Raw genomic sequence first — 54,798 nt, forward strand, 5'->3', positions numbered from 1 at the left:
GTCGTCGCCGCCGCCGACCAGCACGACGCGTTGCACCGCCGGCGAGCCCTCGCCCGGGGCCCACGGCACCCGGACGTGCTCGCCCTCGCCGCCGCGCACGCGCTCGCGCCGCAGCGTGACCTCGAGGTCGACGCCCAGCCGCTCGCACACCTGCCGCGCACCGGGGAGCGGCTCGGGGCCGTCGTCCCCCTGGCGCACCGGCAGCGCGAGGACGTCGACCGGCGCACCCGCTCCGGTGACGACGTCCAGCAGGCGACCGGGCACCGGTCGGATGCGAGGTGCACGCACGGCGGCTCCTGTCAGCGGGGGTGGGGCGTCTCGACCCTACCGACCCCGAGATCTGTGCTGTCGTGCACACGACGACGGGCCCTCCCCGCGTGGGGATGGCCCGTCGTCGTGGAGCGGGTCGGGTGTCAGCCCGCGGCGCCCTTGAGGGCGTCACCGAGGGCGTTCGCCTCGTCCGGCGTCATCTCGACCACCAGCCGGCCGCCGCCGTCGAGCGGCATGCGCATGACGATGTCACGACCTTCCTTGGTCACCTCGAGCGGACCGTCCCCGGTCCTGGGCTTCATGGCGGCCATTCGCCGACCCCTTTCGGTTCGCGGACGCCGTGCAGCCCGGTGCTGGGTGTGGACGGCGGGGTGTTCTGACCCATTATCCCGCGCAGACGCGCCGTGCGGAAATCCGGTCCGGCGGACGACGACCCGATCGGCGGCACGGCAGACTGTCTGCGTGAGCGCCGATGACCGCACCGTCCCGTCCGACCAGCCGTCCGACCAGCCGTCCGAGCAGCCGTCCGAGCAGCCCGTGGCGTACGAGCGCGCAGGGGCCGTGGCCGTCGTCCGGCTGCAGCGACCGGAGGCCATGAACTCGCTCGACCGGGCCACCAAGGTCGCGCTGCTCGCGGCGCTGCAGCAGGCCGCGGACGACGCGTCCGTGCGCGCCGTGCTGCTCACCGGCACCGGCCGCGCCTTCAGCGCAGGGCAGGACCTGCGCGAGCACGTCGCCGACCTGCGGGCCGCGGGCGAGGGCGACGGCGGCTCGTCGTTCGAGCTCGGCCGCACGGTGCGCGAGCACTACAACCCGATCGCCACGCTGCTCGCGACGATGCCCAAGCCGGTGGTGGCGGCGGTCAACGGCGTCGCGGCCGGCGCGGGCGCGTCGTTCGCGTTCGCGGCCGACGTCCGGCTGGTCGCCGAGAGCGGCGGGTTCAACCTGGCGTTCAGCGCGATCGCGCTCTCGTGCGACTCGGGCTCGTCGTGGTGGCTGCCGCGGCTGGTCGGCATCGCGCGCGCCAAGGACCTGCTGCTCTTCCCGCGCACCGTGCGCGCGGCCGAGGCCCTCGAGCTCGGCCTGGCCACGCGGGTCGTGCCGGACGACGAGCTGCCGACCGCCGCGCTCGAGCTGGCGCAGCAGCTGGCGGCGGGCCCGACGCAGGCGTACGCCGCGATCCGCCAGGCGGTGGACTACTCGGCGACCCACGACCTCGCCGACTCGCTGGAGCACGAGGCCGGGCTCATGGACCGCACCGGCGCGACGTCCGACCACCGCGACGCCGTCGAGGCCTTCGTCGCCAAGCAGCGCCCCACCTTCACCGGCACCTGACCCACCCCGGCGCGGGCGGCCCACCCACCGCACCTGCTTGAGGAGTCGGGCTCAAGACGCCCGGATGGGCCCGAGTTCTTAAGAACGTGCGGCAGCGGGCCGGGGCGGCGGGGGATCAGGGCGGGAAGTCGGTGGGCGGGTGGAAGAGCAGCAGGTCGTCGACCCAGTGCACCTGCCACCACAGGCCGACGACGGCGAGGGCCGCGACCGCCCACCGCGAGCGCACCGCCACCGCCAGCACGCCCCACAGCGGGAAGACCAGCAGCAGGTACCGGAACGTCGAGGTCCACGGCTCGGTGACGGCCAGCAGGTACAGCGGGTACGCGAGCGTCCAGGTCTGCAGCTCGGGCCCCACCCGTCGTCCCCACGGCGACAGCACCAGCGCCACCAGGGCGATGCCGCCGAGCACCAGGTAGGTCGGCCCGCGGTCGCCCCACAGCAGGTGCGAGATGCCCACGGCCTGGTGGAACGGCTGGATCACCCCGCCGGTGCGCCACGCGGCCTGGGTGCGCTCGTAGGCGTCCGACGACCCGAGCCGCAGCCCGACCAGCGCCGGCCACAAGATGCTGGACGCCGCGCTGAGCAGCCCCAGCCCCACCACCGCCAGCCGCTGCGACCACGGGAACGGCTCGCGCCCCCGCGCCGCCCGCACCCACCGCACGACGAGGTGGGTCAGGACGACGACCGCGAACGGCGCCACGACCGGGCGGGTCAGCGACAGCGCCAGGACGGCGAGCGCCGCCCACCCGTAGCGCCGCTCGAGCAGCCACCACGCCGCCAGGGCGAGCAGCAGCAGCGCGAGGCTCTCGCTGTAGGCGATCTGCAGCGACGGCGCCGACGGGAACGCGCACAGCAGCACCGCGCCGCCCCAGCCGGCCCGTCGTCCGGCGACCTTCTGCAGCACCCGCATCACGACGTGCACCGCGCACGCGCCCAGCACCAGGTTGACCGCGACGGCCGCCACCGCGAACGGCAGGTCGGTCACCGCCATGACGGCCCGCACCGTGCACGGGAAGCCCGGGAAGAACGCCCACGGGTTCTGCTGCACGTTCCCGAGCTGGTCGAGCGGCAGCTCGGCGGGGTACCCGTGCTCGGCGATGATCTTGTACCACTGGCCGTCCCACAGCTGGGCCATGTCGAAGTAGTTCGAGCGCGGCCCGGTCCAGATGCTCTGCGGCTGGTGCTCGGCCGCGCGGGCGATGAAGACCGCGCCCCACACCCGGGTCAGCGCGTAGACGACGAGCAGCGTGACGACGTCCACGCGCGAGCGCACGCCGTCACGCGCGGACCGCAGCACCTCGCTCACTCCCCGGCCACGTGGCACCCCGCCACGTGGTCGTCGACGAGCCCGCAGGCCTGCATCGCGGCGTACGCAGTGGTCGGCCCGACGAAGGTGAAACCCTTGCGCTTCAACGCCTTTGCGAGCGCCGTCGACTCCGGCGTGACCGCCGGCACGTCGTCGAACGAGGCCGGACGACGACGCCGGGCCGGCGGGGCGAACGACCACACGAGCGCGTCAAGCCCGCCATCAGCACGCAGCTCGACCACCGCGCGCGCGTTGGTGATGACGGCGTTCACCTTGGCCCGGTTGCGGACGATGGCGGCGTCGGCCATCAGCCGCTCGACGTCCATCTCGTCGTAGGCCGCGACGACGTCGGCGTCGAAGCCGGCGAAGGCGGCGCGGAAGCCCTCGCGCTTGCGCAGGATCGTCAGCCACGACAGGCCCGACTGGAACGCCTCGAGCGTCACGCGCTCGTAGAGCGCCCGCTCGCCGTGCACCGGCCGGCCCCACTCCTCGTCGTGGTAGACCGCGTAGTCGGGCGTGCTCGCGCCCCACGCGCAGCGGGCGAGCCCGTCGTCGCCGACGACCAGCGAGCTCACGGGCTGCCCTGCTCGACGTCGCGCGCCACCTTGCGCAGCACCGCGCCGAACACCACGCGACCGGCGAGCCGGCTGGCCGCCCCGGCGAACGGCAGCCGGCGCACGCCGGCGACCTCGAGGTCCTCGGTCCAGCTGACCTGGCAGCGGGAGGGGCCCAGCGAGCGGACGACGAACGTCGCGCTGCCCAGCACCACGCGCCCGCTCTTGCGCACCGTGCAGCGTCCCGGCTGCGTCGCCGTCGGCGGCTGCCACTCGGTGACCGTCATCGGGTCGTCGAAGCCCAGCGGCCCGAGCGCCGTGCGCCCCACGAACTGCGCGCCGACGCCGTCAGGCCGGGCGGACGTCGTCCGCACCGTGGTGAGGGCGACCCAGCGGCCGTGGTTCGGCCAGTCGGTGAGCACGGCCCACGCGCGCTCGGCGGGCGCGGCGAGCTCGCGGCTGACGGTGAACGAGGCCACCGTCAGGCGCCACGCAGCCGGGCGATCTCGGCGTCGCGCTCGGCCAGCTGCGCGTCGCGGGAGGCCAGCTCGTCGGAGAGCCGGTCGAGCACCTCGTCGACCTCGTCCATGCGGTAGCCGCGCAGGCCGATCGAGAACCGCACGCCGGCGACGTCCTCGGCCGCGACGGCGTCCTCGGGCAGCCCGGCCTCGGGCAGGCTCGACTCGGCCTCGGGCAGGCCGCCCTGCACCACCCCGGCCGCGACGGCACCGACCGCGGCCACCACGGCCAGCACGACGAGGATCTGCAGCAGGCTCACGCGGTCATGGTGTCACGGCCGACCCCGGCTCACGCGGTACCGGACGTCCCGCCGAGCCGGTGGCCCTCGAAGAGCCGCCCGCCGTGCGGCGCGAGCACCGCCTCGACGAGGGTCACGAGCGGCTGGACGTCGCCGCCCGCCGCCGCCCGCACGGCCGCCGGGAGGTCGGCCGCGAGCGTCAGGCCCTCGTCGGAGTCCAGGGCGCGCAGCTCGCGCAGCAGTCCCTTGCCGCGGCCGGTCCAGCGCCGTCGTCCGGTCAGGGCCAGCGCGCCCACCTCGGCCATGAGCAGGACGGCCACCGCCAGCCGCTCGTCGTCGTCGCGCGCCCCCACGAGGTCGTCGAGCTGGTCGGTGACGGCGTAGCGGGCCGACGCGAGCTCGTCGGGCGACAGCGGCCGCGGACCGGCGGCGATCTCGGCCCGCGCCGCCGCCTGCAGCTCCGCGCCGCGCCCGCTCGGGTCGACCAGCACCAGCGACTCGCCGACCAACCGCTGGATCGTGGGCTGGCGACGGTCCTGGTCCGTGCCGCGGTAGTGCACGAGCGAGGCCTCGGTGTGCACGAAGAGCTCGGCCGGCCACCCCTCGTGGTGGGTCGAGTCGCGGTACGGCGCCGGCGGCCCGGGCAGCAGCACCGTGACGTCGAGGTCGGACGTCGGCGACGCGTCACCGCGCACCACGCTGCCACCGAGCCACGCGGCCAGGGCATCGGGGAAGCGCTGCGCCACAAGGCTTCTGGCGGCGTCGACCGGCTCGGGACGGTCGGGGCTCATGCGGCGCTACGTGCGGTCAGCCGGCCTCGGCCACGCCGGGTCGGGCCACCAGCCCCGCGGCCAGGGTGCGCACCAGGTCGGGGACGTCGTCCTCCGCCAGCCGCACGGTCGCCAGGCACGTGGTGTCCTGCCAGATCGACAGCACCACCCGGCCGGCCTCGGGGTGCGAGCTCACCCGCAGCGTGCGGCCCGCGACGTCGCGGCCCACCAGCACGGTTCCCCGTGACGGCAGCGGCGAGACGGTCATGACCCATGGTCACGCAGGGTCGCGCGGGCTGTCCAGGGATTGGTCGGACTCGCGGATGACGCGCACGGCCTCGTCGACGTCGTCCGTCAGCGTCAGCAGCGCGAGGTCGCGCTCGTTGATCGTGCCGTGGTCGAGCGCGGCGCTGCGCAGCCAGTCGAGCAGCCCGCCCCAGTACGTCGTGCCGAGCAGCACGATCGGGAACCGCGTGACCTTCTGGGTCTGCACCAGCGTGAGGGCCTCGAACAGCTCGTCGCAGGTGCCGAAACCGCCCGGCAGCACCACGAAGCCCTCGGCGTACTTCACGAACATCGTCTTGCGGGCGAAGAAGTAGCGGAAGTTGATGCCGAGCTCGACGTAGTCGTTGATGCCCTGCTCGAACGGCAGCTCGATGCCGAGCCCGACCGAGACGCCGCCGGCCTCGCTCGCGCCCTTGTTGGCGGCCTCCATCGTGCCCGGGCCGCCGCCGGTGATCACGGCGTAGCCGGCCTCGGCCAGCCGACGTCCGACCTCGACGCCGAGCGCGTACGTCGGGGAGTCCGGCGTCGTGCGGGCCGATCCGAAGACGCTCACCGCCCGCCCCAGCTCGGCCAGCGCGCCGAAGCCCTCGACGAACTCGCTCTGGATGCGCAGCACGCGCCACGGGTCGGTGTGCACCCAGTCGGCCGGGCCGCGCGAGTCGAGCAGCCGCTGGTCGGTGGTCTCCTCGGGCACCAGGTCGCCGCGCAGGGTCACCGGACCCTTGCGGTACGCGTGCTCGTCCGAGGCCTTGGGACTCGTCATGGCGCCACGCTATGCCAGCCAGGCCTCCAGCAGGCGCAGGCAGTCGCGGATCTCGCCGACCGGCACGTGCTCGTCGTCGGCGTGGGCCTTCAGCGGGTCGCCCGGGCCGAAGTTCACCGCCGGGACGCCGATCTCGCTGAACCGCGCGACGTCCGTCCACCCGTACTTGGGGCCGGGCTCCTCGCCCACCGTCTCGACGAAGGCCTTGGCCATCGGGCGGTCGAGCCCGGGGCGCGCGCCGGGCGCGGCGTCGGTCACCTCGACGTCGAAGCCGGTGAACAGCTCGCGCAGGTGGTGCTCGGCGTCCTGCACGCTCTTGCTGGGAGCGAAGCGGTAGTTGACCGTGACGACGCAGCGGTCCGGGATGACGTTGCCGGCGACCCCGCCGTTGACCAGCACCGCGTTGAGGCTCTCGCGGTAGACCAGGCCCTCGACCTCGACGTCCTGCGTCTCGTAGGCGGCGAGCCGGTTGAGCACCGCCCCGGCGGCGTGGATCGCGTTCTCGCCCATCCAGGCGCGCGCGCTGTGGGCGGCCTTGCCGTGCGTGGTGACCTCGACCCGCATGGTGCCGTTGCAGCCGCCCTCGACGCGCACGCAGGTCGGCTCGAGGAGGATCGCGAAGTCGGCGGCGAGCAGCTCGGGCGCCTCGCGGGAGATGCGGCCCAGGCCGTTGCGCTCGGACTCGACCTCCTCGCCGTCGTAGAAGACGAACGTGATGTCGCGGTTCGGCTCGGGCAGCCGGGCGGCCAGCGCCAGCTGCACCGCGACGCCGCTCTTCATGTCGCACGTGCCGCGGCCGAACAGCAAGTCGCCGTCGTACCAGGTCGGCAGGTTGCGCTCGGCCGCCAGCGGCACGGTGTCGAGGTGACCGGCGAGCACCACGCGCTCGCCCCGGCCGAGCTCGGTGCGGGCCACGACCGCGTCGCCGTGGCGGGTGACCGCCAGGTGCGGCAGCGCGCGCAGCGCGGTCTCGACGGCGTCCGCGATCGTGCGCTCGTCGCCGCTCACCGACTCGACGTCGCACAGCACCTGGGTCAGGTCGACGGGGTCGGACAACAGGTCGAGGACGGGCGCGCTCATGGCCCCCGACCCTAGCCGGGTCTCGGCCCAGCCCGTCCCTCTACCCTGGACGCCATGACCGACACCCGCGCCGCCTGGGGCCACGGCCTCGCCACGACGACGGACGCCGGCCAGGTGCTGGACGTCTGGTACCCCTCCCCCGCGCTGGGGCCGGCGCCCGAGCAGAGCGGGCCGTTCGACGTCCCCGCCGAGCTGGCGGCGCTGGAGCGCACCGACCCGGTGCGCGGCGTGCGGGTGTCGGTGGTGCGCACCGAGATCGACCTGGACGTCGCCCCCGCCGACCCCGCGGACGCCTACCTGCGCCTGCACCTGCTCTCGCACCGGCTCGTCGCGCCCCACGGACAGAACCTCGACGGCATCTTCGGCGTGCTCGCCAACGTGGTCTGGACCAGCGCGGGTCCGTGCGCCGTCGAGGACTTCGAGGCCACGCGGCTGCGGCTGATGGTCGGCGGCGAGCGCGTCACCGTCTACGGCATCGACAAGTTCCCGCGGATGGTCGACTACGTCGTCCCGTCCGGCGTCCGGATCGCCGACGCCGACCGCGTGCGCCTCGGCGCGCACCTCGCCAGCGGGACGACGGTCATGCACGAGGGCTTCGTCAACTACAACGCCGGCACCCTCGGGACCTCGATGGTCGAGGGCCGCATCGTCGCCGGCGTCGTCGTCGGCGACGGTTCCGACATCGGCGGCGGCGCGTCGATCCTCGGGACGCTGTCGGGCGGCGGCAAGGACGTCGTCTCGGTCGGCCGGCGCTGCCTGCTCGGCGCCAACGCCGGCATCGGGATCAGCCTCGGCGACGACTGCGTGGTCGAGGCCGGCCTCTACGTCACCGCCGGCACCAAGGTCACCGTCGCGGACGGCGAGCACGCCGGCACGGTGGTCAAGGCGCGCGAGCTGTCGGGCACCTCGAACATGCTGCTGCGCCGCAACTCCACGTCCGGACGCGTCGAGATGGTGGCCCGGCCGGGCACCACCGTCGAGCTCAACGCCGCCCTGCACGCGAACTAGGCGGCGCTGGTGAGGCTCTCGCACCGAGGGCGGGTCGTCCGCAACGCCGTCGTCGCCCTCGTGGTGGTCGCGGTGGTCGGGTTCGTCGTCCTGCAGCTCAAGCACGTCGCGACGCCGTTCGGGTCGCCGTCGTGCCAGGCCACCGCCAACGGGACGTCGTTCGAGGTCTCGCCCGAGCAGATGGCCAACGTCGCCACGATCGCCGGGATCTCGGTCAAGCGCGGCCTGCCGGCACGGGCGGCGACGATCGCGCTGGCCACGGCCCGCCAGGAGTCGAAGTTCGTCAACCTCGACTACGGCGACCGCGACTCGCTCGGGCTCTTCCAGCAGCGGCCGTCGCAGGGCTGGGGCACCAAGGCCCAGGTGACCGACCCGGTCTACGCGACCAACGCCTTCTACGACGTGCTGGTCAAGATCGACGGCTACCGCTCGATGGAGATCACCAAGGTGGCGCAGCGGGTGCAGCGCAGCGCGTTCCCCGAGGCCTACGCCGACCACGAGCCCGAGGGCCGCGTCTACGCCTCGGCCCTGACCGGCCACTCGACGTCCGCGCTGACCTGCCGCCTCGACCCGGACTCGAAGGCGTCCGGCGCCGCGGGGGTCGCGCCGTTCCTGAAGGGGCTCGGGCGCGAGCAGACCACGGTGCGCTCGACCCGGCTCTCCGGTGGTGGCGCCGCGGGCGTGCGGCTGGCCGAGCCCGACCGCACCCTGGCCTGGTCGTTGGCGCAGTACGCGGTGGGGTCCAGCGAGCGCTTCGGGATCGCCCGCGTCTACGTCGACGGCCGGCTGTGGGACCGCGCGAAGCCGGACGACGGGTGGCGCGCGTCGTCCGACGGCGGTTCGGGCGTCGTGGTGATGTTCACCGAGGACGCCCCACCCGCCTGACACGAGGCCCCGACGAGCCGGTCAGCGCGAGCTGATGGCCTGGTAGTCGCGCTCGGTGGCGCCGACGTAGAGCTGGCGCGGGCGGCCGATCTTGGTCTCGGGGTCCTGGATCATCTCGCGCCACTGGGCGATCCAGCCGGGCAGCCGGCCGAGGGCGAACAGCACGGTGAACATCCGCGTGGGGAAGCCCATCGCCTTGTAGATCAGGCCCGTGTAGAAGTCGACGTTCGGGTACAGCTTGCGCTCGACGAAGTAGTCGTCGGCCAGCGCGATCTCCTCGAGCCGCAGCGCGATCTCGAGCAGCTCGTCGCCGCCCGCGAGCTGCTGCAGCACCTGGTCGGCGGTCTTCTTGATGATCGCCGCGCGCGGGTCGTAGTTCTTGTAGACGCGGTGCCCGAAGCCCATCAGGCGCACGCCCTTCTCCTTGTTCTTGACCTTGGTCATGAAGGAGTCGACGTCGTCGTCCGAGCGCTGGATGCCCTCGAGCATCTCGAGCACAGCCTGGTTGGCGCCGCCGTGCAGCGGGCCGAAGAGCGCGTTGATGCCGGCCGAGACCGAGGCGAACAGGTTGGCCTGCGAGGAGCCGACCAGGCGCACGGTGGACGTCGAGCAGTTCTGCTCGTGGTCGGCGTGCAGGATGAACAGCTGGTCGAGCGCCTTGCTCAGCGTCGGGTCCACCTCGTACGGCTCGGCCGGGAAGCCGAACGTCATGCGCAGGAAGTTGTCGACCAGGCCGAGCGAGTTGTCGGGGTAGAGCATCGGCTGGCCGACGCTCTTCTTGTACGCGTAGGCCGCGATCGTCGGCAGCTTGGCCAGCAGGCGCACGGTCGAGATCTCGACCTGCTCCTCGTCGAAGGGGTTCAACGAGTCCTGGTAGAAGGTCGACAGCGCCGAGACGGCCGACGACAGCACCGGCATCGGGTGGGCGTCGCGGGGGAAGCCCTCGAAGAAGCGCTTGAGCTCCTCGTGCAGCAGCGTGTGCCGGCGGATCCGCTGGTCGAAGTCGTCGAGCTCGGCCTGGGTGGGCAGCTCGCCGTAGATCAGCAGGTAGGTGGTCTCGAGGAACGTCGACTTCTCGGCCAGCTGCTCGATCGGCACGCCGCGGTAGCGCAGGATGCCCGCGTCGCCGTCGATGTAGGTGATGGCCGAGCGGCAGGACGCCGTGTTGACGAACCCGGGGTCGAGCGTGACGTGCCCGGTCTCCTTGAGCAGCGGCGAGATGTTGTACGCGTCCTCGCCGTCGGTCGCCGCCTCGCCCGTGAGGGTCAGCTCGCCGCCGGCGTGCTTGAGAATCGCGTCGTCTGCCATGTCGTCCGCTCCTTCGTCCTCGTCGACCACCCCACGGATCGCGTCGGCGCGGCCGGCGGCGCGCGTCATGAGCGGCCGCAGTTCACCGACGACGCTACCGGGCGGTACCGACCCTCCACCAATCAGGGCCCACCCCGCGGACGCGGTCCGGGGCTCAGACCGTGCCCGAGCGCAGCCGCGCGGCGGCCGCCCCGACCCGCTCGTCGGACGCCGTCAGCGCCACCCGCACGTGCCGTGCACCGGCCGCGCCGTAGAAGGTGCCCGGGGCCACCAGCAGGCCGCCCGCGGCGAGCCGGTCGACGGTCTGCATCGCCGGCTGGTCGGCCGTCGCCCACAGGTACAGCCCGGCCTCGGAGTGGTCGACGCGGAACCCCGCGGCCCGCAGCGCCGGCGCCAGCACCGCCCGCCGCGCGGCGTACCGCGCCTTCTGCTCCGCGACGTGCGCGTCGTCGTCCAGCGCGGCGAGCATCGCCCGCTGCACCGGCCACGGCACGATCATCCCGGCGTGCTTGCGCACCTCGAGCAGCCGGCCGACGAGCGCCGGGTCGCCGGCCACGAAGGCCGCGCGGTACCCGGCGAGGTTCGACTGCTTCGACAACGAGTAGACGCTGAGCAGCCCTTCGTGCGAGCCGCCGCAGACCTCGGGGTCGAGCACGCTCGGCACGCCGTCGACGTGCTCGCCCTCCCAGCCCAGCTCGGCGTAGCACTCGTCGCTGGCCACGACCGCGCCGCGGGCGCGCGCCCACTCGACGACCTTGGCCAGGTGCGCCCGGCCGAGCACGCGGCCGGTCGGGTTGGACGGCGAGTTCAGCCACACCAGCCGCACCGGCCCCGGCCCGACCTGCGCGGTGCCGTCGGCCGGGAGCGGGGTCGCGCCCGCGATCCGCGCCCCGACGTCGTACGTCGGGTACGCCACCTGCGGGTGGACGACGACGTCGCCGGCGCCGAGCCCCAGCAGGGTGGGCAGCCAGGCGACGAGCTCCTTGGAACCGACGGTGGGGAGCACGCCGTCCGGGTCGACGTCCGGCACGCCGCGACGGCGGGCGTACCAGCGGGCGACCGCCTCACGCAGGTCCGGCGTGCCCCAGGTCTGCGGGTACCCGGGCGCGTCCGACGCCGCCCGCAGCGCCTCCTGGACGACGTCCGGCGTGGGGTCGACCGGCGTGCCGACGGACAGGTCGACGATGCCGTCGGGGTGCGAGCGGGCCCGCGCCGCCGCACCGGCGAGCGAGTCCCAGGGGAAGTCGGGGAGACGCACCCTCTTACTCGTCGTGCTCCTGCGGCGGCAGGGCCGTGATGACCGGGTGGTCCTTGGCGATCACGCCGAGCTTGGCGGCGCCGCCGGGCGACCCGAGGTCGTCGAAGAACTCCACGTTGGCCGTGTAGTAGTCCTTCCACTGCTCGGGGACGTCGTCCTCGTAGTAGATGGCCTCGACCGGGCAGACCGGCTCGCAGGCACCGCAGTCGACGCACTCGTCGGGGTGGATGTACAGCGACCGCTCACCCTCGTAGATGCAGTCGACCGGGCACTCCTCGATGCACGCCTTGTCCTTGAGGTCGACGCAGGGCTGGGCGATGACGTACGTCACGGTGCGTTCCTCCTCGTGCGGTCGGCGCTGGGGCCGCCGTGGCTGCGACTGGCGCGTCGCACGCCAGGTCCGCCGCCTAGTATCGCGGACAGCGCCCCAGCAGCGAACAGGGAGGGTCCCCGTGTCGTCGCGCGTCGTCCCCCGCCTCGGTCCCGACCTGGTCGGCCAGCGGGTCGTGGTGCGCCGCCGGCTGGGCGGCGGGCGGGTCGGCGACCTGCTCGGCGAGCTGCTGGCGTGGGACGCGGACGGCGACGGGCTGGTGCGCGTGCGCACCCGGCACGGCGAGGTGGCCGTGGCGATCAGCGAGGTCGTCGCGGGCAAGGCCGTCCCCCCGGCGCCCACCCGGCGCGGCGCACCGCACCGCGCGCTCGGCTGGGAGCAGCTCGAGGACGTCGCGGCCGACGGCTGGCGCCCGCTCGAGCTCGCCTGGCTCGGCGCGCCGGGCCAGGGCTGGCGGTTGCGAGCGGCCGAGGGCTTCACCGGACGCGCCAACTCGGCGCTCGCCGTGGGCGACCCGGGCCTCCCGCTCGAGGCCGCCGTCGACGCCGTGGAGGCCTGGTACGGCGAGCGCGGGCTGCCGGCGCGGTTCGGGCTGCCCTGGCCGCTGGACGCGCGCGCCGCCCCCGCCGAGGACGACGGCCCACCCGCTCGCGACAGCGCCGTCGACACCGAGCTGCGAGCCCGCGGCTACGCGCTCGACACCCCGACCCTGGTGCTGACGGCGGCGCCGCGCGAGGTCGCCGCCGCCGTCGTCGTGCCCGGGCAGCCGGGGCTCCCGGCCGACCTCGAGCTGACGCTGGACGACGAGCCGGACGACGACTGGCTGGCCGTCTACCGCTACCGCGGCCAGGAGCTGCCGCCCGTCGCGCGCCGCCTGCTGCTCTCGGCACCGGCGCAGACCTTCGTGTCGGTGCGCTCGTCGTCCGGCACCGTCGCGGTGGGGCGCGCCGCGTCCTCGCGCGGCTGGACCGGCGTGAGCGCGATGGAGGTGACGCCGCGGCACCGGCGGCGCGGCCTGGCCAGCCTGGTGATGGGCGCGCTGGCCGAGTGGGCGCTCGAGCGCGGCGACCGCTCGATGTACCTGCAGGTGGCCGAGAAGAACGTTGCGGCACAAGGGTTGTACGCCGGTGTTGGCTTCGCGCCGCACCACGGGTACCACTACCGGATCAACCGCAGGTGACGTGGTCCTCGGGGATGTACCGCGTGAAGAACTTCTCGGTGCGCACCTGACGGCCGTCCCGCTTGAACACCCGCGTGACCGTGACGTCGAAGCCGGTGCTGGGGCTCTGCTCGACGCAGTCGCCGTCCGTGTCGTGGATCGTGCGCGGCTGCTTCACGTTGGTGCGCGGGCTCTTCAGCGCCTCGACGTCCCAGACCTTGGTGCCGTAGAACGACACCGTCACGTCGCTCTCGGACACCGCGGTCTTGATCAGGATCCCGTGACCCGAGTCGTTGCGGAACTTCTGGTCGACGTCCGGCCACGACACCGTCGCCTCGCGGCCCTCGGGGTACCGCGAGATGTAGAACGAGTGGGCCTTGTGCTGCACCGAGTCCAGCCCGGCGAAGAACACGGCGTTGAACAGCGTCGTCGACACCTGCGAGATGCCGCCGCCGTAGTCGCGCGTCAGGCGCCCGCCGTTGATGACCGGAGCCTGCTGGTAGCCCTTCTCCTTGGTGCGCTGGCCGAGCGCCGCGTTCAGCGAGAACGTCTGCCCCGGCTTCACCACCGTGCCGTCGAGGACGCTCGCCGCGAGCCGGATGTTGCTGGTGCGCGGCGGGTTGAACGGGAAGGCGGTGGTGAAGGTCGACACGCGCTCGACGATGCCGAGGTCCTTCAGAGCCTTCGTGGTCACCTCGGGCTGCACGAGCGCGGGCTCGACCCGCGCCGTGCGGCCGGACGACGTCAGCGCGGGCAGCACGGCCGCCGCCAGGGTCCCGGGGTCCAGCCGGCGACCGGGACGGCCCTCGCGGGTGACCGGCTTGCCACCCACGACGGCGATCGTCGCGTCCCGCGGTGCGGTCTCGACGTCCGGGTCGATCGCGCGCACGACCTTCGCGAGGGCCGTGCCGTCGACCGCCGGGGTGATCCCGCCCTTGCCGTCGGGCTCGGCCGACAGCGTGGGGGCGAGGCGGGCGACCGGCACGGTGACGCGTCGCCCGCCCACCCGCACGGTGATCGGGGCGGACGTCGCGGGCAGGGCGAACTCGTCGAACGCCCGCTGCAGGACGTCGGCCGCCACCTCGGGCTCGCGCACCGTCGCGGGCAGGCGGACGTGGGCGTCGCGGTACCAGCGGTCGGCCAGGGTGCGGGCGGCGGCGGCGCGGTCGACCGTGCGTCCCTCGACCGAGGAGCTGAGCGCCGCCCCGTCGGCCGAGAACGTGATGCCGCCGTCGGCACCCTCTTGGTCGAGGTCGTCGGCGAGAGCCGCGACCGAGCGCTCCAGCGCGGACTGGTCGGTGGTCGTCACCAGGTCGGCCGGGCCGGCGCCGTGCAGGTGGTCCCACAGCCTGGCCGGTGACAGCGAGAAGCCGACCAGCCGGTCGGCCGTCGCCGTGGTGTCGATCCCGAGGCCAGCCTGCGACGGCACGACCTGCGCCTCGGCCTCGCCCACCTGCACCGGCAGCGGCGCGTCCGCCTTGGGCCCGAGCGCGCGGTCCAGCCGCTGGCGGGCCGTGGTGCGGTCGAGCCCGCCGACGTCCACGCCCGCGACGGTGGTTCCGCGAGCAGTGCGGGTGCCCGCCCAGGCCGCCGTGCCGAGGTAGACCACGGCGAGCAGCACGACGACGGCCCCGCCCGCGGCGACCGCGCGGCGGCGCGGGTCGGCCGGCAGACGGTCGACGAGCGGGCTCATCCGAGCCCCAGCAGGGCGCTCACCCGTCTCAGCCTAGGCTCAGCGCAGGTGGGTGTAGGCGCCGCGGTGGTACAGCAGAGGTCCCTCGGGGCTGTCGGGCAGCTCGATCCCGAGCACCTCACCCAGGACGATCGAGTGGTCGCCCGCCGGGTGCACGGCCGTCGTCCGGCACTCGAGCGCCGCCAGGGACTGGTCGAGCAGGGCCACGCCGCTGGCCGGCGCACGGTGGTGCGCGACGCGGTCGAGCTGGCCGTGCAGGGGCCGTCCGCGCGTCGCCAGCCACTGCGAGGCGGGGCGCGCGTGCTCGTCCAGGACGCTCACGCCCCACACGCCGGCCTCGGTGACCGCGTCGTGGAACCGCGCCTCCTGCTCGACGCACACCAGCACCAGCAGCGGTTCGAGAGACACCGAGGTGAAGGCGCTCGCCGTCATCGCGTGGTCGATGCCGTCGACCACCGTCGTGACCACCGTGACGCCCGTCGCGAAGCGGGCCATGGCCCGCCGGAAGCGCGCGACGTCGGCCTCGGAGCCGAGCGGCTCCGGGCGGGACGACGGCACCGCGCTGGTCACTCCCCGACCCTAGCTGCGGGGGTCGGCAGCGGCGCGCGCGGGCAGCACCGCCAGGACGACGAGCAGCGCGAAGCCGGCCAGCATCCAGCCGTAGCCACGGCCGTTGCCCGGCACCAGGACGTCGCCCTCGGGCCGCCGCGGCGACACGAGCAGCACCACGAGGGTCCAGCCCGCAACGCCCGCGACGCGCACCAGGGCCGGCACCGCCCGACGTCCGAGCAGCGCGCCCCACAGGGCGGTCAGGCCGAGGGCGAGCAGCAGCCCGACCGGCCAGCGGTGGGCGCCGGCCACGGCCTGGTGCACGGCGCTGCCGACGGCTGCGACGAGCACCCCGCCGACGGCCGCCAGGACGAGCTTGACCAGGGTCGCCGGCACCGGGTCAGCGTACGCGGGGCTCCTTGCCGGTCAGGTCGATGACCACGCCGTCGCCGTCGCCGTCGGCGGCGTCCCACCGCACGCCACGCGCGCGCGGTGCGTCGTCGCCGTCGACCAGGCCGGGGGCGGCGGGCTCGCTCGCCTCGTGGCGGGCCTGGGCCTCGCGCAGCACGGCCGAGATCTCGGGTCCGATCAGCTCGTGCCGCTCCAGCAGCGCGTCGCGCAGCGCCTCGACGAGGTGCTGGTTGGCGCGCATCAGGTCGCGCACCACGCTCTTCTGCTGCTGCAGCAGGTCCTCGACCATGCGGCGGCCCTCGCTGTCGCCGAGCACCCGGCCGACGAGGTTGGAGTCGTTGAGCGCCGAGCCGTTGATGGCCGCGTACGACACCAGGGTGTCGACCATGCCGGCCGCACCGACCATCTGCGCCGCGACGTTGGTGGCGTAGAGCAGGTCGCCGCCGGGGCCGGTCGAGACGTCGCCGAAGAACAGCTCTTCGGCGACCTGGCCGCCGAACGCCACCTGCACCAGCGAGCGCAGCTCGGAGCGCGAGCGCGTGTAGACGTCCTCGACGTCGCCGTGGGCGAGCAGCCCGAGCGAGTCGCGCCGCTTGATGATGGTGAGGACCTCGAGGCGGCGCTGCGGGGCGACGAGCCAGGCGACGGTGGCGTGCCCGGCCTCGTGCGTCGCGATCAGCCGCTCCTCGTGCTCGGTGTAGCCCACCGGCTGGCCGAGGCCGATCTCGGTGATCATGCGCGCGTGCTCGACGTCCTTCCAGCTCATCTGCCGACGTCCGGCCTCGACCGCGCGCACCAGCGCCTCGTCGAGCAGGCCCTCGAGCATGGCCGGGCTGTAGCCCTGGGTGATCGCGGCGAGCGCGTCGCGGCGGTCGTCGGAGTCCAGGGCCGGCTCGTGCGCCTTCTTGGCCAGGAAGTGGTCGACGATCTGCCGACGTCCGGCCTTGGAGGGCAGGTCGAAGGTCAGCCGCTGGTCGAACCGGCCCGGGCGCATGAGCGCGGGGTCGAGCCGGTCGGCGGTGTTGGTCGAGGCGAGCAGCATGATGTTGGCCCACGGCACGCCCGGGCCCTTGAGCTGGCGGTGGCTCGGCAGCACCAGGTTGGCCAGGTCGGTGAGCTTGCCGCGCAGCTTCTGCCCGCCGGTGGGCTGGTCGAACGACTGCATCTGCACGAGCAGCTCGTTGACGGTCATCTGGCTGTCGCCCTGGCCGACGAACGCGGTCTGCACCGCACCGCCGCCGGCCGAGCCGCTCATGGGCAGCCCGGTGAGGCCGCCGCACCCGAGCAGGGCGCCGGACGCCGCGCTGCTGGGTGCCGCGGTCATGGCTGCACCGCTCGGGCGGGTCAGGGCGATGGCGTCGAACTCGTCGATGAAGCCGATCGCGCCGCCGTACTGACGGGCCGCCTTGCGCAGGGCCTTGAAGAAGTTGCGGATCTGGCGCTGCGAGGCGCCCTGCATGCTCGACTGGAAGGACGTGGCCGTGGCCATGAGGAACGGGACGCCGGCCTCCTTGGCCAGCGCCTTCGCCGTGTGCGTCTTGCCGGTGCCGGGGGCGCCCTCGAACAGCACGCCCCGACGGGCCCGGCCGCCCATCTCGGTGGTGAAGGTCCGGTGCGCCAGGAACAGGTTGAGCGTGCGCACGACCTCGGCCTTGACGACGTCGATGCCCACGACGTCGTCCAGCGTGACGTCGATCTGCTCGGGCCGGACGACGACGTGCGGCGAGCGGCCGGTGACGAAGGTCGAGGCCAGGACGGCCAGGATCATGACGAGGAAGAACGCGCCGGCCATCAGGTAGAGCGGGTCGACGGACGGCAGGTGCGGGCGCCCGACCGGGTCGCCGCTGAGCAGCCGCCACCACATCCACACCAGCACGGCACCGCCGACGACGGCCAGCCGGGTGAGGCGGCGCTGACGGGTGCGCTCGCGCGTGCGCGAGACGTCGGCGTCCTTGAGCGGCGTGGGGCCCGAGGCCTGCTGCAGCAGGCTCGTCGTCGGCACCGAGGTCCGGAACACTTGGCTCTCCCCGTCGTCGGGGCGCTGGCAGCCAGCGCGCTGATGCTCCAGGGTCGCCCATCGCGAGCACCGATGCGCGCTGGCTCACCCGGCTGGTCCCGCCCCCGTCACGCAGCGTGACGCCAGGTCAGGTGCGCGTCAAGACACCTGCGGCGGGTACAGGTCGAGGCCGGCGAACAGGTCGTCCGCGACGCGTCCCGGTACGGCCGCGCGGGGCCCGCTCACCCGGCGGAACCCCTCGCGCGCGGTGAGCCGGTGGGCCTCGCCGTTCGACAGCGCGAACCACGGCGGGTCGACGACCACCTGGGTCTCGTGGGCCTGCAGCGCGGCCACCACGGATGGCAGCTGCTGGGGTGCCTCGACGACGACGTCGAGCGCGGCGTCCGGGACGACGGCGGGCGGGTGCTCCTGGTCGTGCAGCGGCGGGTGCAGGCCGGCCGGCAGCCGCCCGTCGGCCGCGGCGGCCAGCACCGCGCGGCGGTCGGCGTCGGCCCAGGACTGCGCGACCTGCACCCAGTGCACGGCGTGCACCGCCCAGCCCGGCCGGTCGCCGTCCGCGCGCGCCAGCTCGACCGCCCGGGTCGTCACCCGGTGGGCCATCACGTGGTCGGGGTGGCCGTACCCGCCCTGCGGGTCGTAGGTGACGACGACCTGCGGGCGCACCTCGCGCAGGACGTCGGCCAGCAACCCGGCCGCCTCGTCGAGGTCGGCGCGCACGAAAGCGTTGGGGTGCAACGCTTCTCGGTCGGCGTGCACCTCGCCGGCGATGCCCGGCGCGAGCCACGCCATGCCCGAGTCGCGCCACCGGCCGTCGCCGAGCAGGCGCTGGTCGACGTCGCCGAGGGCCCGGACGGCGCGCGCCAGCTCGCGCTCGCGGTGCGGGCCCAGCGCGTCGTCCCGGCTGCTCTCGAGGTGCTGCAGGTGCGGCGGGATGACCTCGCCCTCGTCGCCGAGGGTGCAGGTCACCAGCGCGACGTGCGCGCCCTCGGCCGCGTAGCGGGCCATGGTGAAGCCCGTCGTGAGCGTCTCGTCGTCGGGGTGGGCGTGGACGAGGACGAGCCGGCGAGCGGGCTCGTCGCCCGCTGCCGGCTCGGCCGCGTGTCGTCCTGGGCTCACCCGAGGGCGGGCTCGGCGTCCTTCGCCGGAGCCGCCTTGGCGTCCTGCTCCGGGAAGTGGCAGGCCACCGTGTGCCCCGGGGTCAGCTCGCGCAGCAGCGGGATCTCGGTGGCGCAGCGGTCCTGGGCCTTCCAGCACCGGGTGCGGAAGACGCAGCCCGACGGCGGGTCGGACGGCGAGGGCAGGTCGCCCTGCAGCAGGATCCGGTCGCGCGTGGTCTCGAGGTCGGGGTCCGGCACCGGCACGGCCGACAGCAACGCGTTGGTGTACGGGTGCAGCGGCGCGTTGTACAGGTCGTCGGCGTCGGCGAACTCGACCAGGTGGCCGAGGTACATCACCGCGACGCGGTCCGAGATGTGGCGCACCACGGACAGGTCGTGCGCGATGACGACGTAGCTCAGGCCGAACTCGTCCTGGATGTCCTCGAGCAGGTTGACGACCTGCGCCTGGATCGAGACGTCGAGGGCCGAGACCGGCTCGTCGGCGATGATCACCTTGGGGCGCAGCGTGACCGCTCGGGCGATGCCGATGCGCTGGCGCTGGCCGCCCGAGAACTCGTTCGGGTAGCGGTTGTAGTGCTCGGGGTTGAGCCCGACGCGCTCCATGATGTCCTGGACCGCGGCCTTGACCCCGCCCTTGGGGGTGACGCCCTGGACGTCGTACGGCGCGCCGATGATCGTGCCCACCGTGTGGCGCGGGTTCAGCGAGTTGTACGGGTCCTGGAAGATCATCTGCATCTCGCGACGCAGCGGGACCATCTCCTTGCGGGACAGCCCGGTGATGTCACGGCCCTGGTACTCGATCTTGCCGCCGCTGGGCTCGAGCAGCTTGAGCATGGTGCGGCCGGCGGTGGACTTGCCGCAGCCGCTCTCGCCGACCAGGCCGACGGTCTGGCGCTCGTCGACCCCGAACGTCACGCCGTCGACGGCCTTGACGTCCCCGACGTGCCGCTTGAGCAGGCCCTCGCGGATCGGGAAGTACTTCTGCAGGTCGGTGACCTTGAGGATCGGGTCGCTCACGCGCCCTCCTTCTCGACGGCGTTGGGGTTGACCGAGGCGAGGCGCTCGGCGGCCAGGCGCTGCTTGTCCTCGGGCGTGAGGTGGCAGCGGGCCGCGTGGCCCTCGGCGACCTCGTCGAGCTCGGGGCGGACGGTGTCGCAGCGGCCGTCGGTGACGAACTGGTGGTACTGGCAGCGCGGGCGGAACACGCAGCCCTGCGGCAGGTTGATCAGCGACGGCGGCTGGCCGGGGATCGGCGACAGGCGACCGCCACCCGCGTCGTCCAGCCGCGGCAGCGAGCTCAGCAGGCCCCAGGTGTAGGGCATCTGCGGGCGGTAGAAGATGTCGCGCACCGTGCCGCGCTCGACGACGCGCGCGCCGTACATGACGGCGACGTCGTCGGCGGTCTCGGCCACGACGCCGAGGTCGTGGGTGATCAGGATGATCGCGGTGCCGAACTCGGACTGCAGCTCGTTCAGCAGCTCGACGATCTGCGCCTGCACCGTGACGTCGAGCGCCGTGGTGGGCTCGTCGGCGATGAGCAGGTCGGGGTCGTTGATCAGCGCCATCGCGATCATGACGCGCTGGCGCATGCCGCCCGAGAGCTGGTGCGGGTACTCGTTCGCCCGGCGCTCGGCGTTGGGGATGCCGACCTTCTTGAGCAGCTCGACGGCGCGCTTGCGGGCGTCGGTCTTGTTGATGTCGCGGTGCACCTGCACGGCCTCGACCAGCTGGTTGCCGATCGTGTAGAAGGGGTGCAGCGAGCTCAGCGGGTCCTGGAAGATCATCGACATCCGCTTGCCGCGCAGCTCGCGCAGCCGGTTCGGCGAGGCGGTGACGAGCTCCTCGCCGTCCAGCCGGATCGAGCCGGTGATCTTGGTGCGCTTGCGGTTGTGCAGGCCCATGACGGCGCCGCTGGTGACCGACTTGCCCGAGCCGGACTCGCCGACGATGGCGAGCGTGCGGCCCTTGTCGACCTCGAACGACACGCCGTCGACGGCCCGGACGACGCCGTCGTCGGTCGTGAACTGGACGTGGAGGTCCTCCACCTCGAGGAAGCTCATGCCAGTCTCACTCTCGGGTCGATGACGGCGTACAGCAGGTCGACGACCAGGTTGGCCAGGATCACGAACGCGGCCGCCACCAGCACGGTACCGATGATGAGCGGCAGGTCCGACTGCAGCACCGACCCGAGGGCCAGCGAGCCCAGGCCCGGCAGGGCGAAGATCTGCTCGGTGATGACCACACCGCCCAGCAGCGTGGCCAGGTCGAGGCCGGCGGCGGTGACGATCGGCGTCAGGCCGGCCCGCAGGCCGTGCTTGCCGATGACCCGGCGCTCGGACAGGCCCTTCGACCGCGCGGTGCGGATGTAGTCCTCGCCCAGCGTCTCGAGCATCTGGTTGCGGGTGAGCCGCGAGTAGAACGCGGCGAACACCACGGCCAGGGTGATCCAGGGCAGGATGAAGGACTTCAGCCAGGCCGCCGGGTCTTCCTTCAGCGGTGTGTAGGCCGGGTAGTCCATGATCCTGAACTTGAAGATGATGAAGTACTGCAGCACCAGACCGATGAAGAACGTCGGGAACGAGTAGCCGATCAGCGCCAGGCCCATGCCGACGCGGTCCTGCCAGCGACCTCGCTTGAGGGCGGCCAGGATGCCGACGGCGACGCCGGAGATCAACCACAGGATGCACGCGCCGACCGACTCGACCGCGGTCACCGGGAACCGGTCCTTGATCAGGGTCGTGACGTTCTCGCCGCGGTTGAAGCTGTAGCCGAGGCAGGGCGCCGGGCACTCGAAGGTCTGGCTGCCGCTGCCGTACGTGCGGCCCGCGACGATGCCCTTGACGAACTGGCCGTACTGGACGACCAGGGGCTTGTCGTAGCCCAGCCGGATCCGGTTCTGCGCGATGACCTGCGGGTTGCACGACTTGCCGCACGTGAGGGCGGCGGGATCGGCAGGCAGCGCCTGGAAGAGCAGGAAGACGACCATGCTCAGCGCGACGAGCATCAGGATCATCGCGACGACGCGCCGGATGATGTAGGTCCCCACGGGAGCCTCCGGGTTCTGGGCAGCGGGAAACCGGGCGCGGGGCCCGGCTCGTGGTCCCGGCGGCGGGGGGTCGCCCCCGCCGCCGGGCCGGTCGATCGAGCTCGGCTCACGGGGCCGGAGAAGTCCGGCCCCGTGAGCTCGAGGTCACTTCTTGACGTACAGGTCGGCGTAGCTCCAGGAGCCGTACGGCGCCCAGATGTACACCTTGCCACCGTCACCGCTGGCGGCACCGACCTTGGAACCGGCGAGGCGCTGCTCGCGGCCGAAGCGCGTCGGGAGGACCCACGCGTTCTGCATGGCCTCCTTGTTCAGCTCCTTCCACATCTCGCCCTGCTTCGCCCGGTCCGTCTCGGCCTTGGCCGCGTTGGACTTGTCGGTGAAGGCCTTGTCGTCAGCCTGCGACAGGTTGAAGCCACCAGCCGGCGTGAACAGCTCGGGGATGACCGTCGAGGCGTTCAGCCAGTCCGGACCCCAGCCGGCGGAGGCCATGGCCTCCTCCTTCGTCTTGTCCTGGACGATGGAGTAGTACTCGCCCGGGGGCAGCGGCGACAGCTTGAGCTTGATCCCGGCCTTGGCCAGCGAGGCCTGCAGCGAAGCGGCAGCCTTGTCGGCGTCCGGGGTCTTGCCGTACTGGTAGGTGATCGTCGGCATCGGCTCGCCCGACTCCTGGATCAGCTTCTTGGCGAGGTCGGGGTTGCCCGTGTCGGGAACCTGACCGCCGAACATGCCGTCCCACATGCCCGACTTGGCGTAGTCGGCCGGGAGGTTCGGCTTGATGACGCCGTCCGCCAGGTCACCGGCGAACGAACCACCGGCGATGGTGCGAAGGGCCGCACGGTCGGCAGCGACGAGGATCGCCTGGCGCTGCTTGACGTTCGGGACCTTCTTGGTGTTGATCGCGATGTACCGCGAGTACGGGTCGAACTCGTTCACGCGGCGCGACTCGAAGCGCGGGTCGTTGAAGACCGTCGTCAGCGAGGCGGTGTCGAGCGAGTCGCGCGAGATCGCGGACTGGTCCTCACCGGCGTCGGCCATCATGCGCTGGTCGATCGTGGTGGACTCGAGCGCGAACTTGACCACGATCTTGTCCGGGTACGCGGGACGGTAGGAGTCCGTGGCGGCGCTCCAGTTCGTGTTCCGCTCGAGGACCATCTGCTGGCCCTTGGTGTACTCGGTGATCTTGTAGGGGCCGTTCGAGACGACGTTGTCGTCGTACTTCTCGCCGGTGTCCTTGGCCTTCGGGACGGGGGCGAACGCCGACAGCGTGACGGTGTAGTTGAAGTCACCAGCAGCCTGCGAGAGGTGGAAGGTGATCGTCTTGCCGTCCGACGAGCACTCGACGGCCTTGTCGTAGGCCGCGGTGTCGTTCTTCGAGGTCTCGTACGGACCCTTGTACGTCGAGTTGCCGTCCTTGTCCTTGGGGATGTCCAGGAGGCTGATCGCGTAGGTGGGGCCGTCCGTGATGACGGTCTGGGCGAACGTGCGCGAGATGCCGTACTTGATGTCGGCGCAGGTGACGTCCGAGCCGTCCTCCCACTTGACGCCGTCGCGCAGGGTGAAGGCCCAGGTCTTGCCGCCGTCCGACGCCTTGCCGGTGTCGGTGGCGAGGTCGCCGACCAGCTCGCCGGCCTGCGTGCCGTCGGGGCTGATCTTGTAGGCCGTCAGCGTGCGCGCGAAGTACGCGCTCGAGAAGGCGAGGTCCTCACCGGTGTAGTTGCGCTGAGGGTCGATGTGGTTGAACTGCTCGCCGTTGGTCAGGAAGGTGAGAGTTCCACCCTTCTGCCCCTTGCCGCCGTCAGCGCTGTTGCTGCCGCCGTTGTCGTCGCTCCCCCCGCCGCACGCGGCCAGCGCAATCGCGCCGACCGAGGCGAGGGCAACGAAGCGAAGACCGGTCTTGGCCTTGCCCATGTTGTCTCCTCCTGGTCGAAGGACCGAGACTTTTGCTCGGCCCGTCCGGCCCGCCGCGTGCGACGTGCCGCTCCCGGCGCGTGGCCGGGAAGTCTGTGGGTGCTTACGCGCGTCCCGCCCGCGGGTCGAGCGCGTCGCGGATCGAGTCGCCGAGCAGGTTGAAGGCGAGCACGAGGATGAACAGCGCCGTACCGGGGATGAACAGGTACAGCGGGGCCACCTGGTAGAACTTCACCGAGTCGCTGAGCATCTTGCCCCAGGTGGGCGTGGGCTCGCCGACGCCGACGCCCAGGAACGACAGGGCCGCCTCCGCGCCGATGTACGACGGCAGCAGGAGCGAGGAGTACACGAGGATCGGCACCCAGAGGTTCGGCAGGATCTCCTTGAACAGGATCCGCCGGGTCGAGGCGCCCATCGAGATCGCGGCCTCGACGAACTCGCGCTCGCGCAGGCTCAGCACCTGGCCGCGGATGATGCGGGCGAGGTAGGGCCAGCCGAAGACCGCGAAGACCAGCACCAGGAACGCCAGGCGGGCCGGGTTGCCGTCGATGCCGAGCTTCTTGTCGAACAGGTCGACGACGATCGGGCTCAGCGCGATCAGCAGGATCAGCTGCGGGAAGCTGAGGATGAGGTCCATCAGCCGGCCGAGCAGCGAGTCGACCCGGCCGCCGGAGAAGCCGGAGATGATCCCCATTACCACGCCGATGATGCCGGTGAAGAAGGTGCCGAGGAACGCGACCAGCAGCGAGATGCGGCTGCCGTAGAGCAGCTCGGCGAAGATGTCGCGGCCGGTGACCGGCTCGACGCCCAGCAGGTGGTCGAAGCCGATGTCGCTGTTGAGGAAGCCGCCCTTCGGCATGCCGCCGTCACCGATGTTGTTGGTGTTGTAGGCGGTGTCGACGCCGGCGATGCGCGTGATGACCGGCGCCAGGATCGCGACGACGATGTAGAGCAGCACGACGCCGAGGCTGATCATGCCGACCTTGTCGCGCTTCAGCCGGCCCCACGCGATCTGGGACGGCGACCGACCCTGGACTCCCGTCACTCCTTCGGTGACATGCGTCTCCTGCTCCGCAGACTGCGACGCAAGCGTCATGGTGAAGGAAACCTTTCGGTAGGGACCGCTCCGAGCCGAGTGGACTCTATGCCAGTGGTCCGCAGGGTGAGCAACACCCTGCGGGGGCCGTTGCCCAATCGTGACCGCGCCGCGACCTGGCTCCGCTCGTGCGGTATCGCCCGGTTCGCCCTCGACACCGTTCCGACACCGTGCCGTGACCACCGCTGAGCACGGATCCCCGCGCCCACGAGCACCTCGCGTCAGGCGCGGCGGGCCCTCCCCCGGGCCTTCTCCCGCTCGTGCGCGTTGAGCTGCACCATGCGGATCCGGACGGCGTCCGGCGTGACCTCGACGCACTCCTCGTCGCGGCAGAACTCCAGCGACTGCTCCAGCGAGAGCTTGCGCGCGGGCACCAGGCGCTCGAGCTCGTCCGCGTTCGAGCGGACGTTGGTCATCTTCTTCTCCTTGGTGATGTTGACGTCCATGTCGTCCGCCCGGGAGTTCTCCCCCACCACCATCCCCTCGTACACCTCGGTGCCGGGGTCGACGAAGAGCGTGCCGCGCTCCTGCAGGTTGGCCATGGCGTACTGCGTGGCCGCACCGGCGCGGTCGGCGACCAGCGAGCCGCTCGGCCGCGTGCGCAGCTCGCCGAACCACGGCTCGTAGCGCTCGAAGACCTGGTGCGCGATGCCGGTGCCGCGGGTCTCGGTCAAGAACTCGGTGCGGAACCCGATCAAGCCGCGCGAGGGCACCAGGAACTCCATCCGGATCCAGCCGGTGCCGTGGTTGGTCATCTGCTCCATGCGGCCCTTGCGGACGGCGAGCAGCTGGGTGATCGCGCCGAGGTACTCCTCGGGCGCGTCGACCGTGAGGCGCTCGACCGGCTCGTGCAGCTTGCCGTCGACCTGGCGGGTGACCACCTGCGGCTTGCCCACGGTGAGCTCGAAGCCCTCGCGGCGCATCTGCTCGACCAGGATCGCCAGGGCCAGCTCGCCGCGGCCCTGCACCTCCCAGGCGTCGGGCCGCTCGGTCGGCAGCACGCGCATCGAGACGTTGCCGACGAGCTCGCGGTCGAGGCGGTCCTTGACCAGCCGGGCGGTCACCTTGGTGCCCTTGGTCGGGCCGCGGCCCGCCAGCGGCGAGGTGTTGGTGCCGATCGTCATCGAGATCGCGGGCTCGTCGACGGAGATCAGGGGCAGCGGGCGCGGGTCGTCGACGTCCGCGAGCGTCTCGCCGATGGTGATCTCGGGGATGCCGGCGATCGCGATGATGTCGCCGGGGCCGGCCTGCTCGGCGGGCAGCCGCTCGAGCGCCTGCGTCATCAGCAGCTCGGTGATCTTCACCCGCTGCTGCGTGCCGTCGTGGCGGCACCACATCACCTGCTGTCCCTTGCGCACCTCGCCCTCGTGCACGCGGCACAGGGCGATGCGGCCGAGGAACGGCGAGGCGTCGAGGTTGGTGACGTGCGCCTGGAACGGGTGCTCGTCGTCGTACACCGGCGCCGGCACCGCGCGCAGGATCGTCTCGAACAGCGGCTCGAGGTCGGCGGAGTCCGGCAGCCCGCCGTCGGCGGGGCGGTTCAGCGAGGCCCGACCGGCGCGGGCCGAGGCGTAGACGATCGGGAACTCGATCTGGTCCTCCTCGGCGTCCAGGTCGAGGAACAGCTCGTAGGTCTCGTCGACGACCTCGCCGATGCGGGCGTCGGGCCGGTCGACCTTGTTGACCACGAGGATCACCGGCAGCCGCGCCTCGAGCGCCTTGCGCAGCACGAAGCGGGTCTGCGGCAGCGGCCCCTCGCTCGCGTCGATGAGCAGGCACACGGCGTCGACCATCGACAGGCCGCGCTCGACCTCGCCGCCGAAGTCGGCGTGGCCGGGGGTGTCGATGATGTTGATGGTGACGCCGTCGGGGTGGCCGAGCGTGGCCGCCGACGGGCCGGTGTACCGGACGCCGGTGTTCTTGGCGAGGATCGTGATGCCCTTCTCGCGCTCGAGGTCGCCGGAGTCCATGGCGCGCTCGTCGACGTGCTGGTGCTCGCCGAAGGCGCCGGACTGCCAGAGCATCGCGTCGACCAGCGTGGTCTTGCCGTGGTCGACGTGGGCGACGATCGCGACGTTGCGGATGTCGTCGCGGGTGCGCGTGGGCATGCAGAGGTCCTGACGATCGAGGGTGGGGGGAGCCCCACGAGTCTACGGGCTCGCCGGGGGCGGACCGGCTGACCGGTTCTTGGCCGGCGCTTGACCCGGACCTTCCGGACTTCTCGGTACGTTCGGGACACCCCCCGTGCTCACCTGCCGAAGGACCGCCATGACCCGCTCGCGCCGTGCCCTCGCCCTCGTCCCCGTCGCCGCGTCGCTGGCGCTCGCCGGCTCGCTCGTCGTCCCGGCGGCCGCGTCGGCGTCGTCCTCCGCCACCGCGCCCCGGCCCACGCCGGCGGCCCGGGCGGCCGGCATCACGACGGCGGGCGGCGCGTACGCCGGGTGGGAGGTCAGCGGATCACCCGGCCGCGAGGTCGCCCGGACGACGCTCGCCGGGCAGCCGCAGGGCATCGACGTGTCGAACTACCAGGGGGCGGTGGACTGGGGCTCGTACGCGGCCAGCGGGATCTCGTTCGCGTACGTCAAGGCCACCGAGGGCACGGGCTACACCAACCCGTCGTTCGCCCAGCAGTACGACGGGTCGTACGGCGCCGGGATGACGCGCGGCGCGTACCACTTCGCCCTGCCGGACCGCTCGAGCGGCGCGGCGCAGGCCACCTACTTCGTGCAGCACGGCGGCGGGTGGTCGGCCGACGGCCGCACCCTGCCCGGGGCGCTCGACATCGAGTACAACCCGTACGGCGCGACCTGCTTCGGCCTCTCGGCGGCCGCGATGGTCGCCTGGGTGGCGGACTTCTCCGACACCTACCGCTCGCTGACCGGCCGCGACCCGGTGATCTACACGACGGCGAACTGGTGGGACACCTGCACCGCGTCGAACACCTCGCGCGGCGCGGTGAACCCGTTGTGGGTCGCGCGGTACGCCTCGTCGGTGGGCACGCTGCCCGCCGGCTGGGGCTACCACACGATCTGGCAGCACAGCTCGGACCCGGTCGACCAGGACCTCTTCAACGGCACCGCCGACCGGCTCGCGGCCCTCGCCCTGGGGTGATCACGCCCCGCTAGGCTCGCCGCATGGGAACCGCCTTCCTCGACCTCCTGCGGCAGCAGATCCGGCACGAGTTCACCGCGTCGCAGCAGTACATCGCGGTGGCCGTGTGGTTCGACGACTACGACATGCCCCAGCTGGCCGCGCACTTCTACGCGCAGGCGGTCGAGGAGCGCAACCACGCGATGATGATGGTGCAGTACCTGCTCGACAGCGACGAGAAGGTCGCGGTGCCCGGGGTCGACGAGGTGCGCAGCGACTTCGCCGGCGTCATCGAGCCGATCGAGCTGGCGCTCGACCAGGAGAAGCTGGTCACCCGCCAGATCGAGGCCCTGGCCCGCACGGCTCGCGACGAGGGCGACTACCGCGGCGAGCAGTTCATGCAGTGGTTCCTGAAGGAGCAGGTCGAGGAGGTCGCCTCGATGACGACCCTCCTGGCCATCGCGCACCGCGCGGGCGACAACCTGTTCCACCTCGAGGACTTCGTCGCCCGCGAGATGGCCGGCGAGGCCGCCGACCCGACCGCGCCCGCCGCGGCCGGTGGCGCGATCTAGGGCTCGCACCATGAGCCGGCTGCTCGACGACGAGGAGGTCGACCGCCAGCTGCGCGACCTGCCGGGCTGGCGGCGCGAGGGCACGGCCCTGCGCGGCGCGTACGAGGCGCCCGACTTCCGCACCGCCGTCCGGCTGCTGGCCGAGGTGGCCGACGAGGCCGAGCACATGGACCACCACCCGGACGTCGACCTGCGCTGGCGCACCGTGGTGCTGCGCTGCTCGACGCACTCGCAGGGCGGCGTGACCCAGCTGGACGTCGAGCTCGCCCACCGGGCGCAGGAGTGGGCCGGACGGCTCGGCGCCGCCGTGGTCGACCCGCCACCGCCGCAGGCCTGACGCGGCACCACGGCCTGGATCCGTTGTGAGGCAAGGCTTCCCTCGCTGGCGATGCCGCGGTCCCCTGTCTACGGTGGAGGCGTGACGAGCGCCATCGACCCTGCCACCGCCCACGAAGGCGAGGAGCACGCCGAGTCCGTCGGGGCGCGGCTGAACTGGTTGCGCGCCGGGGTGCTCGGAGCCAACGACGGCATCGTGTCGACCGCCGGCATCGTGGTCGGGGTGGCCGGGGCGACCGCGGACCGCGGCACGATCCTCACCGCGGGGGTGGCGGGCCTGGTGGCGGGCGCGCTGTCGATGGCGGCCGGCGAGTACGTGTCGGTCAGCACCCAGCGCGACACCGAGCAGGCGTTGCTGGACAAGGAACGTCGCGAGCTGCGCGAGATGCCGCACGAGGAGCTCGAGGAGCTGGCGGAGATCTACGAGGGCAAGGGCCTGACGCCCGAGCTGGCGCGCGAGGTGGCTCAGCAGCTGACGGCGCACGACGCCTTCGCCGCCCACGTCGACGTCGAGCTCGGCATCGATCCGGACGACCTCACCGACCCCTGGGCCGCGGCGTCGGCGTCCGCGGTGTCGTTCTTCGTCGGCGCGCTGCTGCCGCTCGTCGCGATCCTGCTGCCCCCGCACGCGTTCCGGGTGCCGGTGACGTTCGTGGCCGTCGTCCTCGCCCTGGCCCTGACCGGCTGGCAGAGCGCGCGGCTCGGCGACGCCGACCGCCGTCGGGCCGTGCTGCGCAACGTCGCCGGCGGCGCGCTCGCCATGGGGGTCACCTACTGCGTCGGCCTGCTGGTCGGCGGGATCGGGATCTGATCCCGCCGACCAGCTCGGCCGACGTCCGGCGTCGGGCTACGAGACCGGCGTGACCTCGGCGGTCAAGGTGCCCGTGTTGTCGGACGGCGCGAGGTCCCACAGCACGAACGTCGCGTTGCCGTCGCGGCGGGCCGTGAAGGTGTACGTGTACTCGTGGTCGTCGGAGCAGCCCTGCGAGGGCAGGTCGACGCCGTCGAGGTACAGGTCGTAGTAGTCCTTCCACGGGTGCAGCGGGTCGGCCGATCGCTGGCGCTGCCAGGTGCCGCTCGGCGTCTTGGTGCACTCCGCGTCGGCGACGAGGCCGTCACCGGCGCCGTACGTGCCGCGCACCGTGACCTTGTAGCGCTTCCACTGCTTGAGCCAGTAGGACGTCCGCGTCGGCGACGCCGACCGCACCGTGGTGGTGGCGGTCGTCGTGAGCCGGCTGCCGGTGCTGCTGCCCGCGGCCGGGAGCGTCGGCTCGGCCTGCGCCGCCGGCATGCTGGCGGCGTAGGGCCACGGCGAGGCGCCGGCCTTCAGCACCCGCACCGTGAGCGCACCGTCGTCGTCCGCGTGGGTCGTGTCGTCGAGCCGGATGCTGACCGGGCCGGTGGTCGAGGGCTTGTAGTCCCACACGTAGGTGTGGGTGACCTCGTCGCAGTCGCCGTCGCGCACCGACCGCCACCGCGAGCCGCCGTTGACGACGACCTTCAGCGCGTTGGTGGACGTCGTGCCCTCGGCCTGCCGCGACCATCCGGCGTCGTCACCGAGGTGCCACGAGCAGGACGGGTCGGCGACGTGGTTGCCGGCGCCGAAGCGGTAGTAGCCGCTGGCCACCAGACGGTAGGTCGTGCCGGCCTTGAGCGAGAACGGCGTCTTCGCCCCGAGGCTCTTGGCGCTGACGGTCAGGGCGACGACGGGCTGCGCGTCCTGGTCGAGCAGCGGCACCGAGGGGGTGGGGGTCGGCGTCGGCGTCGGCGTCGGCGTCGGCGTCGGCTTGGGCGTCGGCTTCGGGGTCGGCTTCGGGGTCGGCTTGGGGGTGGGCTTGGGCGTGGGCTTCGGGGTGGGCTTGGTCGGCGCCTTCGGCGGGGTGCCGACGCCGCTCACGGTGCCGTCCCAGAACGACGTCATGGCCCGCGCACCGCTCCAACCGAGCGAGATGTGCATGTGGTCCTTGTGCCGCAAGGTGGCGCTGCACTTGGAGATCGGGCCGCGAGGGCAGCCGGCGTTGCGGTAGGCCTTGGACGCGAAGCCGCGGCTGGCCGAGTAGATCTTGTCGTTCCAGATGAAGTACATGATCCCCATGCGGCGGGCGATCGCGTTGCGGTTGCCGTACTTGTCGGTGGCGCGCATCAGGCGCATGAAGGCCTGGCCCTGCGCGCGGCCGCGCTTGGTGCGGTAGTCGGCGTGCCAGTCGAAGGCGCGGCCGTCCTTGTGCTCGCTCGTGCCACCGGCGGTGCAGGCGCGCATGATGCCGGACGACGAGCTGCCCGGGTAGCGCTTGAGCAGCCACTTCGAGAGCAGCGTCGCGCCCTTGCTGGCGGTCTTGGTGCAGATGGTCTGCGGCTGGTACGGGGCGTAGCCCTCGATGCCCCGGCTGAAGTGCGGGACCTTGCCGAGGGTCAGGGCCTGGGCCGGTGCCGCCGTGGCGGTCAGGGCGCCGAGCACCGTCACGAGCGCCGCGAGGGCGACGAGCGGGCGGGTACGGCGGCGGGATGCTGCGCTGCGCATGATGAGGATCTCCGATGGGTCCGGGATGACTAGTCCCCATCGATCCGACGATCTTGGAACCTGAGCGTCATGACCGGATTCGTCCGCGCAGCAGCGCGTCTGGACGCTCGCGGTCGCTCAGGGTGACCAGCCCGTCCGGACCAGGCGGCGCATCACCCGCCCGGTCGGACGTCGAGGTGACGCAGGGCGACGAGGTGCCCGGTCCGCTCGAGCAACGGGCCGGGGCGGGCGCGGCTCACCGCCTCGTCCGGCTCGAGGTCGGTGAGCGGGTGCGCCGCCGCGAAGCCCGCCCGCGCGACGTCGTCCGGGCCGAGGGAGAGACGGCCGCAGACTGCGACGACGGGCACGCCGTGGGCGGCCGCGACGCGGGCCACGCCGACGGGTGCCTTGCCGCGCAACGACTGCGCGTCGAGCGAGCCCTCGCCGGTGACGACCAGGTCGGCACCGGCGACCCGCTCGGGCAGCCGCACCAGCTCGGCGACCACCTCCACGCCCGGACGACGGCGCGCTCCGAGCACCGCCAGCGCCGCGAAGCCTGCTCCCCCGGCCGCACCGGCGCCCGCGGCCGTCACGGCGTCGGCCGCGGCAGGCAGCGACCGGGCCAGCACGTCGGCCCAGCGGGCCAGCCCGCGCTCGAGCCGGCGGACGTCGTCCGGCGTGGCGCCCTTCTGCGGCGCGAAGACCGCGGCCGCGCCGTGCGGGCCGAGCAGCGGGCTGTCGACGTCGCTGGCGAGCTCGACGTCGACGCCCGCGAGCCGCGGGTCGAGCCGGGTGAGGTCGACGTGCTCGAGGTCGACGAGCGTGGCGCCGCCCGGGGCCAGGGGTCGGCCGTCGGCGCCGAGCAGACGGGCGCCGAGCGCCTGGAGCAACCCGGCCCCGCCGTCCGTGGTCGCGCTGCCGCCGAGGGCGAGCACGAGCCGCCGAGCCCCGGCGCCGAGGGCGGCAAGCACCAGCTCCCCGGTGCCGCACGTGCTGGCGCGCAACGGATCTGGTCGAGCACCAGGCAGCCGTGCCAGGCCTGATGCGGAGGCCAGCTCGACGACCGCCAGGTCGTCGCCCAGCGCCAGGTCGGCGTCGACCGGCTCGCCCGTCGGGCCGGCCACCCGCACCGTGGTGCGACGCAGGCCGGACGCGACGGCGGCGTCGACGGTGCCCTCGCCGCCGTCGGCCAGGGGCACCTCGTCGACGACGGCGTCGGGCCGGGCCGAGCGCAGCCCGAGCGCGAGGTGGTGCGCGACGTCCGCGGCCGCCATCGACCCCTTGAAGGAGTCGGGCGCGACGACGACGCGGGTCATGACCCGATCATCGCGGTCCGTCGGCCATGATCGCGGGATGGACCAGATCAGGCTCGGCGAGGGCTCGGGACCGCTGCGCGGCGTACGGGTGGTCGAGCTGGCCGGCATCGGGCCGGCCCCGCACGCCGCCATGACGCTGGCCGACCTCGGCGCCGACGTGGTGCGGGTCGAGCGCCCGGAGGGCGTCCCCGGCGCTGGTCCGCGCCCGACCGACGTCCTCACGCGGGGGCGGCCCAGCGTCGCGATGGACCTCAAGCACCCTCGCGCCGTGGCGGCCGTGCTCGACCTGGTCGAGCGGGCCGACGTGCTGGTCGAGGGGATGCGCCCCGGCGCGGCGGAGCGGCTCGGCCTCGGACCGCAGGAGTGCCTGCGGCGCAACGCTTCTCTGGTCTACGCCCGAATGACGGGATGGGGTCAGGACGGTCCGCTCGCACGCACGGCCGGCCACGACGTCGACTACCTCGCGGTGTCGGGCACGCTGCACGGGCTGGGCCGCGCGGGCGGGCCGCCGCAGTTCCCGCAGAACCTGCTCGGGGACTTCGGCGGGGGCTCGACGTACCTGGTGGTCGGCGTGCTGGCGGCGCTGCTCGAGGCGCGCGCCAGCGGGCGCGGGCAGGTGGTCGACGCCGCGATCGTCGACGGCGCCGCCCACCTCGCGGCGATGCTGTCCGGCGTCGTCGCCGGCGGTGCGTGGCGCGAGGAGCGCGGCACCAACCTGCTCGACGGCGGGGCACCGTTCTACGACGTGTACGAGACGTCGGACGGCCGGCACGTCGCGGTCGGCGCCTTGGAGGAGCCGTTCTACGCCGAGCTGCTGCAGCGGCTCGGCATCGCCGACCGTGCACCCGACCGCGCCGACCCGACCACCTGGCCGCAGCTGCGCGCGCTGCTGACCGCGACGTTCGCGTCGCGCACCCAGGCCGCGTGGACGGCCGTGTTCGAGGGCTCGGACGCCTGCGTCGCACCGGTGCTGCCACTGCGCGAGGCGCCGTCGCACCCGCACCTGGCGGCTCGTGGCACCTACGTCGAGCGCCACGGCGTGGTGCAACCCGCACCCGCGCCGCGCTTCTCCCGCACGCCCGCCACCCTGACCTCCGGGCCGAGCCGTCCCGGTCAGCACAGCCGGGCCGCGCTGGAGGCCTGGGGCGTGGACGACGTCGACGGCCTGCTCGAGGCCGGGGCCGTCGTCCAGCTCAGCCCTGCGGACCCAGCGGCACCGTGAGCGAGAGCGTGCCGCGCAGGTCGAGGTGCCCCTCGGTCGGGGTCCGGACGTAGCGCGCGACCGTGTCCTGGCAGCCCGGGCAGCGGGCGACCGCGCCCGGCCCGGCCAGGTAGACCTGCAGCTCGGCGACCCGGGACACGCGCCCGCAGCCCACGCAGGTCGTGACGGCCAGGGTCACGTCGACCGCGAAGAGCTCGGAGAACGGCCCGGCGAGGGCGTTGCCGTCGAGGTGCTCGGTGGTGGTCACGTCAGCCTCCTGATGGTCCGAAACGCTCGGTGCGCACCTGCTCGGCCGGGTGGCCGGCGTCCACGAGCGCGGTGGCGACGGCCTCGACGAAACCCGTCGGGCCGCAGACGAAGCAGAGCGGGCGCTGCTCCGGCGCGAACGCGACGGCCGCGACGTCGGCGCTCGAGAGCCGTTGCGGGGCAGGCGATCCCGCCGGCGCCTCGCGCGTGTGGTGCACCACCACCCGCACGTCGGGCTCGCGGGCGGACGCCGCCAGCTCCTCGGCGTAGAGCAGGTCGGCCGGGGTGCGCACCGAGACGAGCAGCCGGAACGGCGCGCTGCTCCTCGCCCGCTGCCGCGCGCGCAGCATCGCCATCAGCGGCACCAGCCCCGAGCCACCGCCGACCAGGAGCACCGGCTCGAGATCGCCCGGCTCCCAGGCGAACCAGCCGCCGACAGGGCCCCGCAGCTCGACCGCCTGCCCCACCTCGAGGCCGCCGACGAGGTAGGGCGACACCTCGCCGTCCGGTACCCGCTGCACCGTGAGCTCGACCCGCTCGCCGTCGACCGCTGACGCGATCGAGTAGCTGCGCTGGGCGGTGTAGCCGTCGTCCGCCGTGAGCCGGACGTCGACGTGCTGGCCGGCCAGGTGACCCGGCCACCCCTCGACGTCCAGCACCAGGGTGCGGGCAGAGGCGGTCTCGTCGCGCGTCGCGACCAGCCGGGCGGTGCGCCAGCGCAGCCGCTCGCCTAGTCGCCCGCGTACCGCTGCTCGCGCCACGGGTCGCCGTACTCGTGGTAGCCCAGGCTCTCCCAGAAGCCCGGCTCGTCCTGCGCCAGCATCTCCAGCCCCCGCACCCACTTGGCCGACTTCCACAGGTAGAGGTGCGGCACCAGCAGCCGGGCCGGGCCGCCGTGCGCCGGCTCGAGGGGCTCGCCGTCGTAGGTGTCGACGAGCCACGCGCGCCCGTCGAGCAGGTCCTCGAGCGGCAGGTTCGTCGTGTACCCGCCGTAGGAGTGCACCATGACGAAGTCGGCCGCGGTCTCGACGTCCTCGAGCAGGACGTCGAGCGAGACGCCCTCCCAGTCGGTGCCGAGCTTCGACCACTTGGTGACGCAGTGCAGGTCGACCGTCGGGGACTCCCGCGGCAGGTCGTGCAGCTCGTCCCAGGTCCAGCGGTGGCTGTCGCCGGTCTCGGTGCGGACGACGAACTCCCACTCCGGCAACGAGATCCGCGGGGTGGGACCCGCGCTGAGCACGGGGAAGTCGTGCGTGAGGTACTGGCCGGGCGGCAGGTGGACGTCGCCGTCCCGCGCCCGGCCGCGGAACCCAGGGCTGAAGCTCGCCACGTCGGCAGTGTTGCAGCGACCGCTCGCGCGAGAAACCCCGTGGCGGTCCCGGATCCGCGCTGTTACCTTGGTCCCATGGTCACAACCGTCGAACGGGTACAGCTCGGCGTCCGGCTGGAGAAGCGCCTGGTGAAGGTGCTCAAGGGCCTCGCCGAGTTCAACGACGAGTCGCTGGGCGAGCTGCTCGAGCGCATCGTGCTGCACTCCTTCGAGCCGGTCGTCGGCGACGAGGGCGAGTCCTGCGCGAGCCCGCACGGCCGGCGCCAGCTGCAGGCGATCGCCGACCTGCGCACGGTCTACGGGCTGCCGGACGACGCGCACCAGCTGCGCTGAGCCGCGGGACGGCCCGGACCTCAGCCGACCGGGCCGTCCCAGTCCCAGCGCGGCAGCGGCAGGCCCTTGGGCACCGTCGTGTGGGTGTCGGGGTGCTGCGACAGCTGCTCGGTCGCCCAGCGGAAGTAGGTGACGAGGGTGGTGCGCAGCCGGTCGTCGTCCGCCAGGCCGGCGTCGGCGACGGCGACCTCGAAGCAGGCGATCGCCCGTTCGTCGAGCTCGTGGTGCACGCCGTTGCCCGCGTGCATGCGCTGCACCCGGGTCTCGTCGCCCATGCCCTCGGTGTAGGCGGGTGGCCCCCCGAGCGCCTCGCCCCAGTAGGCAGCCAGCCGCTCCAGGTGCTGCGGGTGGCCGGGGTGCTCGAAGGGGTGTGCCGCCACCGGGTCGGCCAGGCACCGCTCGTGCCAGGCGTGCGCGAGCCGCAGCAGCCCGTCCGCTCCCCCGGCCGCGTCGTACACGGTCTGCGTCATGCGGCCGATCCTGCGACCCGGGCGGCACCGGCGCAAGGCCCGGACCGCGAAGGTTGCCTAACGTCCGGCCTGCAGCCGTAGCCCGGCGAGCAGCAGGTCGAGGCCGGCCCGGAACTGCTCGGCGTCGTCGTGGTGGGCGAACTGGTCGACGACGTGGTGCACGAACGGGTACTGCTGCGGGTCGAGCGCGCGCCACTCGGCGGCGAACTGCTCGATGTACTCGTCCCGGGTCACGGTGCCGTCCAGCACCTCCGGCGGTGGCTGCTGGCCGAGGTCCGCGGCGATGCCGACGACGAACCCGATCACCGACGACACGGCGTTGAACGCCTGCTGCGGCCCGAGGTCGAGCCGCATCACCTGCTGGCCGAGCCGTTCGAACAGCAGCAGCGCGTTGGGCTGCTGGCCGGTGTCACGCATGAAGTAGGCGCCGAGCCACGGCCGGTCGGCGATGGCGTCGAAGAGCGTGACGGCGATGGCCCGGACGTCGTCGACCGGGTCGTCGGCGCCGGTGAAGGAGGCGGTGGCCTCCAGCACGCCGGCCAGCACGTGGTCGCTCGCGCGGTCGAGCAGCTCGTCCTTGCTCGAGACGTACCAGTAGATGCTCGCGACGCCACCGCCGAGTCGCGACGCCAGCGCGCGGAAGGTCAGCGCGGGCTCGCCGGCCTCGTCCAGCAGCGCCACCGCCTCGGAGACGACGGCCTCCAGCGAGTGCGACGCGCGCCGACGTCCGGGCGGCGCGGTGCGCGTCCGGGCGGTCGGTCGAGGAGGTGCCACGAGGTCCATCCCATCACAGGTTGCGCATTCTCGAACGGCGTTCTATCTTATCGAACGTTGTACGAGAATCGTACGCCGTTCGAGAAGGAGGCCAGTCATGACCACCGCACCCCCCGAGGTCGCCCCCGCCCGCACCTACGCCTCCCTCCGGGCGGCGTGGGTGCCGCTCGCCGCGCTGTGCATGGCGTTCTTCGTCGAGATGGTCGACAACACGCTGCTGACCATCGCCCTGCCCACCATCGGCCGCGACCTGGGCAGCGGGACGACGGCACTGCAGTGGGTGACCGGCGCCTACTCGCTCACCTTCGGCGGCCTGCTGCTGACCGCGGGCTCGGCCGCCGACCGGCTCGGACGGCGGCGGGTGCTGCTCGTCGGGCTGGCGGCGTTCGGCCTGGTCAGCCTGCTGGTGGTGCTCGTGAGCACCGCGGGAGAGCTGATCGCCCTGCGCGCCGCGCTCGGGGTGGCGGCCGCCGCGATGGCGCCGATCACCAACTCGCTGGTCTTCCGGCTCTTCGACGAGCAGGCGCTGCGGATGCGCGCCATGACGGTGATGATCGTCGTCGGCATGAGCGGGTTCGTGCTCGGCCCGCTGCTCGGCGGCACGGCCCTGGCGCACGTGCGCTGGGAGTGGCTGCTCGTCGTCAACGCCCCGGTGGCGCTGCTCGCCTGGATCGGCGTGCGGCTCGGGGTGCCGGCCGACCGGCCCGAGGACCTCACCGGCGACCGCCTCGACCTGCCCGGCGCGGTGCTCAGCATCGGCGCCATCGGCCTGGCCTGCTACACCCTCACCAGCGGCGTCGAGCACGGTTGGCTCTCGGTGGCCACCCTGGCGTCGGCGCTCGGCGCGGTGCTCGCCGTCGGCGCGTTCGTCCGGCACGAGCGGCGCACCGCCGAGCCGATGCTCGACCTGCGGCTCTTCACCAGCGGCACGGTGCGCGGCGCGGCGATCGCCCAGGTCGCGACGTCCATCGCCATGGCCGGCGTGATGTTCGGGCTGATCCTGCACTTCCAGTACGCCTACGGCTGGTCGCCGGTGAAGGCCGGCCTGGCGAACCTGCCGCTGATCCTCACGATGATCGCCGCGACACCCGTGTCGGAGTGGCTCGGTCGCCAGTTCGGCCACCGGGTGGCGTGCCTCGTCGGCACCGGGCTGCTGGCCGGGTCGCTCGCCGGCCTGGCCTGGGGCGTGTCGCACGGGTACGTCGCGATCGCGGCTTCGATGGTCGTGCTGACCGTCGGGCTGCGCACCGTCATGACGATCTGCGCCGTGGCGCTGGTCGACGCGATGCCCGCCAACCGGACGTCGATCGGCGCGGCGCTGAACGACACCGCGCAGGAGGTCGGCACCAGCGTCGGCACCGCGGTCGTCGGCACGCTGATCGCGGCGCTGGTGACGACGGCGCTGCCCGCCGGACGGTGGGGCGACGCGCTGGTGGCGTCGTTCTTCCACGGCGAGCGGATCACGTACGCGGCGCTCGCGGTCGTCGTCGGGCTGGTGGGTGTTGTTGGCGCGCGCACCCTGACCAGCTCGCACTCGGTCGACGAGCCGCACTGACCCGCCGGCGTCCACCGCCGTCCACCGCCGTTGCGTCCGTCTGGTCGCGGTCGCGACCGATCCTTCGGACGCAACGGCGGTGAAGGGTCAGACGTTGAAGCGGAACTCCACGACGTCGCCGTCCGCCATGACGTAGTCCTTGCCCTCGATGCGCACCTTGCCGCGCGACTTGGCCTCGGCCATCGAGCCGGCCGAGACGAGCTCGTCGAACGAGACGACCTCGGCCTTGATGAACCCGCGCTGGAAGTCGGTGTGGATGACGCCCGCGGCCTGGGGCGCCGTCCAGCCGCGCCGGATCGTCCAGGCGCGCGACTCCTTCGGCCCCGCGGTGAGGTACGTCTGCAGCCCGAGGGTGTTGAAGCCCACCCGTGCCAGCTGGTCGAGCCCGGACTCGTCCTGGCCGATGCCGGCGAGCAGCTCGGCGGCGTCCTCGGGGTCGAGCTCGGCCAGCTCGGCCTCGACCTTGGCGTCCAGGAAGATCGCCTCCGCGGGGGCCACCAGCTCGCGCAGCGACGCCTTGAGCGCGTCGTCGGCCAGCCCGGCCTCGTCGAGGTTGAAGACGTAGAGGAACGGCTTGGCGGTGAGCAGCGACAGCTCGCGGACGTCGGCGAGGTCGAGCCCCGCGGCCGCGGCACCCGCGTAGAGCGTCGTGCCCTGCTCAAGAACCCCCTGTGCCGCAACGGCTGCGTCGAGCACCGACTTCTCGACCTTCTTGCCCTTGACCTCCTTCTCGAGGCGCGGGATCGCGTTCTCGAGGGTCTGCAGGTCGGCCAGGACGAGCTCGGTGTTGATGGTCTCGATGTCGGACGACGGGTCGACCTTGCCGTCGACGTGCACGACGTCCGGGTCGCCGAACGAACGGATGACCTGGCAGATCGCGTCGGCCTCGCGGATGTTGGCGAGGAACTTGTTGCCCAGTCCCTCGCCCTCGCTCGCGCCGCGCACGATGCCGGCGATGTCGACGAACGACACCGTCGCGGGAAGGACCCGCGCGCTGCCGAAGATGTCGGACAGCGCCTGCAGCCGCTCGTCGGGCAGGGGCACGACGCCGACGTTGGGCTCGATCGTCGCGAACGGGTAGTTCGCCGCGAGCACCTCGTTCTTGGTCAGCGCGTTGAAGAGCGTGGACTTGCCGACGTTGGGGAGTCCGACGATTCCGATGGTGAGGGCCACGAGGACGGGAGTCTACCGGCGGTGCACGGCCACGACGTACCCGCCGTCCGGCGTCCACGGGTCGCCGTCCCACGTGCCGTGCCGGACGACGGGAGCCAGTCCCGCGGCCGCGCACCAGCCGTCGTGGTCGTCGGGCGTGACGTGCCGGTCGGTCGCGAAGCCGGCGACGAGGTGACCGCCCGGTGCGAGCTGGTCCGCGAGCGCCGCGACGACGTCGGCCTCGGTGCCGGGGGCGAGGTAGACCATGACGTTGCCGGGCAGGGCGACCAGGTCGAACGGTCCGGCGTCCCCGACGAGCTCGGCCACGTCCAGCAGGTCGCCGACCTCGAGCCGGACGTCGAGCCCGGCCTGGGCCGCGTCGCGGCGCGCCTCCTCGACCATGGAGGGGTCGACGTCCAGGCCGACGACGTGGTGGCCGCGCCGGGCGAGCTCGAGCGCCACCCGGCCGGTGCCGGTGCCGGCGTCGAGCACCCGGCCGGGGGCGGCGAGCAGCGCGTCGAGGTAGCGGGCCTCGCCGTGCAGGTCCTCCCCCGCGGCGGCGAGCTCGCGGAAGCGGCGGGCGTACGCGGGGCCGCGCCGGCCGCCGGTCTCGGCCATCCACCGGGTCTGCGGGTGCGACATGCCGAGCACCCTACGGCCGGCTGTCGGTGGGCCCTGGCACCGTCGTCGGCATGGAGATCTCGACGTTCGCGGCGCTGGTCGCCGGCCTGGTGGTCGGCGGCGCACTCGCGGTGCTCGGCACCCGAGCCTGGGCTGCTGCCCGCACCGCGGGCGTCGTCGCCGAGCGCGACGTGCTGCGCGAGCGCGTGGTCGACCTCGAGGCCGAGGCGGGGGCCGACCGCGAGCTCGTGGCGGTGCTGGCCCCGCTGCGCGACAGCCTGGGCCGCGTCGAGCGGCAGGTGCAGGTGCTCGAGCGCGACCGGGTCGAGCAGTACGCCCGCCTCGACCAGCAGCTCGGCGCGGTGACCGCGTCGGGCGAGGCGTTGCGGCGCCAGACGGCCGAGCTGTCAGGAGCGCTGCGCTCGTCGAACACCCGCGGCACCTGGGGCGAGACCCAGCTGCGCCGCGTCGTCGAGCACGCCGGGATGCTGCAGCGCGTCGACTTCGTCGAGCAGGCCAGCGCGCCGGGCCCGTCGGGCGGCACGGTGCGGCCCGACCTCGTCGTGCGGCTCCCCGGGGGCAAGCAGCTGGTGGTCGACGCCAAGGCGCCGCTCACCGCGTTCCTCGACGCCGGCGCGGCGGACGACGACGAGCGGGCCCGGCTGCTCGCGGCGCACGCCAAGGCGCTGCGCGGGCACGTCGACGTCCTCGCCGCGCGGGCCTACTGGCAGGCCTTCTCCCCCACGCCCGAGATGGTCGTCTGCTTCGTGCCGGGCGACGCGATCCTGGCCGCGGCGCTCGACGCCGATCCCGGGCTCCACGAGGCCGCGATGGCCAAGCGCGTGGTGCTGGCCTCCCCCGGCACGCTGCTGGCGCTGCTGCGCACCGTCGCCTTCACCTGGCAGCAGGACGCGTTGTCGGGCAACGCCCGCGCGCTGTTCGAGGTCGGCCGCGAGCTCTACGGCCGGCTGGCCACGCTGGGCGAGCACTCGGCCAAGCTCGGCCGCACGCTGCACCGGGCGGTCGAGGACTACAACGCGCTGGTCGGCACGCTCGAGCGTCGCGTGCTGGTGACCGCTCGCAAGATGAACGACCTCGACCTCACCGACGACCTGCTGCCCGCGCCCGAGGTGCTCGAGAGCACGCCGCGCACGCTGACCGCGGTCGAGCTGCTGGACGACGCCGACCTGGCCGCGTCGCGCCGGGGCGACGACCTGCTCGACGACGCGGACCTGGTGGGCCGCGAGCCCGCCGGCAGCACCGGCGCAGCCGGCGACCGCGACGTCAGCTGATCCGCAGCGCGACCCGGCGGGCCGGAGCACGGCCGCGCAGCCGCTGCACCAGCCGCTCGAGCCCCAGCACCAGCCGCGACTCCACCGGGTAGGCCCGGGCGATGGCCGCGCGAGCCCGGTCGACCGCCGGCGGCTCCTCGTGCACCGAGGCGGTCGCGCTCGCGGCGGGGGCGTCGTCCGGCACGCGTCCGAACCGGTTGCAGGGGCGCAGCTCGACCCGCGCGTCGTGCCGCACCCGCTTCACCTTGCCGCTGCCGGCCGGCGTCAGCACGACGAGCCCGTCGCCGTCACGGCCGATCCAGACCGGCGTCGACACCGGCTCGCCGCTGCTCCGGAACGTCGTCAGCGACACGAAGCGCTCGCCGCCCATCGTCATCAGGTCGCTCATGCCGCGACGCTAGGTGCGCGCGGCCGCGACCGCCGTCCGGTGACGCGCTCCAGCCACGTCGGACGCCGCAGGGGCAGCTCCGGGGCGGATCAGGTGAGGGCGTCGGCGCCGCGCGCGGCCTGGGCCGCCTCGGCCGCCTTGAGGTCGCGCCGCAGCTCGCGGGGCAGCGAGAAGAGCAGGCTCTCCTGTGCCGAGACGACCTCGTCGACCTCGCCGTACCCGCGCTCGGCGAGCCAGGCCAGGACGTCGCGCACCAGCACCTCCGGCACGCTGGCGCCGCTGGTGAGCCCCACGGTGGTGACGCCGTCCAGCCACGACTCGTCGATCTCGTCGGCGTAGTCGACCAGGTGACCGGCCTTCGCACCGTGCTCGACCGCGACCTCGACCAGCCGCACCGAGTTCGAGGAGTTGGTCGAGCCGACGACGATCATCAGGTCGACCTGCGGCGCGATCTGCTTCACCGCGACCTGGCGGTTCTGCGTCGCGTAGCAGATGTCGTCGCTCGGCGGGTCCTGCAGCGCGGGGAACCGCTCGCGCAGCCGCCGCACCGTCTCCATGGTCTCGTCGACCGAGAGCGTGGTCTGCGACAGCCACACCACCCGCTCGGGGTCGCGCACGTGGATGTTGGGGACGTCGTCCGGGCCGTCGACGAGCTGGATGTTGGCCGGCGCCTCGCCCGCGGTGCCGACGACCTCCTCGTGCCCCTCGTGGCCGATCAGCAGGATGTCGAAGTCGTCGCTCGCGAACCGCTTCGCCTCGTGGTGCACCTTGGTCACCAGCGGGCACGTTGCGTCGATCGTGCGCAGCTGGAGCCGCGCCGCCTCCTCGTGCACCGTCGGTGCCACCCCGTGCGCCGAGAAGACGACGGTGGCGCCCTCGGGCACCTCGTCGGTCTCGTCGACGAAGATCGCGCCGCGCTTCTCCAGCGTCGTCACCACGTGCTTGTTGTGCACGATCTGCTTGCGCACGTAGACCGGCGAGCCGTAGAGGTCGAGCGCCTTCTCGACGGCGATGACGGCACGGTCGACGCCGGCGCAGTAGCCGCGCGGCGCCGCGAGCAGGACGCGTCGGGAGGTGTCAGTCACCCCTCCATGGTAGGTCGGTGCCCGCGCGTAGGCTGCGCCGCGTGACGGACGCCGGCCCCGCCCCCCGCCGCGTGGTGCCCGCCCGCGCGCTGCAGACGACGCCCGAGCACCCCTGGCCGGTGCGCCTGCTGAGCACGAAGATGGCCGAGTACGTCGACAAGATGCCGCCGGTCTGGGTCGAGGGCCAGGTCGTGCAGCTCAGCCAGCGGCCGGGCACGACGGTGGCGTTCCTCACCCTGCGCGACGCCGACGTCGACTTCTCGCTGCAGGTCACCGCGCACCGCCGCGTGCTGAACGCGCTGGACGCCGAGCTCGCCCACGGCGCGCGCGTCGTCGTGCACGCCAAGCCCACCTTCTACGCGCCGCGCGGCACGCTCAGCCTGTCCGCCGACGAGATCCGGCCGGTCGGCGTCGGCGAGCTGCTCGCCCGCATCGAGCACCTCAAGCGGCTGCTCGCCGCCGAGGGCCTGCTCTCGGCCGAGCGCAAGAAGCCGTTGCCGTTCCTGCCGCGCCGCGTCGGGCTGGTCTGCGGCCGGGCGAGCGCCGCCGAGCGCGACGTCGTCGAGAACGCCCGACGCCGCTGGCCGGCCGTGGCGTTCGAGGTGCGCGAGGTCGCGGTGCAGGGCCCGAGCGCCGTCACCCAGGTCACCGAGGCCGTGCAGGAGCTGGACGCCGACCCCACCGTCGACGTCATCGTCGTCACCCGCGGCGGCGGCTCGCTCGAGGACCTGCTCCCCTTCAGCAACGAGACGCTGGTGCGCGCCGTGGCGAACGCCCGCACGCCGGTGGTCAGCGCCATCGGCCACGAGGTCGACACCCCGCTGCTCGACCTGGTCGCCGACGTCCGGGCCTCGACGCCCACCGACGCCGCCAAGCTCGTCGTGCCCGACATCGGCGAGCAGGTCGCCGGGCTGCGCTCGGCGCTCGACCGGCTCCGGCGCGCGGCCGGCCACCGCGTCGACCGCGAGCTGGCCGCGCTCGCCGGCCAGCGCGAGCGCCCGGTGCTGGCCACCCCGCACACGCTCGTCGACCAGCGCGAGGACGACGTCCGCTCGGCCGTGCACCGCGCGCGGCGGGCGCTGGGCTCGCAGGTCGACCGGGCCGACGACGCGGTGCGCCACCTCGGCGCCCAGGTGCGGGCGCTGTCACCGCTGGCCACGCTCGAGCGCGGCTACGCCGTGGTGCAGCGGGCCGACGGCGCCGTCGTCCGCGACCCGGCCGACGTCGCCACCGGTGAGCGGTTGCGGGTGCGCGTCGCCCGCGGCGAGCTCACCGCCGACGCCGGATGAGCACCGGGTTGTGGCCCTCGGCGAACCCCAGTCGGCGGTAGAGCCCCTCGCCCTCGGACGACGCGCTGAGCTGCACGCGCTCGACCCCTTCCTGGTCGAACCACGCCACCAGGGCCGCGACCACAGCGCGGGCCAGGCCCTGCCGCCGCCAGCGCGGGTCCGTGGCCACCGAGCTCACGTGCCCGCTGCTGCCGTCGCGGAAGGGGCCGGGCAGCCGGCCGTCGACGAACCCGACGGCGCACGACGCCAGCCCCGCGCCGTCCGGCGCCTCGGCGACGAACGCGACCAGCCGGCCGGCGGCCATGCCGTCGAGGAACGCCGTGCGGGCGCGGGCCTGCCAGCCCTCGCGCGGCGGCCCGGCGTCCGGCAGCTCGAAGCCCTCGAACATCACCGCGCGCAACCGCACCAGCTCGTCGACGTCGTCGGGCGTGGCCTGGCGGGCGAGGGGTGCGGTCACCGAGCCAGGCTAGGGTGCGGTCCGTGCCCAGCAGCAAGCCGCAGGACGTCGACGCGCTGACCTACGAGCAGGCCCGCGACGAGCTCGTCGAGGTGGTGCGACGGCTCGAGGCCGGCGGCGCCAGCCTGGAGGACTCCCTCGCGCTGTGGGAGCGCGGCGAGGCGCTCGCCGCCCGCTGCCAGACCTGGCTGGACGGCGCGCGGGCCCGGCTCGACGCGGCCCGGGCGGCAGATGTCGAGGGTGCCGGGGACGACGACGCCGAGGACGCCGAGGACGACGAGGACGACGAGGACGACGAGCTCGACGAGGAGTAGCGCGGGTCAGCCGGCCGGCTGCAACGCCTGGGCGAGCACCGCGAGCTGGTCGAACGGCGCCGTGCCGGTGACGATCGTGGTGACGCGCCCGCGGGTGTGCACGAGGCTGTTCTGCACGTTGCGGCCGCCCGTGTAGCGCCGCCAGTCCTCGCCGCCCACGCTCTGGGTCCCGTCGGGCGTGCCGTGGTTGGTCTGCTGGGCGACCCAGGCGTTGGGGGCGTCCTGGCCCTGCTCGAACGCCGCGTAGTCGCCGGCGGCGGTCTGGTAGCCGGCGTGCCAGGTCATGACCTCGGCGGTCGAGCGCGTCGTCCGCACGCTGGTGGCGCGCCAGCCGTCCGGCAGCGCACCGGGCACCGACGGCGTGAAGTCGACCTGGGCGGCCGCCGCGCGAGCGCCGAGCGTGACGTCGACCGGCGGCTGCGTGACGCCGTTGACGCGGGGCACCAGCAGCACGAGCACCAGCACCAGGCCGAGGACGACGGCCAGCGAGAGCACCATCGAGGTCCAGGGCGCGCGGGCGCGCCGCAGCCGGCGCTCGTCGGCCAGCTCGCGCGAGGCCGCGCGCTCCTGCGCGACGACGTCGTCCGTCGTCCGGTCGGTGCTGCTCACGCCCCCATGGTCCCCGATCGCTGCGGCAGACGGCATCCGGGGCGGTCGCGGCGCACCGGTAGCATCGCCTCGCGCCCCCGCCCGACGACGCGAGGAGAACCATGCCCGACGACCGCACGGCCGCTCAGGAGCTCCCGCAGAGCCTTCGGGTGGCGGCCGAGGAGCCCGACCGCAACCTGGCCCTCGAGCTGGTGCGCGTCACCGAGGCCGCGGCCATGGCCGGCGGGCGGTGGGTCGGACGCGGCGACAAGAACGGCGCCGACGGCGCGGCGGTCAACGCCATGCGCAAGCTGATCGGCACCGTCTCGATGAACGGCGTCGTGGTGATCGGCGAGGGCGAGAAGGACGACGCCCCGATGCTCTTCAACGGCGAGCAGGTCGGCGACGGCACCGGCCCCGCCTGCGACGTCGCGGTCGACCCGATCGACGGCACGAGCCTGACCGCCAACGGCCAGCCCAGCGCGATCGCGGTGCTCGCGGTGGCCGAGCGGGGCGCGATGTACGACCCCAGCGCGGTGTTCTACATGGACAAGCTCGTCACCGGCCCCGAGGCGGCGGACGTCGTCGACATCCGCGAGTCGGCGGCCGAGAACGTGCGCCGCGTCGCCGCCGCGAAGGACGAGACGCCCGAGGACGTCACCGTGGTCATCCTCGACCGCCCCCGCCACGCGGGGCTGATCGAGGAGGTGCGCGCCACCGGCGCCCGCATCCGGCTCATCTCGGACGGCGACGTGGCCGGCGCGATCATGGCCGCCCGCCCCGACACCGGCGTCGACCTGCTGCTCGGCATCGGCGGCACGCCCGAGGGCATCATCAGCGCCTGCGCCATCACGTGCCTCGGCGGCACGATCCAGGGTCGCCTCTGGCCCAAGGACGACGCCGAGCGCCAGCGCGCGCTGGACGCCGGCCACGACCTCGACCGCGTCCTGCACACCGGCGACCTGGTGAGCGGCGACAACGTCTTCTTCGTCGCCACCGGCATCACCGACGGCGAGCTGCTCAAGGGCGTGCGCTACCGGGCCGGCGGCGCCACCACGCACTCGCTGGTCATGCGCTCCAAGAGCGGCACGATCCGGGTGATCGAGAGCCACCACCGGCTCAGCAAGCTCAAGGCCTACTCCAGCGTGGACTTCGAGCACGGGCGCTGACGTGACCGGCCAGCCGGGGTACGACCCCACGCAGCTCCCGCCGGACCTGGCCCGGCCGCAGGACGACGGTGCCGCCGACCACCTCGCCGGCACCGCGCTCCCGGCGGTGGCGCTGGCCTCGACCGACGGCGGCGCGGTCGACCTGTCGGCCCTGCCCGGCCGCACCGTCGTCTACGCCTACCCCCGCACCGGCCAGCCCGACCAGGCACCGCTCGTGCCCGACTGGGACGACATCCCCGGCGCCCGCGGCTGCACGCCCGAGGCCTGCTCGTTCCGCGACCACCACCGCGACCTGGTCGCCGCGGGCGCCGACCGCGTGCTCGGCCTGTCGACGCAGGACACCGGCTACCAGCGCGAGGCGGTCGAGCGCCTGCACCTGCCGTACGCCCTGCTCTCGGACGACGACCTCGCCCTGACGCACGCGCTGCGGCTGCCGACGTTCGAGGCGGCCGGGCAGGTGCTGCTGAAGCGGTTCACCCTGGTGCTGGACGACGGCGTCGTCACCCACGTCTTCTACCCCGTCTTCCCGCCCGACACCCACGCCGACGAGGTGCTGCGATGGCTGACGTCGAACCCGCGGTGACCACGCCGCTGCTCGTGGTCGGCGAGGCCCTCGTCGATGTCGTCCGACGGGCGGCCGAGCCCGACCGCCCGGTCGAGCGGCACGTCGGGGGCAGCCCGGCCAACGTGGCGATCGGCCTGTCGCGGCTGGGCCACCACGTGCGGTTCGCGACCCGGCTCGGCGCGGACGACGACGGCGGCCTCGTGCGGTCGCGGCTGGCCGCCGACGGCGTCGAGCTCGCGCCCGGCTCGGCCTCGACGGCCCGCACCTCCACCGCCACGGCGACGCTCGACGCGCGGGGCTCGGCCACCTACGAGTTCGACCTGGTGTGGGACCTGCCGCCGGTCGACGTCTCGGCCGCGCACCACGTCCACACCGGCTCGATCGCGGCGACGCTCGTGCCCGGGTCGGCCGCCGTGCACGTCGCGCTGACCGCCGCCCGGGCGCTCGGCGCGACGACGTCCTACGACCCCAACCTGCGCCCGCGCATCATGCGCACGGCCGACGACGAGCGGCCCGGCGTCGAGCGGCTCGCGGCCTCGGCCGACGTCCTGAAGGCGAGCGACGAGGACGTCGAGTGGCTCTACCCCGGCCGCCCGCTCGAGGAGGTCGGGCGGCTGTGGGCCGGGCTCGGTCCGGCGCTGGTCGTCGTCACGCGCGGCGGCGAGGGTGCCGTCGCGTGGCGGGCCTCCGCCCCGTCGACGGCCGTCATGGTCGAGCCGCAGCCCGTGCAGGTCGTCGACACCGTGGGGGCCGGTGACTCGTTCATGTCCGGCCTGCTGTCGGCGCTGGCAGACGCCGGGCTGCTCGGCCGCGGACGGCGCGCGGCGCTGCACGCGGCGGGCGAAACCGACGTCCGCGCCGCGCTGGCCCGCGCCGTCCGGACGTCGTCGATCACCTGCGGCAGAGCGGGATCCGACCCGCCGCGGCGCTCCGAGCTCTAGTCCGGGTTCACTGCGGCGGGACGGACAGGGCGAGCACCGCGACGTCGTCGCGCGCCTCGCCGGCCGAGAACAGCCGCACCGCCTGGACGACCTCGTGCACCACCTGGTCGGGCGGCGCCCCGGTCATGCGCCCGAGCAGCTCGGCCAGCCGCTCCTCGCCGAACACGTCGTCGCCGCGGCGCGCCTCGGTGACGCCGTCGGTGAACATCACCAGGCACTCGCCGCGGTGCAGGTGCAGCCGGACGTCGTGCAGCTCGGGCTGGTCGACCACGCCGAGCAGGCTGCCCGGCACCCCGACCTCGGTCACCTCGCCCAGCCGCGTGACGAGCATCGGGCGCGGGTGGCCGCCCAACGAGAGCACGACCTCGGCGCCGTCCTCGTGCGGCTCGACGGTGGCGAGCGCCATGGTGCAGAAGCGCGCGTCGAGCTCGCTGCCGGCCGCCCGCTCGTCGACCGCGATGGCGCGGCTCACCTCGCCCAGCACCGCAGCCGGCGTCCAGCCGAGCGCCGTCAGGGCCACCGTCGTGTGCCGGGCGAGCGCGGTGAGCGTCGCGGCGCTCGCGCCCTTGCCGACGACGTCGCCGACCATGAGGGTCCACCGCGACGGCCCGCTCGACCGGACGTCGACGAAGTCGCCGCCGATGCTGGTGTCGACCTCGGCCGGGTCGAGCACCGCCGACACCGCGAGCCCCGGGATCTCGGGCGTGCGCCGCGGGTAGAGGCCGCGCTGCAGGGTCTCGATGATCGCCGTCCGCTCGCTGACCAGCTCGCGCAGGCGGCGCTCGACGTCGCGCTGCGCCGTGACGTCGCGCAGGACGACGAGCCGGCCGGTCGCGGGCACGCGGTCGCCGGGCAGCGGGCTGATCGTGACGGCGAGGTCCGCCGTGCTGCCGTCCGGACGTCGTAGCCGGCAGGTGCCGGACGCCTGGTCGTCGCGCGGCGTGCTGACGAGCAGACCGGCCAGCTGCGGGAGCACGTCGAGCAGCTCACGGCCCACGAGCGCAGCACCCGCCTGGCCCGTGAGCTCGGCGGCCGCCGGGTTGGCGTCGACGACCCGGCCGTGGACGTCGAGGACCACGACGGCGTCGGGGATCTGCTCGACCACCTGCCGCCGGCCGACCGGCACGAGCTCGGACAGCCGGAACCGGAAGAACCCCCACACCAGCACGAGCCCGGCGACGCTGAAGCCCAGGGGCGTGGGGTCGAGGCTGATGCGCTGGTCGAACCCCAGGTTGTAGGCGGCGTTGAGCACCAGCGGCAGCAGCACGCTGCCGATCAGCAGCCAGGCGCCGGCCCGCCGTCTGGTCACCGTGATCAGCGCCGCCACGAGCATGCCGACGGCGACGACGATCATCAGGTAGCTGTAGACCAGGTGGACCCAGAACACCGGCCCGGTGTCGGCCACGGCGTACGTGCCGGGCGGGGCGTCGTCCGGCACGCTGCGCACCCAGTCGTGCGTCGTCCGGCCCGCCAGCAGGCCGAGCACCAGCAGCGGCTCGACCGCGAGCAGGGCCACGTTGCGCGCCCCCATGCGGCGCCGCCGTCCGGTGTACTCGATCGCGAACGACAGCAGCGCGGGCGGCAGCAGGACGATGCCGACGTACTTCAGGTCTCCCCAGTGCTCCTGGGTCTGCGGGTCCACCGACGAGACCTCGGCCGCGTTGCAGATGGTCCAGATGCCGGCGGCCACGAGCAGCAGGGTCAGCGCGCGCCCGCCGACCGCGCGGCGGTGGCTGAAGACGTACGCCGCGACAGCGAGGTACAGCGCGGCGCCCAGTGCCAGCGCGAGTCCCTGCCCGACGACGTCCTGGTCCACCACCCCGGACCCCCTTCTGCTGCTCAGGCTAGTGGTTGCGACCACAAGTGCGCGTGACGTGAACGGGTGACGCGCTGGGTAGCCTGAGCACGACCAGCACCCCCTTCTCGACCCCGAGGACCCCATGCCTGCGCCCGAGTTCGTCTACGAGGACCTGCTGCCGACCGGCGAGGACACGACCGAGTACCGGCTCGTCACGAGCGAGGGCGTCCGCGAGGTCGAGGGTCCCGGCGGGCGGCGGTTCCTCGAGGTCGAGCCCGAGGCGCTGCGGCTGCTGACCGAGACCGCGATGCACGACATCGCGCACTACCTGCGCCCGGCGCACCTGGCCCAGCTGCGCCGCATCCTCGACGACCCCGAGGCCAGCAACAACGACAAGTTCGTCGCCCTCGACCTGCTGAAGAACGCGAACATCGCGGCCGGCGGGATCCTGCCGATGTGCCAGGACACCGGCACCGCCATCGTCATGGGCAAGCGCGGCCAGCACGTGCTCACCGCCGGCACGGACGAGCGGGCGATCTCGCAGGGCGTCTTCGACGCGTACACGCGCCTCAACCTGCGGTACAGCCAGCTCGCGCCGCTGACCATGTGGGACGAGAAGAACACCGGGTCGAACCTCCCGGCCCAGGTCGAGCTGTACGCCGACACCGCGCCCGGGCACGAGACGTCGTACAAGCTGCTGTTCATGGCCAAGGGCGGCGGCTCGGCCAACAAGTCGTTCCTGTTCCAGGAGACCAAGGCAGTGCTGAACCCCGCCGGCATGCGGCGCTTCCTCGACGAGAAGCTGCGCGCGCTCGGCACGGCGGCCTGCCCTCCGTACCACCTGGCGATCGTGGTCGGCGGGACGTCAGCGGAGTTCGCCCTGAAGACGGCGAAGTACGCGTCGGCCAAGTACCTCGACGCACTCCCGACGTCCGGGTCCCTTGCGGCGCACGGCTTCCGCGACCTCGAGCTCGAGCAGGAGGTGCTCGAGCTCACCCGCGAGTTCGGCATCGGCGCGCAGTTCGGCGGCAAGTACTTCTGCCACGACGTTCGCGTGGTGCGCCTGCCGCGGCACGGCGCGTCGTGCCCCGTCGCGATCGCGGTGTCGTGCTCGGCCGACCGCCAGGCCCTCGGCAAGATCACCCCGGCCGGCGTCTTCCTCGAGCAGCTCGAGACCGACCCGGCACGGTTCCTGCCCGACACCACGGACGAGCACCTCGCCGACGCCGAGCTGGCCCAGCGCGCGCGCGTCGAGTCGACGTCCGGCGAGGACGTCGTCCGGGTCGACCTCGACCGCCCGATGGCCGAGGTGCTCGCCGAGCTGACGAAGCACCCGGTGACGACGCGGCTCTCGCTCACCGGCTCGCTCGTCGTCGCGCGCGACATCGCGCACGCCAAGATCAAGGAGCGCCTGGACGCCGGCGAGCCCATGCCGCAGTACCTGCGCGACCACGCGGTCTACTACGCCGGACCGGCCAAGACGCCCGAGGGCTACGCGTCCGGCTCGTTCGGGCCGACCACCGCGGGCCGCATGGACTCCTACGTCGAGCAGTTCCAGGCCGCGGGCGGCTCGCTGGTGATGCTCGCGAAGGGCAACCGCAGCAAGGCGGTCACCGACGCGTGCGCCGCGCACGGCGGCTTCTACCTCGGCTCGATCGGCGGCCCCGCGGCCCGGCTCGCGCAGGACTGCATCAAGCACGTCGAGGTGCTCGAGTACCCCGAGCTCGGGATGGAGGCGGTCTGGAAGATCCAGGTCGAGGACTTCCCCGCCTTCGTGGTGGTCGACGACAAGGGCAACGACTTCTTCGCCACCACCACCAAGCCGCTGGCCATGACGATCGGCACCCGCCCCGGCGCCTGACGGTCCCTGCCCACCCCGTTGCGTCCGAAGATCTGGTCGCGACAGCGACCGATCCTTCGGACGCAACGCCGGCAGCGGTAGAGGTCAGCGGCGGGGGCGGAGCCAGCGCGACAGGCTGGGCCGGACGACGAACGCCTCCGCCTGAAGGGCCGCGACCGCCACGCGGGGCAGCTCGGCAGCGCGGGCGAAGCAGACGAGCCGTGGCACCCACTCGGGGCCGTACTTGGCGTTGGCGCGGTACAGCGACTCGATCTGCCACCACCGCGAGGCCTTGAGCAGCAGCGAGCGCCACAGCCGCAGCACGGGTCCGGCGCCCACCTGCCCGCCTCGCTCGAGCACGCTGCGGAACACCGCGAAGTTCAGCGACACCCGGCGCACGCCGAGCCGCGCCGCTTCGGCCGCGAGCGCCGCCACGAGGAACTCCGTGGTGCCGTTCTCGCTGTCGCGCGAGCGCCGCATCAGGTCGAGCGAGAGGCCGTCAGAACCCCACGGCACCAACGACAGCAGCGCCACGAGCCGGCCCTCGGCGTCCACGGCGCGCACCAGCACGAGGTCGGGGTCGGCCGGGTCGCCCAGCCGGCCGAGCGCCATCGAGAACCCGCGCTCGACCTCGCCGCCGCGCATGGCGTCAGCCGCGTGCGCGAGCTCGGCGACGTCGTCCACGGCCAGCGCGCCCTGCCGCGACACCGAGGCCACGTACCCGCTGCGCTCCACGCGCGCCACGGCTTGCCGCACGCCGCGCATCGCCCTGCCCTGCAACGAGAACGACGCCAGGTCGAGCACCGCCTCGTCGCCGATCTCGAGCGCGTCGAGGCCCGCGCGCACGTAGGCCGTCGCGCCCTCCTGGCTCGCCCCCAGCACGCCCGGCGTCCAGGCGTAGCGGTCGGCCTCGTCGAGCCAGGCCTGGATCGCGCCCGGCCACGCCTCGGGGTCCCCGACCGGGTCGCCCGAGGCCAGCGTCACGCCGTCGACGACGCGGTAGGTGACCGCCGCCTTGCCGGACGCCGAGAAAACCACGGACTTGTCGCGCCGCAGGGCGAAGTAGCCGAGCGAGTCGCGGGCGCCGTGCCGGGCCAGCAGCGCGCGCAGCCGCTCCTCGTCGGCGGGTGCGAGCTCGGCCGGCTTGCGGCGCGGCGCGAGCAGCACGAGCAGCACCACGCCGACCGTCGCGGCGCCCAGCCCCGTCAGCGCGACGCTCGTCAGGTCGCCGAGCTCGGCCCGCCGGTAGGGCAGGTCGGGGAAGAACCCGAACAGCCCGCGCACGGTCTGCCGGACGACGTCCCAGCTGTCGGCGTCCGGGGCGGTGCGGGCGCTGAGCGCGAGTCCCGCACCGAGCGCCACACCGCCGGTGAGCAGCCCGGCCCGGACGGCGAGCCAGCGCGAGTCGGGCTCGGACTGCGCGGTGAACTCGTCGCGGGTCCACAGCAGCAGCGCGGCCATGGCGAGGTTCAGCGCCGCCGCCTCCCAGGTGCGCGACCGCAGGTAGAGCACGCCGGCGACCAGGACGACGCCGAGCACGACCCGCCACGCGCGCCGCTTGCGCCGGGCCAGGCCGCGGGCGACGACGAGCATCACCGCGGCGAGGGCGATGACGACGGCCACGGTCGCGCCGTCGAGCAGCGCGTCCTCCACCCGGTGCTCGCCGGCCCGCTCGCGGGTGAACAGCGACACCAGCGAGAGCAGCGAGACCGCGCGCACCACCCACGCCACCAGGGTCGGCACCCGGCGTCGCACCAGGCTCGTGCGCTCGACCGCCGGCCCCGTCGTCACGGCGACCACGGTAGTGACCGACGATGGGCGGGTGAGCACCCCCGCAGGCGCCCGGCGCGCCGCCGTCGTCCTCGCCGCGCTGGCGGGCGTGCTCAACGTCAACTTCCTGGCCGAGTGGCTGCTGCCGCACCGCACGCCGGTCGCCGTCACGGTCGTCAGCGACCTGGCCGCGCCCGGCCGGGCCTGGGACTGGGTGTTCCGCACCGGCGACACGCTCTCGGCGGCGCTGCTGCTCGTGGTGTGCGTGCTGGCCTGGCGCGCGGCCGTGACGTCGCCGGCCTGGCGCGCCGCCACGGTGCTGCTCGGCGTCTTCGCCGTCACGACCGTGCTGGCGGTGCTGGTGCCGGAGGGCTGCACCGCGTCCACCGACCCCTCGTGCGGCGGCCTGCTGGGCGGCGGCGGGCTCTCGGACGCCGTCCACGACGTCGTCAGCACCCTGGGCTCGACGTGCGGGCTGGCCGCCGCCCTGTGCTTCGCCGTCGCCACGCGGCGCACGCGCTCCGAGCCCGCGCTGCACCTGGCGGCGCTCGCGCTGGCCGGCGCGCTCGGGCTGGCCTTCCTGGTCGCGCAGGCCACGGGTGCGACGTCCTGGCTGGGCTGGACCCAGCGCGGGCAGATCGTCGTGCTGTCGGCGTGGTTCGCCGTCGTCGGGTGGTCGGTCGACCGGCGCCGTCAGCCACCTGCGACGATGCGGGCGTGAGCGAGCCGACGCCCTCCCCCCGCCCGACCCCCGCCGAGGCCTACCGCGAGCTGCTCGACGGCAACGAGCGCTTCGCGCAGGGCCGGTCGACGAACCTCGACCAGGACGTCGCGCGCCGGGCCGAGGTGGCGAGCGGCCAGCGCCCGTTCGCCCTCGT

At 73.6% G+C, this 54,798-nt stretch carries 58 protein-coding genes and 1 pseudogene (1 of these 59 only partly in view); 20 read left to right on the forward strand and 39 right to left on the reverse strand.

All coding sequences use genetic code 11. The features are described 5' to 3' along the window. A pseudogene (locus ACYVJ4_RS03140) lies at window positions 1-288 on the reverse strand (hypothetical protein); the annotation flags it as partial. A gap of 125 nt (window positions 289-413) precedes the next feature. Then, window positions 414-581, reverse strand: coding sequence for a DUF3117 domain-containing protein (locus ACYVJ4_RS03145; protein WP_345717515.1), 168 nt, complete (start codon window positions 579-581; stop codon window positions 414-416). Between the two features lie 226 nt (window positions 582-807). Between ACYVJ4_RS03145 and ACYVJ4_RS03150 the strand changes: the two genes are divergently transcribed. Continuing rightward, the gene (locus ACYVJ4_RS03150) at window positions 808-1,605 is read left to right on the forward strand and encodes an enoyl-CoA hydratase-related protein (RefSeq protein WP_460458715.1); all 798 of its coding nucleotides are present in this window, start codon (window positions 808-810) and stop codon (window positions 1,603-1,605) included. A gap of 115 nt (window positions 1,606-1,720) precedes the next feature. Here ACYVJ4_RS03150 and ACYVJ4_RS03155 read toward each other — a convergent pair whose 3' ends face one another. From ACYVJ4_RS03155 to dapE, 8 genes are read right to left on the reverse strand one after another with little or no spacing between them, the layout of a single operon-like run. Continuing rightward, the gene (locus tag ACYVJ4_RS03155; protein ID WP_460458655.1) at window positions 1,721-2,911 is read right to left on the reverse strand and encodes a hypothetical protein; all 1,191 of its coding nucleotides are present in this window, start codon (window positions 2,909-2,911) and stop codon (window positions 1,721-1,723) included. Then, window positions 2,908-3,486 carry a DNA-3-methyladenine glycosylase I gene (locus ACYVJ4_RS03160; RefSeq protein ID WP_460458656.1) on the reverse strand — a complete coding sequence of 193 codons (579 nt, stop codon included), beginning with the start codon at window positions 3,484-3,486 and terminating at the stop codon, window positions 2,908-2,910. Before ACYVJ4_RS03160 ends, ACYVJ4_RS03155 begins: the two co-directional genes overlap by 4 nt. Then, window positions 3,483-3,944, reverse strand: a complete 462-nt coding sequence (locus ACYVJ4_RS03165) for an SRPBCC family protein (RefSeq protein WP_460458657.1) — start codon at window positions 3,942-3,944, stop codon at window positions 3,483-3,485. The genes ACYVJ4_RS03160 and ACYVJ4_RS03165 overlap by 4 nt, the downstream gene beginning before the upstream one ends. A 2-nt stretch (window positions 3,945-3,946) precedes the next feature. Continuing rightward, a complete protein-coding gene (locus ACYVJ4_RS03170) occupies window positions 3,947-4,243 on the reverse strand; it encodes a DivIVA domain-containing protein (RefSeq protein WP_460458658.1) in 297 nt (98 codons plus the stop codon). A gap of 29 nt (window positions 4,244-4,272) precedes the next feature. Continuing rightward, complete coding sequence (locus ACYVJ4_RS03175; RefSeq protein WP_460458659.1) at window positions 4,273-5,013, reverse strand: nucleotidyltransferase domain-containing protein; 741 nt, start codon at window positions 5,011-5,013, stop codon at window positions 4,273-4,275. A 16-nt stretch (window positions 5,014-5,029) separates the two neighbouring features. Then, a complete protein-coding gene (locus tag ACYVJ4_RS03180; RefSeq protein WP_460458660.1) occupies window positions 5,030-5,260 on the reverse strand; it encodes a hypothetical protein in 231 nt (76 codons plus the stop codon). A gap of 9 nt (window positions 5,261-5,269) precedes the next feature. Beyond that, a complete protein-coding gene (locus ACYVJ4_RS03185) occupies window positions 5,270-6,040 on the reverse strand; it encodes an LOG family protein (protein WP_460458661.1) in 771 nt (256 codons plus the stop codon). 9 nt (window positions 6,041-6,049) lie between these two features. After that, a complete protein-coding gene (gene dapE / locus ACYVJ4_RS03190) occupies window positions 6,050-7,120 on the reverse strand; it encodes a succinyl-diaminopimelate desuccinylase (RefSeq protein ID WP_460458662.1) in 1,071 nt (356 codons plus the stop codon). A gap of 54 nt (window positions 7,121-7,174) precedes the next feature. Between dapE and dapD the strand changes: the two genes are divergently transcribed. Continuing rightward, window positions 7,175-8,128: a 2,3,4,5-tetrahydropyridine-2,6-dicarboxylate N-succinyltransferase gene (dapD, locus tag ACYVJ4_RS03195; protein WP_460458663.1), complete on the forward strand. Its 954-nt coding sequence runs from the start codon at window positions 7,175-7,177 to the stop codon at window positions 8,126-8,128. A 9-nt stretch (window positions 8,129-8,137) separates the two neighbouring features. Continuing rightward, window positions 8,138-9,013, forward strand: coding sequence for a hypothetical protein (locus ACYVJ4_RS03200; RefSeq protein WP_460458664.1), 876 nt, complete (start codon window positions 8,138-8,140; stop codon window positions 9,011-9,013). Window positions 9,014-9,034: 21 nt separating this feature from the next. On the opposite strand, the gene ACYVJ4_RS03205 is transcribed toward ACYVJ4_RS03200, so the two are convergent. The 3 genes from ACYVJ4_RS03205 to fdxA form a co-directional block, all read right to left on the reverse strand. Then, the gene (locus tag ACYVJ4_RS03205) at window positions 9,035-10,321 is read right to left on the reverse strand and encodes a citrate synthase (protein ID WP_460458665.1); all 1,287 of its coding nucleotides are present in this window, start codon (window positions 10,319-10,321) and stop codon (window positions 9,035-9,037) included. A gap of 154 nt (window positions 10,322-10,475) precedes the next feature. Continuing rightward, window positions 10,476-11,579, reverse strand: coding sequence for a succinyldiaminopimelate transaminase (gene dapC, locus ACYVJ4_RS03210; RefSeq protein ID WP_460458666.1), 1,104 nt, complete (start codon window positions 11,577-11,579; stop codon window positions 10,476-10,478). A gap of 4 nt (window positions 11,580-11,583) precedes the next feature. Beyond that, a complete protein-coding gene (gene fdxA / locus ACYVJ4_RS03215) occupies window positions 11,584-11,910 on the reverse strand; it encodes a ferredoxin (protein ID WP_460458667.1) in 327 nt (108 codons plus the stop codon). Window positions 11,911-12,031: 121 nt separating this feature from the next. On the opposite strand from fdxA, the gene ACYVJ4_RS03220 reads away from it, so the two are divergent. Then, the gene (locus tag ACYVJ4_RS03220) at window positions 12,032-13,090 is read left to right on the forward strand and encodes a GNAT family N-acetyltransferase (protein WP_460458668.1); all 1,059 of its coding nucleotides are present in this window, start codon (window positions 12,032-12,034) and stop codon (window positions 13,088-13,090) included. On the opposite strand, the gene ACYVJ4_RS03225 is transcribed toward ACYVJ4_RS03220, so the two are convergent. The 11 genes from ACYVJ4_RS03225 to typA form a co-directional block, all read right to left on the reverse strand. Beyond that, on the reverse strand, window positions 13,077-14,762 hold the full coding sequence (locus ACYVJ4_RS03225; RefSeq protein WP_460458669.1) for a VanW family protein: 1,686 nt from the start codon (window positions 14,760-14,762) through the stop codon (window positions 13,077-13,079). The genes ACYVJ4_RS03220 and ACYVJ4_RS03225 overlap by 14 nt on opposite strands. Before the next feature lie 39 nt (window positions 14,763-14,801). After that, a complete protein-coding gene (locus ACYVJ4_RS03230; protein ID WP_460458670.1) occupies window positions 14,802-15,332 on the reverse strand; it encodes a flavin reductase family protein in 531 nt (176 codons plus the stop codon). A gap of 9 nt (window positions 15,333-15,341) precedes the next feature. Next, the gene (locus tag ACYVJ4_RS03235; RefSeq protein ID WP_460458671.1) at window positions 15,342-15,707 is read right to left on the reverse strand and encodes a DUF6113 family protein; all 366 of its coding nucleotides are present in this window, start codon (window positions 15,705-15,707) and stop codon (window positions 15,342-15,344) included. A 4-nt stretch (window positions 15,708-15,711) separates the two neighbouring features. Then, window positions 15,712-17,739, reverse strand: a complete 2,028-nt coding sequence (locus ACYVJ4_RS03240) for an AAA family ATPase (RefSeq protein ID WP_460458672.1) — start codon at window positions 17,737-17,739, stop codon at window positions 15,712-15,714. 138 nt (window positions 17,740-17,877) lie between these two features. Next, window positions 17,878-18,855: an N-acetyl-1-D-myo-inositol-2-amino-2-deoxy-alpha-D-glucopyranoside deacetylase gene (gene mshB, locus ACYVJ4_RS03245; RefSeq protein WP_460458673.1), complete on the reverse strand. Its 978-nt coding sequence runs from the start codon at window positions 18,853-18,855 to the stop codon at window positions 17,878-17,880. After that, window positions 18,852-19,874, reverse strand: a complete 1,023-nt coding sequence (locus ACYVJ4_RS03250) for an ABC transporter ATP-binding protein (RefSeq protein ID WP_460458674.1) — start codon at window positions 19,872-19,874, stop codon at window positions 18,852-18,854. Before ACYVJ4_RS03250 ends, mshB begins: the two co-directional genes overlap by 4 nt. After that, window positions 19,871-20,917: an ABC transporter ATP-binding protein gene (locus ACYVJ4_RS03255; protein WP_460458675.1), complete on the reverse strand. Its 1,047-nt coding sequence runs from the start codon at window positions 20,915-20,917 to the stop codon at window positions 19,871-19,873. Before ACYVJ4_RS03255 ends, ACYVJ4_RS03250 begins: the two co-directional genes overlap by 4 nt. Continuing rightward, a complete protein-coding gene (locus ACYVJ4_RS03260) occupies window positions 20,914-21,903 on the reverse strand; it encodes an ABC transporter permease (protein ID WP_460458676.1) in 990 nt (329 codons plus the stop codon). Before ACYVJ4_RS03260 ends, ACYVJ4_RS03255 begins: the two co-directional genes overlap by 4 nt. 144 nt (window positions 21,904-22,047) lie before the next feature. Then, entirely contained in the window at window positions 22,048-23,811 is a 1,764-nt protein-coding gene (locus tag ACYVJ4_RS03265) for an ABC transporter substrate-binding protein (protein WP_460458677.1), read from the reverse strand. A 103-nt stretch (window positions 23,812-23,914) separates the two neighbouring features. Continuing rightward, window positions 23,915-24,907 (reverse strand): ABC transporter permease, encoded by a 993-nt coding sequence (locus tag ACYVJ4_RS03270; RefSeq protein ID WP_460458678.1) that lies wholly within the window; start codon window positions 24,905-24,907, stop codon window positions 23,915-23,917. A 221-nt stretch (window positions 24,908-25,128) separates the two neighbouring features. Further along, window positions 25,129-27,015: a translational GTPase TypA gene (gene typA, locus ACYVJ4_RS03275; RefSeq protein WP_460458679.1), complete on the reverse strand. Its 1,887-nt coding sequence runs from the start codon at window positions 27,013-27,015 to the stop codon at window positions 25,129-25,131. Between the two features lie 160 nt (window positions 27,016-27,175). On the opposite strand from typA, the gene ACYVJ4_RS03280 reads away from it, so the two are divergent. Genes ACYVJ4_RS03280 through ACYVJ4_RS03295 form a run of 4 tightly spaced genes read left to right on the forward strand, consistent with a single transcriptional unit; the run spans window position 27,176 to window position 29,716 of the window. Next, window positions 27,176-28,018 (forward strand): lysozyme, encoded by an 843-nt coding sequence (locus ACYVJ4_RS03280; RefSeq protein ID WP_460458680.1) that lies wholly within the window; start codon window positions 27,176-27,178, stop codon window positions 28,016-28,018. Between the two features lie 23 nt (window positions 28,019-28,041). Then, window positions 28,042-28,569, forward strand: a complete 528-nt coding sequence (locus ACYVJ4_RS03285; protein ID WP_460458681.1) for a ferritin — start codon at window positions 28,042-28,044, stop codon at window positions 28,567-28,569. A gap of 10 nt (window positions 28,570-28,579) precedes the next feature. Then, entirely contained in the window at window positions 28,580-28,906 is a 327-nt protein-coding gene (locus ACYVJ4_RS03290; RefSeq protein ID WP_460458682.1) for a 4a-hydroxytetrahydrobiopterin dehydratase, read from the forward strand. Window positions 28,907-28,957: 51 nt separating this feature from the next. Continuing rightward, window positions 28,958-29,716 (forward strand): VIT1/CCC1 transporter family protein, encoded by a 759-nt coding sequence (locus tag ACYVJ4_RS03295; protein ID WP_460458683.1) that lies wholly within the window; start codon window positions 28,958-28,960, stop codon window positions 29,714-29,716. A gap of 36 nt (window positions 29,717-29,752) precedes the next feature. Here the strand turns inward: ACYVJ4_RS03295 and ACYVJ4_RS03300 are convergent, their stop codons facing one another. Further along, window positions 29,753-31,426: a hypothetical protein gene (locus ACYVJ4_RS03300; RefSeq protein ID WP_460458684.1), complete on the reverse strand. Its 1,674-nt coding sequence runs from the start codon at window positions 31,424-31,426 to the stop codon at window positions 29,753-29,755. A 152-nt stretch (window positions 31,427-31,578) separates the two neighbouring features. Beyond that, window positions 31,579-32,721: a glycerate kinase gene (locus ACYVJ4_RS03305; protein ID WP_460458685.1), complete on the reverse strand. Its 1,143-nt coding sequence runs from the start codon at window positions 32,719-32,721 to the stop codon at window positions 31,579-31,581. Window positions 32,722-32,758: 37 nt separating this feature from the next. On the opposite strand from ACYVJ4_RS03305, the gene ACYVJ4_RS03310 reads away from it, so the two are divergent. Beyond that, window positions 32,759-33,943 (forward strand): CaiB/BaiF CoA transferase family protein, encoded by a 1,185-nt coding sequence (locus tag ACYVJ4_RS03310; RefSeq protein ID WP_460458686.1) that lies wholly within the window; start codon window positions 32,759-32,761, stop codon window positions 33,941-33,943. Here the strand turns inward: ACYVJ4_RS03310 and ACYVJ4_RS03315 are convergent. Genes ACYVJ4_RS03315 through ACYVJ4_RS03325 form a run of 3 tightly spaced genes read right to left on the reverse strand, consistent with a single transcriptional unit; the run spans window position 33,915 to window position 35,519 of the window. Further along, window positions 33,915-34,190, reverse strand: a complete 276-nt coding sequence (locus ACYVJ4_RS03315) for a DUF6510 family protein (protein WP_460458687.1) — start codon at window positions 34,188-34,190, stop codon at window positions 33,915-33,917. The genes ACYVJ4_RS03310 and ACYVJ4_RS03315 overlap by 29 nt on opposite strands. A 1-nt stretch (window position 34,191) precedes the next feature. Further along, entirely contained in the window at window positions 34,192-34,950 is a 759-nt protein-coding gene (locus ACYVJ4_RS03320) for a ferredoxin reductase (protein ID WP_460458688.1), read from the reverse strand. Then, entirely contained in the window at window positions 34,920-35,519 is a 600-nt protein-coding gene (locus ACYVJ4_RS03325) for a sulfite oxidase-like oxidoreductase (protein WP_460458689.1), read from the reverse strand. Before ACYVJ4_RS03325 ends, ACYVJ4_RS03320 begins: the two co-directional genes overlap by 31 nt. A 75-nt stretch (window positions 35,520-35,594) precedes the next feature. Here ACYVJ4_RS03325 and ACYVJ4_RS03330 point away from each other — a divergent pair, with 75 nt between their 5' ends. Then, complete coding sequence (locus ACYVJ4_RS03330) at window positions 35,595-35,852, forward strand: hypothetical protein (protein ID WP_460458690.1); 258 nt, start codon at window positions 35,595-35,597, stop codon at window positions 35,850-35,852. A gap of 20 nt (window positions 35,853-35,872) precedes the next feature. Here ACYVJ4_RS03330 and ACYVJ4_RS03335 read toward each other — a convergent pair whose 3' ends face one another. Together ACYVJ4_RS03335 and ACYVJ4_RS03340 are read right to left on the reverse strand one after the other, a co-directional pair. Further along, complete coding sequence (locus tag ACYVJ4_RS03335; protein ID WP_460458691.1) at window positions 35,873-36,322, reverse strand: group II truncated hemoglobin; 450 nt, start codon at window positions 36,320-36,322, stop codon at window positions 35,873-35,875. 57 nt (window positions 36,323-36,379) lie between these two features. Further along, window positions 36,380-37,105 carry a TetR/AcrR family transcriptional regulator gene (locus ACYVJ4_RS03340; protein WP_460458692.1) on the reverse strand — a complete coding sequence of 242 codons (726 nt, stop codon included), beginning with the start codon at window positions 37,103-37,105 and terminating at the stop codon, window positions 36,380-36,382. 88 nt (window positions 37,106-37,193) lie between these two features. On the opposite strand from ACYVJ4_RS03340, the gene ACYVJ4_RS03345 reads away from it, so the two are divergent. Next, complete coding sequence (locus ACYVJ4_RS03345; protein ID WP_460458693.1) at window positions 37,194-38,651, forward strand: MFS transporter; 1,458 nt, start codon at window positions 37,194-37,196, stop codon at window positions 38,649-38,651. 87 nt (window positions 38,652-38,738) lie between these two features. Here ACYVJ4_RS03345 and ychF read toward each other — a convergent pair whose 3' ends face one another. Both ychF and ACYVJ4_RS03355 read right to left on the reverse strand, forming a co-directional pair. Further along, window positions 38,739-39,824: a redox-regulated ATPase YchF gene (gene ychF / locus ACYVJ4_RS03350; RefSeq protein ID WP_460458694.1), complete on the reverse strand. Its 1,086-nt coding sequence runs from the start codon at window positions 39,822-39,824 to the stop codon at window positions 38,739-38,741. Between the two features lie 12 nt (window positions 39,825-39,836). Next, on the reverse strand, window positions 39,837-40,445 hold the full coding sequence (locus tag ACYVJ4_RS03355) for a class I SAM-dependent methyltransferase (RefSeq protein WP_460458695.1): 609 nt from the start codon (window positions 40,443-40,445) through the stop codon (window positions 39,837-39,839). A 26-nt stretch (window positions 40,446-40,471) separates the two neighbouring features. Here ACYVJ4_RS03355 and ACYVJ4_RS03360 point away from each other — a divergent pair, with 26 nt between their 5' ends. Then, on the forward strand, window positions 40,472-41,716 hold the full coding sequence (locus ACYVJ4_RS03360) for a DNA recombination protein RmuC (RefSeq protein ID WP_460458696.1): 1,245 nt from the start codon (window positions 40,472-40,474) through the stop codon (window positions 41,714-41,716). Here the strand turns inward: ACYVJ4_RS03360 and ACYVJ4_RS03365 are convergent. Beyond that, window positions 41,709-42,104 (reverse strand): PPOX class F420-dependent oxidoreductase, encoded by a 396-nt coding sequence (locus ACYVJ4_RS03365; protein WP_460458697.1) that lies wholly within the window; start codon window positions 42,102-42,104, stop codon window positions 41,709-41,711. The two genes, ACYVJ4_RS03360 and ACYVJ4_RS03365, sit on opposite strands and share 8 nt — an antisense overlap. Window positions 42,105-42,193: 89 nt before the next feature. Then, window positions 42,194-43,189 (reverse strand): 4-hydroxy-3-methylbut-2-enyl diphosphate reductase, encoded by a 996-nt coding sequence (locus ACYVJ4_RS03370; protein WP_460458698.1) that lies wholly within the window; start codon window positions 43,187-43,189, stop codon window positions 42,194-42,196. Between the two features lie 41 nt (window positions 43,190-43,230). Here ACYVJ4_RS03370 and xseA point away from each other — a divergent pair, with 41 nt between their 5' ends. Next, window positions 43,231-44,478, forward strand: coding sequence for an exodeoxyribonuclease VII large subunit (xseA, locus tag ACYVJ4_RS03375; RefSeq protein WP_460458699.1), 1,248 nt, complete (start codon window positions 43,231-43,233; stop codon window positions 44,476-44,478). Here the strand turns inward: xseA and ACYVJ4_RS03380 are convergent. Beyond that, window positions 44,459-44,935 carry a GNAT family N-acetyltransferase gene (locus ACYVJ4_RS03380; RefSeq protein ID WP_460458700.1) on the reverse strand — a complete coding sequence of 159 codons (477 nt, stop codon included), beginning with the start codon at window positions 44,933-44,935 and terminating at the stop codon, window positions 44,459-44,461. The two genes, xseA and ACYVJ4_RS03380, sit on opposite strands and share 20 nt — an antisense overlap. Before the next feature lie 14 nt (window positions 44,936-44,949). On the opposite strand from ACYVJ4_RS03380, the gene ACYVJ4_RS03385 reads away from it, so the two are divergent. Next, the gene (locus ACYVJ4_RS03385) at window positions 44,950-45,249 is read left to right on the forward strand and encodes an exodeoxyribonuclease VII small subunit (RefSeq protein WP_460458701.1); all 300 of its coding nucleotides are present in this window, start codon (window positions 44,950-44,952) and stop codon (window positions 45,247-45,249) included. 6 nt (window positions 45,250-45,255) lie between these two features. Here the strand turns inward: ACYVJ4_RS03385 and ACYVJ4_RS03390 are convergent, their stop codons facing one another. Beyond that, window positions 45,256-45,858: a DUF4245 domain-containing protein gene (locus tag ACYVJ4_RS03390; protein ID WP_460458702.1), complete on the reverse strand. Its 603-nt coding sequence runs from the start codon at window positions 45,856-45,858 to the stop codon at window positions 45,256-45,258. Between the two features lie 101 nt (window positions 45,859-45,959). Between ACYVJ4_RS03390 and glpX the strand changes: the two genes are divergently transcribed. The 3 genes from glpX to ACYVJ4_RS03405 are packed head-to-tail and all read left to right on the forward strand — an operon-like array spanning window position 45,960 to window position 48,512. Then, complete coding sequence (glpX, locus tag ACYVJ4_RS03395; protein WP_460458703.1) at window positions 45,960-47,006, forward strand: class II fructose-bisphosphatase; 1,047 nt, start codon at window positions 45,960-45,962, stop codon at window positions 47,004-47,006. A gap of 1 nt (window position 47,007) precedes the next feature. After that, on the forward strand, window positions 47,008-47,589 hold the full coding sequence (locus tag ACYVJ4_RS03400; RefSeq protein WP_460458704.1) for a peroxiredoxin: 582 nt from the start codon (window positions 47,008-47,010) through the stop codon (window positions 47,587-47,589). Continuing rightward, window positions 47,565-48,512 carry a carbohydrate kinase family protein gene (locus ACYVJ4_RS03405; RefSeq protein WP_460458705.1) on the forward strand — a complete coding sequence of 316 codons (948 nt, stop codon included), beginning with the start codon at window positions 47,565-47,567 and terminating at the stop codon, window positions 48,510-48,512. The genes ACYVJ4_RS03400 and ACYVJ4_RS03405 overlap by 25 nt, the downstream gene beginning before the upstream one ends. A gap of 7 nt (window positions 48,513-48,519) precedes the next feature. On the opposite strand, the gene ACYVJ4_RS03410 is transcribed toward ACYVJ4_RS03405, so the two are convergent. Continuing rightward, a complete protein-coding gene (locus ACYVJ4_RS03410; RefSeq protein WP_460458706.1) occupies window positions 48,520-50,331 on the reverse strand; it encodes a histidine kinase N-terminal 7TM domain-containing protein in 1,812 nt (603 codons plus the stop codon). 121 nt (window positions 50,332-50,452) lie between these two features. Between ACYVJ4_RS03410 and ACYVJ4_RS03415 the strand changes: the two genes are divergently transcribed. Continuing rightward, entirely contained in the window at window positions 50,453-52,171 is a 1,719-nt protein-coding gene (locus ACYVJ4_RS03415) for a fumarate hydratase (protein ID WP_460458707.1), read from the forward strand. A gap of 84 nt (window positions 52,172-52,255) precedes the next feature. On the opposite strand, the gene ACYVJ4_RS03420 is transcribed toward ACYVJ4_RS03415, so the two are convergent. Continuing rightward, on the reverse strand, window positions 52,256-53,941 hold the full coding sequence (locus ACYVJ4_RS03420; protein ID WP_460458708.1) for a phosphatidylglycerol lysyltransferase domain-containing protein: 1,686 nt from the start codon (window positions 53,939-53,941) through the stop codon (window positions 52,256-52,258). Between the two features lie 31 nt (window positions 53,942-53,972). Between ACYVJ4_RS03420 and ACYVJ4_RS03425 the strand changes: the two genes are divergently transcribed. Then, the gene (locus ACYVJ4_RS03425) at window positions 53,973-54,641 is read left to right on the forward strand and encodes a DUF998 domain-containing protein (protein WP_460458709.1); all 669 of its coding nucleotides are present in this window, start codon (window positions 53,973-53,975) and stop codon (window positions 54,639-54,641) included. Continuing rightward, a protein-coding gene (locus ACYVJ4_RS03430) for a carbonic anhydrase (RefSeq protein ID WP_460458710.1) crosses the window boundary here: on the forward strand, window positions 54,638-54,798 show its 5' portion. It continues 505 nt past the right edge of the window; only the first 161 of its 666 coding nucleotides appear in the window; it begins with the start codon at window positions 54,638-54,640; its stop codon lies beyond the right edge, outside the window. The genes ACYVJ4_RS03425 and ACYVJ4_RS03430 overlap by 4 nt, the downstream gene beginning before the upstream one ends.

This window comes from Angustibacter peucedani (assembly GCF_054779595.1).

Coding starts and splice junctions, on each gene's coding strand:
- ACYVJ4_RS03205 (WP_460458665.1), bottom strand. CDS start 10,321: ATGGCAGACGACGCGATTCTCAAGCACGCCGGCGGCGAGCTGACCCTC.
- ACYVJ4_RS03290 (WP_460458682.1), top strand. CDS start 28,580: ATGAGCCGGCTGCTCGACGACGAGGAGGTCGACCGCCAGCTGCGCGAC.
- ACYVJ4_RS03305 (WP_460458685.1), bottom strand. CDS start 32,721: ATGACCCGCGTCGTCGTCGCGCCCGACTCCTTCAAGGGGTCGATGGCG.
- ACYVJ4_RS03335 (WP_460458691.1), bottom strand. CDS start 36,322: ATGACGCAGACCGTGTACGACGCGGCCGGGGGAGCGGACGGGCTGCTG.
- ACYVJ4_RS03310 (WP_460458686.1), top strand. CDS start 32,759: ATGGACCAGATCAGGCTCGGCGAGGGCTCGGGACCGCTGCGCGGCGTA.
- ACYVJ4_RS03285 (WP_460458681.1), top strand. CDS start 28,042: ATGGGAACCGCCTTCCTCGACCTCCTGCGGCAGCAGATCCGGCACGAG.
- glpX (WP_460458703.1), top strand. CDS start 45,960: ATGCCCGACGACCGCACGGCCGCTCAGGAGCTCCCGCAGAGCCTTCGG.
- ACYVJ4_RS03280 (WP_460458680.1), top strand. CDS start 27,176: ATGACCCGCTCGCGCCGTGCCCTCGCCCTCGTCCCCGTCGCCGCGTCG.
- typA (WP_460458679.1), bottom strand. CDS start 27,015: ATGCCCACGCGCACCCGCGACGACATCCGCAACGTCGCGATCGTCGCC.
- ACYVJ4_RS03145 (WP_345717515.1), bottom strand. CDS start 581: ATGGCCGCCATGAAGCCCAGGACCGGGGACGGTCCGCTCGAGGTGACC.
- ACYVJ4_RS03300 (WP_460458684.1), bottom strand. CDS start 31,426: ATGCGCAGCGCAGCATCCCGCCGCCGTACCCGCCCGCTCGTCGCCCTC.
- ACYVJ4_RS03270 (WP_460458678.1), bottom strand. CDS start 24,907: ATGACGCTTGCGTCGCAGTCTGCGGAGCAGGAGACGCATGTCACCGAA.
- ACYVJ4_RS03340 (WP_460458692.1), bottom strand. CDS start 37,105: ATGGACCTCGTGGCACCTCCTCGACCGACCGCCCGGACGCGCACCGCG.
- ACYVJ4_RS03345 (WP_460458693.1), top strand. CDS start 37,194: ATGACCACCGCACCCCCCGAGGTCGCCCCCGCCCGCACCTACGCCTCC.
- ACYVJ4_RS03185 (WP_460458661.1), bottom strand. CDS start 6,040: ATGACGAGTCCCAAGGCCTCGGACGAGCACGCGTACCGCAAGGGTCCG.
- ACYVJ4_RS03180 (WP_460458660.1), bottom strand. CDS start 5,260: ATGACCGTCTCGCCGCTGCCGTCACGGGGAACCGTGCTGGTGGGCCGC.
- ACYVJ4_RS03225 (WP_460458669.1), bottom strand. CDS start 14,762: ATGAGCCCGCTCGTCGACCGTCTGCCGGCCGACCCGCGCCGCCGCGCG.
- ACYVJ4_RS03415 (WP_460458707.1), top strand. CDS start 50,453: ATGCCTGCGCCCGAGTTCGTCTACGAGGACCTGCTGCCGACCGGCGAG.
- dapE (WP_460458662.1), bottom strand. CDS start 7,120: ATGAGCGCGCCCGTCCTCGACCTGTTGTCCGACCCCGTCGACCTGACC.
- ACYVJ4_RS03330 (WP_460458690.1), top strand. CDS start 35,595: ATGGTCACAACCGTCGAACGGGTACAGCTCGGCGTCCGGCTGGAGAAG.
- ACYVJ4_RS03255 (WP_460458675.1), bottom strand. CDS start 20,917: ATGAGCTTCCTCGAGGTGGAGGACCTCCACGTCCAGTTCACGACCGAC.
- ACYVJ4_RS03175 (WP_460458659.1), bottom strand. CDS start 5,013: ATGAGCCCCGACCGTCCCGAGCCGGTCGACGCCGCCAGAAGCCTTGTG.
- dapD (WP_460458663.1), top strand. CDS start 7,175: ATGACCGACACCCGCGCCGCCTGGGGCCACGGCCTCGCCACGACGACG.
- ACYVJ4_RS03355 (WP_460458695.1), bottom strand. CDS start 40,445: ATGTCGCACCCGCAGACCCGGTGGATGGCCGAGACCGGCGGCCGGCGC.
- ACYVJ4_RS03265 (WP_460458677.1), bottom strand. CDS start 23,811: ATGGGCAAGGCCAAGACCGGTCTTCGCTTCGTTGCCCTCGCCTCGGTC.
- ACYVJ4_RS03365 (WP_460458697.1), bottom strand. CDS start 42,104: ATGAGCGACCTGATGACGATGGGCGGCGAGCGCTTCGTGTCGCTGACG.
- ACYVJ4_RS03405 (WP_460458705.1), top strand. CDS start 47,565: ATGGCTGACGTCGAACCCGCGGTGACCACGCCGCTGCTCGTGGTCGGC.
- ACYVJ4_RS03295 (WP_460458683.1), top strand. CDS start 28,958: ATGCCGCGGTCCCCTGTCTACGGTGGAGGCGTGACGAGCGCCATCGAC.